The sequence below is a fragment of the Chloroflexus aurantiacus J-10-fl genome (assembly GCF_000018865.1).
Classification (GTDB): Bacteria; Chloroflexota; Chloroflexia; order Chloroflexales; family Chloroflexaceae; genus Chloroflexus; species Chloroflexus aurantiacus.
Genome location: NC_010175.1, coordinates 5132340 through 5190010, shown reverse-complemented (window position 1 = coordinate 5190010; position 57671 = coordinate 5132340). Strand labels below are relative to the sequence as shown.

Here is a 57671-nt window from a genome sequence, read left to right as displayed (position 1 = left end):
GCTCATTGATGCTGATGTCTACAATCGGGTCTGGCGACCGGCTGGACATATTGAAGCGACAATGCTGGTACACGGACGGATTGCCGGGACGTGGCGTTACGATTGGCGTGGTAGCAGTATCGTTGTGACGCTGCGGCCATTTAAGCCGTTACCACCGTCAGAGCGAATCCGTATCGAGAGCCTGGCTGCTGGCGTCGCCGAACACTTTGCGGCACCGTTGGGAGATTGTCGATGGGAAGCGGTAGCGTGATCTGGCGGTTATTACCACCGGCACAGGGCGATCCAACCACTGAACTGGCGGCTGGGGCGGCGATGCTGGCAGGGTTGAAAGAGACGAACTGCCCCGCAATACGCTGGTATGCCGCCGGCTCACGGCCCGCGCTGGTCATAGGTTCGGGTCAGAAATTGAGTGATGTTGATCATACAGCATTGCGTCAGCAGGGGGTGACCCTCCATCGTCGGTCGAGCGGTGGTACGGCAGTGTTGTTCGTGCCTGGCTTGTTGATGCAGGATATTGCGTTACCGCTTGACCATCCTCTGTACCATCCAGACGTGAGTGAGTCGTACCGCTGGTTGGGCGATGTGTGGCAGGCGACGCTGGCACAGTTTGGTATTCATACCAGTCTGATCGATATTGCCGCAGCACGTGCTGATCGTCAGACGCTTGATCCATTGATTGCACGGGCCTGCTTTGGTGGTCAGTCACCATATGAAGTACTGGTGGCGGGTCGGAAGCTGGTAGGCTTTGCGCAGATTCGGCGACGTGAGGGGGTGCTTTTTCAAGTCGGCCTGTACACACACTGGCCTGGCCGGCAACTGGCGACCCTGCTGGCCATGAATGAGGCTGAACGTACCATCTTCGGCGAACGATTGGCCGATAGGGTAACCGATCTGGTAACGGTATGCGAGTCGCCACCAGATATCCATCAAATTGCAGCAGCCTTTGCCATGGTGTTGCGTCAACGATACGAGGTGAGTATCACTGCTGCGGATTGGACAGAGGCTGAACGTGAGGCGATGATTGCAGCGCAGGCGCGCTTTGCGCCCTTACGTCTGGAAGGTTAGAGTTTGGCTATGCGCAGATTACTCGTGCTGTTCAGTATTCTTCTTATCGGTATAGTGACCGCATGCGCCCGGCGTGAAGCGGTACTCTCTTCCTGGGCACCGGTGGGGCCGCAGCCGACCATTCTACCTAGTGTTACGCCAGAAGGGCCGGCAGTGGCAACTACGCCGCTGGTTGCCGTGATGGAGCCGGTACGGCCTACACCGACACCGGCTCTGGTTGATATTGCTGGGCAGATTGACGAATATCTGCGCAATCTTACCGAACAGGGTCAGTTTCGGGGCGCAGTTTTAGTTGCTACGCAGGAACGTATTCTGGTGGCACGTGGCTACGGCCTGGCAAATGCCGAGCGTAACCTTCCCAACACGGCCCAGACCCGTTTCCGCATTGCATCGATCTCGAAACCAATTACCGCAGTAGCGATTTTACAGTTGCAGGCGGCAGGGAAGCTGGTCGTCGATGAGTCGGTTTGTCAATACCTGCCCGATTGCCCGACGGCGTGGCAGGCAGTTACGCTCCATCATCTGTTGACGCACACGTCGGGAATACCCAACTATACCGATTTTGCTAACTTTGCCGAGGTAGAGCTATCACCGGTGACACCACGGCAACTGATGGAACGTTTCCGTAATCTCCCGCTCGATTTTGTGCCGGGGAGTGCGTACCGTTACAGCAACTCCAACTATGTCGTTCTGGGCCTGATTATCGAAGCGGTTAGTGGTCAGCCCTACGCTGATTACATTCGCGACAATATCTTTGTGCCGGCAGGCATGATCAATAGCGGCTACGACACCGGTGATGCTTCAGTACTCAACGGCACGGTGGGGTATCTGGGGCCGGGCATCGAGCGGTCTATTCCCATTGATACCAGTAATCTTTACAGCGCCGGCGGTCTCTACTCGACGGTTGAAGACCTCTACCGATTTGTGCAAGCGCTTAATAGTGGGCAGCTTCTGCCGGCGAACGAACTTGCGAAGATGTATACGCCGAACCGGAGCAACTATGGGTACGGTTGGAAGATTGAAGATCGCAACGGGCGTCGGGTGATCTACCATCCCGGCTTCATATCTGGCGCTGTTACACACCTCGCCTACTATCCTGAGCGTCAAAGTGTCGTTGTTGTCCTGAGCAATATGGAACGCACCAATGCTGATGCCATTGCCGCAACCATTGGTGCGCTCCTACCGTGAGAATGACCGGCGCTACAACTGACCGCTATCACTGTGATATGCCAGTTGCCGCTGATATGCTGGATCAGCGTAGCGGTTCGGGTGAAACGCTGCTGCATAATCCGGTAACGGTTCACCAATGATGTGCGCTGCCAGGAGTTCGGCAGCGGCGAGGGCAGCCATAATGCCGTAGCCGGCCAATGCACCGATCACGAACGCTCCCTCAACGGGCAAGGGGCCGATCAGTGGGCGGTTTTCCGGAGTAGACGTGTAGTAACCGCCATCGAGATATGCCCGTGGTAAGCGTTCAAGATACGTGCGGAGACCGGGTAGCATCACCGACATCCCTCTGAGCGCAATCTCGAAGAAGCTATCATCGAGTGGCACGGGAAACTGTGCAGTACGGTTATGCCGGTCGTGGGGATGATAATCCCACAGCAACAACACCTGCTGACTTCCCCCTTCACCTTCAGGCCGACAGTGAACCCCTGGGGGCAGTAGTTCTGTCAGCCAGGCGGTCTCTGGATCGGCTCGCAGATCGGCCTGTTCTGCTTCACTCCAACCCAGATCAATCGGATCGCCCCAAATGAGGAGGGGGGCGTGACGCGGGACTACACCGAGCGGATCGGCAAAGGCTGCTTTGAGATGCAACTGATTGTGTACCGGCAGATCAACCTCTAGCAGGTCACCAACAGCGGCCAGATGAGGGCCGGCAGCATTAACAAAACGCGCTGTCGCAATGGCTTGCGTACCAGCGGGAGTAGCGATCTGGACACCGCTAACGCGACCGCCGGTCTGTTGTACTGCTGTTACCTGTCCGCGTATTACGGTAACGCCAGCCGCACGTGCCTCTTCAAGCAGTAGTGCCCCCAACTGCTGGGCGCTCAACCAACCGCAGCGGCGAACGTGTAAGACGGCCACCGTCGCAGGTGTCAGGGCGGGAAAATGACGGCGGATCAGGTCGGGATCGAGCAGGAGATCGACACCATCCGGCGCTTCACGCCAGTCATGACTGAGGGTAGGCTGGTAATCGGCATCAGTCCGTTCGTGAATGCGGAGTGGTCCGACACCGTGGACGGTAGCCTGGTTAGCCTGGGATCGCCACTGCGCAGCCCGTTGCGGGTCGGCAGTGGCGTAGAGGTAGCCACGACGGTTAAGCCGGATACGATTGGCGCTGCCGAGGGCCAGGGCTTCCAGCCGTTCGATACTGCGATTCATCAGCGCAACCATTGCCCGGTCGGGCCACCAGTTGCGGTAACATTCAGTCGATTTGTCACTGGTGAGGGCGAGGGGATCACCAGCTTCAACCAGTACGACGTCACGCCAACCGTGAATAACGGCTAACTGATGGGCAACGGCGACGCCAGCAATGCCAGCGCCACAGATGACAATAGATGGGGGCATACACGTCTCCTCTGCTCCTGGCCTGGACACAATAGGTTTTTGCTTCACCACGCAATTCATGCGACCAATTCGACAGTCTGACCGGCGGCTTGATCAGGCGCTCGTGTGCAGAAGTAGTTTAGTACATAACTCGTCTCAGGCGTATCGTACATTGTGTGTAATGGCAGGTATATCAAATCTGGTTCAATAGAAGTCATGGCACGCTATCTAACATCATCCTGCACGCTGCGACCCCCTTACCTCACTCCCTGCCCTGCTCTGCTCCCAATGGGGGAGTGGGTAGTTGGGAGTGGGGAGTGGGGAATGAGCGTGCTCCAGGTGGGTTCCGGTATCTTTCGCCCCTCCGCCCGGTCTACCTCCGCTGGAGGGATGAGTAGGGGGTGCGCCCCATACCTCACTCTCTGTCCTGCTCCGCATCTGACCCAACCCGCCGTGCCTGCTTCTCTCGGAATATCGCACCATTAACCAGCATCACTGTGGGAGCCATTCCTCATTGGAGGTGTCCGCCTCCAATGAGGATGGGTCAGGAGGGCGGCGACTGAAGCCTATCATCAATCCAGTCTACCTTTAGCACAAAAGACCAATGCAATTTGGACGTTGTCAGTCTGGCAGTCAGCGAAACACAAAGTATAAACCGACACTGGCAAGGCCAATGTCGGAAAAGTGGCAACCTGTAACGTATTTATCCACTACCTCGTAAGCGGCGCAGCTCTGCTTCGAGTTCACGTAAACGAGCTTCGGCCAATCTGGCTTGCTCTTCAGCGGCTGCCCGCGCCTCGGCTTCACGGCGGGCCTGTTCTTCGGCAGCCGCCCGTGCAGCCGCTTCTGCCGCCCGCGCCTCGGCTTCGCGGCGGGCCTGTTCTTCAGCGAGCCGTGCTCGCTCCTCAGCAGCAGCGCGAGCCTCAGCCTCGCGGCGGGCCTGTTCCTCGGCGACAGCTCGGGCAGCCGCTTCCGCCGCCCGCGCCTCGGCTTCGCGGCGGGCCTGTTCCTCGGCGACAGCTCGGGCTGCCGCTTCCGCCGCCCGCGCCTCGGCTTCGCGGCGGGCCTGTTCTTCAGCGGCAGCGCGAGCCTCGGCTTCACGGCGGGCCTGTTCTTCAGCCGCTGCCCGTGCCTCGGCTTCGCGCTGGGCCTGGGCCTGCGCCGTTTCTGCCAGTTCCATCATCGCGGTGTAGTTCCCCATCACCTCGCCCCGTTCGTTGTAGCACACTACGTGGTTGTCCGTGATCCCTAACCACAGCCGGGCACTCTCCAAATACACCCGTCTGTGCTCGTCCGGCGGGTGCAGCACGTAGTGCTCCCCCACCAGTCGGTAGTCCAGCAACCGCAGCCGGAGCGGCTCTTCCCGCGTCAGATAATCCACGATCACGTACTGCGCGACCCCCGCCCGTGCGTAGTGCTCGACTTTGCGCACCAGATCGTTCTCGCGGGTCTCCGGTGAGGTGATTTCGATGATCAACGCCGGACGCTGCCCCTCCTGCGCGACATCAAACGTGCTCCAGTTGTCCTGTTTGGTGATGCCGGGAATCACCATCACGTCCGGGCTGTGTGGCCGTAGTCCGGGCACGTCCCAGGCGATGCGGATGTCTCTCATCACGATGGCTTCGCCGGTGCGTTCGAGCCACGCCTGTAACACATCGGTGAGGTAGCGCTGGTCGGTTTCGTGACGGATGCTATGCACGATGAAGTCTCCCACCTCGGGATGAAGGACATCCTCGAGGGTGAGCGGCACCTGCTCGAGGTGGAATGGGTCGTCGGGGGTGGGACGGTGCACAAAGCGCCAGCCGTAGCGAAACGGGTCGTCGGCTGGGGCCGATGGTGGGTCGGGAACCAGCGTAGTTTTGGGCGACGGTTGGCTCATAATGAAACCTCCCTGCTGGGATGGGTAGCGGTTGGGAAATAGTTCTGGATTGGTATTGTACCACAGCGGTCATCTGGCATGCTGGCCGGTGATTGGTGATGGGGTGCGCGCAGGGGGCACCGGTACGTGGGAAGCGTGAGTGTGGCATGCTGCACTCCTGGATCAACACGGTGTTCTGATATATAAACCGGGTCAGGAGTGCAAAAGTAACGCGGATATGTGGAAAAGATAGCGAAGCAGATCGGCTGAGTGGGTGGGGCGTGCCGGCGTGCGGTTTGAGAGGGTGTTCAGGAGGCTAAAGTCAGCCAGCCTGATTGCCGTGCTGACGATAGGCATACTCTGGTGATGTTGTGATCAAGAGCACCACGTCGTTCGGTCAGCCCAGTCGGACGGTCAGGTGCCTGTGGAGACAATGTGTTAACGCTTGCAGAGCTGCAATAGCCCACGGGTGGGAGTCAGGTCGTGTCGTCCGGTCAGCTTCAGCGGGGCGGCAATGGGGTGAGACCGGGTTGTAAACCACCATCCCTGAGCAACTCAATGATCGTGACGAGCACACACAGTATCCTCGTGACCAGCCGGGTCAACGGCGTGCCACAGGCCGGATCGTGAGCACGGCTGCCGCACGCCAAACGCCGCGACCCGCGCACGACGAGCGGGTAAGGCAACCCATCCGGTGTGAGGTGTCACTGGATGGTCGACAGTCTGGGAGCAGGACAGGCTGTTTTTGTTGATTCGCAAGCGTTTATGTGCCTGTGCGATAGCCTGGCAGCACGACAGCCCAGCTTTTATGAAATAAGTTCGACTGTCGTTCCCTGCCAATCTACCGATTACGCCTGGCACTCCTTCCCCGCCGTTGAGCAGCACCGCAATGGCTTTCACGAGCGGCAGAGTAGCAATCTGCCGCTCATTGCTTGCCCGCCAATGCGTAGCGAATACCTTCTTGCAGGGTAGCCTTTGTCTTCATCGCACCTAAGTCAGCGCCGATATGCACCAACGTCTGAGCAATTTCAGGACTAATTCCGGTTAAGACCACTTTAGCACCCAGCATTCTGGCCGCCTGCGCCGCGCGAATCAACGCTCCGGCAACCTGCGTATCAACGACTTTCACGCCGGTAATATCAATAATGGCGACCCGTGCCTTGTATTCGGCCACGCCGTACAGCAAACTTTCCATAATTTGTTGGGCCCGTGCTGAGTCGATGGCTCCAATCAGCGGCATCGCCACCACACCGTCAGCAATTGGCATGAGCGGCGTACTCAGTTCGCGCAACGTGGCCTGTTGCGCCTGAATTATCTGCTCTTGCATGGCTGCTCGTTCGCGTTCGGCCTGACGTTGGGCAGTAATATTGCGGGAAAGCACCATGACGTTATCTTGCAGCAAGACCATGCGGGCTTCGTACACCTCAACCTGGTTGTCAATCTCAATCTGGTACTCGAACGTCTGCATCTCGCCACTACGCTTGAGGGCGTCGATTCGCTGCAGGATTTGTGTGGCGAGTTCAGGTGGCAGCACCTCAGTCACATGGCGGTTGAGGAACATTTCAGGGGGTACCAGCAGGCGACCGGTAGGATCAGGCTTGTAATTGAGGAAGACACCATCGCTGCTGAGCAAGAACATGAGATCGGGCATGGCAGCCAGTAGTGTCCGGTTTCGCTGTTCGCTTTGTCGCAGTTCTTCTTCAGCCTCTATCTGAGCCGTCACATCGCGGTTAATTGACGCAAAGCCGGTCAGTTGACCGTCACGGTTGTACAAGCCAAGTGCGGAAGCCTGTACCGTTATGAGTGATCCATCGCTACGCACATAGCGAATCGTTGTGTGAACGGTCTGCCCCTGCTGCAATGTTTTGGCGATGTCTGCCAGTTGCTGGTGATCATCGGGATAGGTGATGTCAACGACAGTTTTTCCAATCAGTGACTCGTAGCCAAGCATGGTGCAAAAAGCCTGGTTGGTATATGTCATACGCAATTGCGTATCGGCGATGGCAATACCATCAGGGGCAAGTTCGACCAGGAGTTTAAAGGTTTGTAGTTCTTCTTCTTGCAGTTGCTGCCTTGTGCGCATGTGATGAAGCTGGTCGATATCGTGAGCAATGGCAGTGAGTGATGAGAACTGACCGTTGTCGGTGTAGTGAATGGCAATGGTCCAGCGCAAATGCAGGATAGAACCATCGCGGAGGAGAAGTCGGCTTTCAAATGTGTCAGAGGGTTGTTGTTGAGCGATCAACGCACGAAAGTGCTCTCTTGCCTGATCTTGCTCTTCAGGGTGAATGAATGTCCAGGCAATTTGCTGAAGACACTCTTCAGGAGTCACCCCAAAGTATCGCTGACAGGCCGGATTGATGTAGGTGATTCGCCCGCCGGCATCTATTTCTACTACCAGAAGATTGGTCGTTTCGATAATGCGTCGTAAACGATCACGTTGTGCTATACACTCAGCAAGCAGGCTGTCTGTTGAGTTGTCGTTGAGATTCATAGCGTGTTTTCCTGGCTGCCTTTCATTATAAAGCCCATATCTACTATACCATCTCTATTGTGTTTAAACCAGATAAGACTGGGTGTAGAGAATATTGTCTTTCGTAACATCTCTGGTTATGGTGGTGAATAATATTCTTCCGATGTTTCGGTGTAATCGCGTGTTATCCTTCGTATAAGGAACTATGGCACTCTCGCAAGCCATACCGGGTCAATCCCTGTCATTGGGAACCAGTTGCTCCACGGCCCGCTTGTTTGACGCTCCTCCTTTTTGTTGGTATGATCGCTCTAAAGGGGAAAAAACAATGGTTTCCTTTCCCCTCCCTGCAACAGGAGTTTGCTATGCCCGGTGACGATAAAACTGAGTCGCGCAAGATCGATCATATTCGCATTGTGTTACATGAGGATGTGGCTGCCAAGGGTATCGTTACCGGGTTTGCTGCGTATCGTCTCCCGCACCGTGCCTTGCCTGAGCTTGATCTTAACGAGGTTGATACCCGCACAACGTTTCTGGGTAAGCCCATTGCCGCACCGTTGTTGATCAGTTCGATGACCGGTGGTACAGCCAGTGCTGAAAAGATTAATCTGGCGCTGGCCGAAGCTGCTGAGTATCTCGGTTTGCCGATGGGAGTTGGCTCGCAGCGGGCCGCAGTAATGGATCCCCGGCTTGCCTCTACCTACCAGGTACGGCGAGTTGCGCCGCATATTCCCTTGCTGGCAAATGTTGGCGCTGTGCAGCTCAATTATGGCTTTACTGTTGATCATTGCCGTCGGGCAGTGGAGATGATTGAGGCTGATGCGCTGATTTTGCATCTCAATCCACTTCAGGAAGCTGTCCAGCCCGAGGGAGATGTCAATTTTAAAGGACTGTTGGCCAGGATCGAAGAGGTTTGTCGGCGATTGGAAGTACCGGTTATCGTGAAAGAGGTTGGTAATGGTATCGGTGCCGCTGATGCGATCCGGCTCTACGAGGTAGGGGTGCGCATTATCGATGTGGCGGGGGCTGGTGGTACCAGTTGGAGTGAAGTTGAACGCTTCCGGCAACCAAACGACACCGGGCGCCGTGTGGCGAGTGCTTTTGCCGATTGGGGGTTGCCGACAACCGAGTGTATACGTGAGGTGCGCGCCGCGTTACCCGATGTGACGCTCATTGCTTCAGGTGGCGTGCGGAGTGGGGTGGATGTTGCGAAGGCGATTGCGCTGGGTGCCGATCTGGCCGGTACTGCCCGTCCGGCACTTTTCGATGCCATCAATGAGCGGGGAGCTGAGGCGGTGATTGAAGGGTTGGGGGCATTTATCCGCGAACTGCGGGTGGCTATGTTTTGTAGCGGCTGTGCCAATCTTCAGGCGCTGCGGAACCTGCGCCTGGGTGAGCGCTCGTAGCCTGCGGCGATGGCCGATATATGTATGTTCACCATCTGTTTCTGCGCGATTTCCGTAACTACCGACGCCTTGATCTCGCGCTAGCACCGGCAACCACACTCTTTTACGGGCCAAATGCCGCCGGCAAAACGAGTTTGCTTGAAGCAATCTTCTACCTCGCGACAACGCGCTCGCCACGCCTGAGTAGTGATCGTGAACTGGTGCGCTGGGATGCAGTGGGAGAGGCGGGTACCCCGCCGTTTGCCCGTATCGCTGCCGATGTAGAGCGGCGGATCGGGCCGGTGCGCCTGGAGGTATTGGTACAACGACGGGCAGACGATGATGGGCAGCCACTGAACGGTGCGCAAAAGCTGGTGCGCATTGATAAGCGTCCGGCGCGGGCAATCGATCTGATAGGTCAGTTGCGGGTGGTGCTCTTTACCCCTACCGATCTGACGCTGGTTGATGGGCCACCGGCAGAACGGCGACGTTACCTCGATATCACGCTCTCGCAGCTCGATCCGCATTACGTGCGCACATTAGCGCATTATCAGAAGATACTCTTGCAACGAAACAGTTTGTTACGCGCCTGGCGCGAGCAGCGACGAGTGCCACGCCACGTTGATGCCGAGCTGGCCTATTGGGATCAGGAGCTAGCGGCGGCTGGCGGGTATCTGCTGGCCGAACGGTTACGCGCAATTGTTGAACTCAATGATCTGGCCGGCCCGCTCTATCAGGAGATGAGCGGTGGCGAAGATCGGTTGCAGATCGAGTACGCAGCCAGTTGTGACCTGGGAACTGCAAGAGATGCCGGCGGCCTGGCCGAGCGCTTGCTGCTGGCGTTTGCAGCCCAACGCAGTGATGAACTGGCCCGTGGTCAGACCCTCTGCGGCCCTCATCGCGACGATCTGATCTTCACGGTGGCCGGGATCAATCTCGGTCGCTACGGTTCCCGTGGTCAGCAGCGTTCGATTGCGCTGGCGTTGAAGATTGGTGAGGCCGGTTTGATGCGACGGCGCAGCGGTGAAGCACCGGTGCTGCTGCTCGATGATGTATTGAGTGAGCTTGATGCTCAGCGCCGCGCCCATCTCCTTGCCTTGATCCATCATCCCGATCAGCAGACGCTGCTTACCGCTACCGATCTCAGCGATTTCAGTGCCGATTTCCTGGCTGCTGTCCGTCGCTATCGGGTTGAAGATGGTCAGGTGTTTGCCGGCTGAAGTCGGCGGTAGATAAATGTAAGTTGACGCAATCTGTCGGCCAGTTCTGCGCTGAGCGCTTCAGCCGAAAAGCGCCATGCCCAGTTACCACCCAATCGACCGGGGGTGTTCATGCGCGCCTCTGATCCCAGACGCAAAACGTCTTGCAATGGCGTAATTGCATAGTTAGCAACAGACATCATGCCCAGGCGCATCAAATCCCAGGCAATATCAATCGTCTCTTCAGTACGGCCAAGGTAGGTCAACACTGCCGCACGGGTAGCCGGATCGAGGGTGGCAAACCAGCCAATCGTCGTATCATTGTCGTGCGTGCCGGTATAGACGACATAATTCGGGGTGTAGTTGTGGGGTAGGTAAGGATTGGCCGGATCATACCCGAAGGCGAACTGGAGCACCTTCATGCCGGGTAGTTCAAATGCCTGGCGGAGGGCTTCAACTTCAGGGGTAATCAAACCAAGGTCTTCGGCGATGATGGGAAGTGTTCCCAGCTCGGCCTGCAAGACGTTGAAGAGGTCGGCCCCCGGCCCTGCTACCCAGCGCCCATCTACCGCAGTCGGTGCACTCGCCGGTACTTCCCAATAGGCTTCAAAACCGCGAAAATGGTCGAGGCGCAAGATGTCGTAGAGCGTGAAGGCCTGGCGCATGCGGGCGACCCACCAGCGGTAACCGGTGGCGGCCATGCGTTCCCAGCGATACAAAGGATTGCCCCAGCGCTGACCGGTGGCGCTGAAGTAGTCTGGTGGTACACCGGCAACCACGGTCGGTCGACCATGTTCATCCACAAAAAAGAGATCACGATTGGCCCACACATCGGCACTGTCGTCGGCAACAAAAATGGGAGCATCGCCGATGATCAGCACACCCTGCTGATTGGCATAGGCTTTGAGCGATTGCCACTGGCGGAAGAAGAGAAATTGCAGATATTGATGGTAGGCAATCGTCGTCGCCAGTTCATGCCTGGCTTGCCCAAGGGCGGCCGGTTTACGATCACGCAAATCGGGACGCCAGTCGTGCCAGCTTACGCCCCCTTGCGATTCCTTGATGGCCATAAATTGAGCATAATCGGTTAGCCACTCCGCGTTGGCTTCGCAGAACCGCTGATAGTCTGGGCGCAAGTGCGCACCGTGACCGCTCTGGAATCGCTCGAAGCTACGACGCAGCAGGGATTGTTTGGCTGGAATGAGTGCCCCGTAATCAACCCGGTCGGCGGGTAATCTGGACAGTGTGGCCCGTGCTTCCTCAATCGTGAGCAATCCCTGTTCGATGATGTCATCCAGACTGATCAACAATGGATTGCCGGCAAAGGCCGAAAAGCACTGGTAGGGCGAGTCACCGTAGCCGGTAGGGCCAAGCGGGAGCACCTGCCAGAGTGATTGCCCCGCCGCAACCAAAAAATCGACGAATCGATACGCCATCGGGCCAAGATCACCGATTCCCCATGGGCCGGGTAGGGATGAGGGATGAAGGAGAATGCCGCTTGCCCGTTGCAGTCCAAATCCTCGCACCTGAACTGGAGAGCCGTTAGTTGTTGTCATGTTCATTCTACATCCGCCATCAAGCAGTTGGGCCGTTATCGAAACTGAGCGGTATTGTAGCATATTGTTGTGGATGCAATCAATTTGGCGGGTAGGAGGGGGGAGGAGAGAGGAGAGAGGAAATAGGAGATAGGAAATAGGAAGTAGGAAATAGGGTAGGTAGGAGAGAGGTGAGAGGCGTGAGGTGAGAGGGGAGAGAAGAGCTGTAGGAGCGGGGTGGGTGTGAGCCAAATCTTGCTTAACGATGTGCATTGTTCAGGTGTGGTATTGGCGAGGCGGTTAGTTGTCGTCGGTGTGGCGTAAGGGCGACGCATGCGTCGCCCCTACTGGCGGCCAGCAGTGCATCTTTCAGGTGCAGTATTAGTGCGATTGTTGGCTGGTATGTCATGACTTCTGGAACTTATTTCATAAGAAGCTGTGTTGTTGTGCTACCAGATCATCGCACAGTCTCATGAACGCTTGCCAATCGCCAACGACAGTATATCGTGCTTCCAGCACGCCGGTATGGAAGCAATGCATTACCCATACCTGGTGTCAACCACGTGCGTATCAGCGGGTATGATCGCTAGGGGTGCTGTTGTGGGCGACTGGCCCGGTGGCAGTGCGCCGCTCCAGCCGTGCCCGCACGTGCTGGATGGATTGCCGTACCCGCTCGTCATGCACGTGTCGCAGCGTTTGGGGTGCGGCAGCCATGCTGCCGCGCCAGCCGTGCTCACGATCCGGCGCGTGGCATACCGTTCCCCATCCTGGTCACGGAGAAGCTGGATGGATCGTTTCGATCATCGAGTCGGTCGGGCATGCATGCGATATCTGTGCGTAAAGGTGTCGTTGCACCAGGTTCGTGTCTGTACACCAATGGCTACAGCCAGCCCCTGCCGGCGGTGGAGATGATGCCTGCACGTGGGCTGGAAGCCCATGCCACGGGAAGCCACAGAGAGCGCTTGCAACCCGGCCTAACGCAGCGCGACATGTGGGTAATGCATAGGGTGTGGAAGTGAGGGTGGCTGACGACCATCTCTGGCGCGATCACGTGCTGAATTGGTTGCATTGCATGTTCAACAGTGCGGTAGCCACGCTGCCACACCTGCCGTGCTCACGATCAGGCGCGTGTCACGCCGTTTACCCTGCTGGCCATGGAAATGCTATGTGTACTCGTCACGATCATGGACTCTGTCAGTAATGAATGAGATAACTTCTACGCTGCCAGATTGGATGTGAGAGGTTTGGCGGTTTTGGGTGCGGCAATAATTCGGCAAGGCCTTCATTGCATATGCGTGGATTCCGTAGGGGCGGGTTCTGAACCCGCCCCTACGGACGGTGTATTTACTCCTTCACATCGCCATGTAATGAATCGCACTGGTAGGGGGCACCGCCGTGTATCCCTGCTGGCTCCCGGCAGGTCATCGTTGTCACATTCGTCATTTGTCACTACCGACTACCGGGCAACGGTGCGATCAGATCAGGGCATGTCGTATTGGGGGTGCCGGTTGTAACTACCCGGAAGAAACCTATCGTCTGATGCCCGGTTTGAACACCGTTGAAAGCAATGGCCCAGATGCCGGGTAGCGCATTGGCGGGTACTTCCAGGCAGTACCGTTCCGTAACGCCGTTCGTGTCGGGTGTAACCTCTGTGCCTGCCGCAAAGCTGGTGCCATCAGCACGGAACACGGTAATGGTTACCGACCGATCATTCGTGTAGCCATTGCCACGTGCGGAGAGGATGCCTCCGGCGGTAACGGTTGTTGCGTTCACCTGGACGCCCTTGTTACGTGGTAGAGGTGGAACACCGGGTCGATTATCCACAACATCGCGACCTAATGGAGTGATGATCATTTCTTCAGCAACCGAGTCGTACTGTAATCGGGCGCGCTCGAACCACTGAGTAGGGTATTGTCTACCATTTGCCGCTGTTTCACGTCTCTGGCTGCTAATTGGAAGCCCGAAGAGGGCAATCCGTTCACTGTCAGTGTAGCCACGCTTGTCGTCCAGGTTCAGACCATTGCTCTCCCAAAAATTCTTAAATTCATCACAGACGTTAAATCCGGTCTCCTTGAAGAAACGACAACCTGCCCGTTGAGTTTCTGGCGGAGATTGGGGCAGAGAGGGTTCCTGTTTGAGTTGAAGGAGGCGTTCCAATCCAATCTTCTGGAGAGAAATCTGTGCTGGATCCGTGTTGCCGAGCGGTTGCTGCATGATGACGTTCGCAAACGGTTGTGCTAAAACAGCCTCACCATTCACCGACTCGATCCGGGCCGGCCCAAGCGGATAACCAAAGATTCGTAAAGCGTTACCTTTTGCGCCGGTGATTGCATGAGCATCGTTACTCCGCCAGAAATCGGCAAAACGTGGATCGACACATTCCTCATGATCGGTGAAGCAGATTGGGTCAGAACCTGATGCTGCACCTGGAGATGCCGGAGATATGATGGTGCTCACGAGGAAGACCGCCAGAACAAGCGTAACTCTGTACATAAGCGGTCCTTTCATTAACTCAGATAGAGTGGTTCACATAGAATCCATCCGAATAGATACATCGAGTCTATGTGAATAGGGGGGGAGTATTACCCTCGACTGGCCTGGTAACATTTTCTCGATGGAGTCACAGTATATCACACTGTCAATTGACAGTCTAGCCTCTCTCGGCTATACTCGGCTCCGTAATCGGGCGCTCCGCGATAGCGCCCTGATCGGCGAAGCGGCCGGCAGGGAACCCTCCCCGTCAGAGGTGTAAATCTGCGCAAAACCGTCTCGGCGCAGCGATGGCAATGACTTGCTCATCGGTTGCGCCGCTTCGTTGTTCGTGTTCGGATTTGCAGATGCTCACAAGGAGTCGACCGATGAGAGTCCGCGTTGTTCACTGGCCGTTGTTGGTGCTTGTCCTGTTCAGTCTGCTGGTAGCTGCCTGTGGAACGCAACCGGCTGCTCAACCAACGGCTGGCCCCGCTGAACCAACGTCAGCCGCCGGCGAGGAGTTCACTTTTGGGATGGTGCTGGTCGGGCCAATTAACGATGGTGGCTGGAATCAGGCCCATTACGAGGCCGCCCAGTATGTGGTTGAGAAGCTGCCGGGCGTGAAGTTTATCTACATTGATAAGGTCAATCCGGCAGATCGACCGAATGTCAAGGTTGAGCAGGCTATCGAAGAGTTGATCGGTCAGGGGGCACGCCTGATCATCACCAACTCGGCGGAATTCGCCGATGGCACTAATGTTGCTGCTGCTGCCCATCCTGAGGTGGCGTTTATTCATGCGTCCGGTGACAAGGTGCTGACCGGTGAAGCGCCGGCCAATGTGCGAAACCTGATGGGTCGTATGGAATACGGGAAGATGATTGCCGGCTGTGCGGCGGCGCTGACGACTGAAGCCGGGCGGCTGGCTTACCTTGGCCCGCTGATCGACCCCGAGACTCGCCGGTTGGTGAATTCAACCTATCTCGGTGCACGTTATTGCTGGGAAAACTATCGCGGTCGTTCAGCAGATGATCTGGCCTTTAAGGTGACATGGATCGGTTTCTGGTTCAACATTCCCGGTGTGACGCTTGATCCAACCAAGGTTGCTAACGATTTTATTAACGAGGGCTACGACGTTATTCTGTCAGGGATCGATACCACTGAGGCAATTGTCGAAGCCAATAAGGCAACGCAGGCCGGGAAGCGGGTCTTTGCGGTGCCCTACGATTTCAAAGGTGCCTGCGCCCAGGGTGAGGCGGTCTGTCTGGGTGTGCCGTACTTCAATTGGGGTCCCGATTACAAGCGTCTGGTTGAGCTGGCCCGCGCCGGTCAGTGGGAGCCGGCCTGGGAGTGGGTTGGGCCGAACTGGAGCAACTTGAACGATCCTGACACGAGCATGATCGGTTTTGTGAAGGGGCCGGCGCTGAGTGCTGAGAATGCCGCGAAGCTTGATGAGTTCATTGCAAAGCTGGCCGATGGTAGCCTGAATCTCTTCACCGGCCCACTGTACTATCAGGATGGAAGTGTCTTTGTGCCGGAAGGTCAGGTCGCCGACGATAAGACGATCTGGTATACCTCGCAGTTGCTGGCCGGTATCGAAGGTCAGAGTGCGCCGTAATAACCACGTGGTAGAGACGGGCATCTTGCCCGTCTCTATTTGTTAGCGGAGTGAAGCGTCTCTGCAAGATTGAAGATTGCTTAATCTTGACTGACACGACGCCCCCACCCTCGTTCCCGCCCCCAGCGGGGGCGGGAACGAGGGTGGGGAAGGCTTCCGCTGGTGGATGCCGGGTCGGGGTGGTATGCGCCACGCCCCCACCCTACCCCGCCCCCGCTGGGGGCGGGAATAGCGGGGGAGGATGGTTTCCGCTGGCGGGTGCTGGGTCAGGGTGGCAGGCAATTCGCCCCCACCCTACCCCGCCCCCGCTGGGGGCGGGAATAGCGGGGGAGGATGGTTTCCGCTGGCGGGTGCTGGGTCAGGGTGGCAGGCAATTCGCCCCCACCCTACCCCGCCCTCGCTGGGGGCGGGAATAGTGGGGGTGAGGAAGGCTTCCGCTGGCGGGTGCTGGGTCAGGGTGGTATGCGCCACGCCCCCGCTGGGGGCGGGAACGATGGGGGGAGGATGGCTCTCGCTGGTGGATGCTAGTTCAGGGTGGTATGCGCCACGCCCCCACCTTACCCCGCCCCCGCTGGGGGCGGGAACGACGGGGGATGGTTCCCGCTGGTGGATGCTGGTTCAGGGTGGCGATACCCTGCAAGGTGTGTCTGCACTGCCCGGGAAAATCTGAATGTGTCATTGTCTGGTGGCGTGATCTGTTCTTGATGGGGAAGATTGGTTCTGATAAGCACAAACCGGTAAGCGCATGCGGATAACGGTTGAACATCTCACAAAACGATTTGGGTCGGTGTTGGCCAACAATCGGCTTACCATTTCGTTTGCCGCCGGCCAGATACACGGTGTGCTGGGCGAAAATGGTGCCGGTAAGAGCACGCTGATGAAGCTGTTGTCTGGCTATATGCAACCGGACGAGGGGCAGATACTGTTTGACGGTGTGCCCAGCCGGTTGTGCGGGCCGGCTGACGCTCTGAAGGCCGGGGTGGGGATGGTGCATCAGGAGCCGTTAGATGTGCCGGCCTTTTCCGTATTAGAGAATCTGCTTTGCGCTGCGCCACGAGGGGTCTTCTCGTCGCGGCGGGCCGCCCAGACGGCATTGCTGGAACTCGCTGAACGATTGGGTTTTGCGGTTGATCCGGCAGCCCGCCTCGATCAGTTGACGATTGGGCAGCGGCAACAGATTGAAATTATGCGCCTGTTGTTGTGTGGCGCACAGGTGTTGATTCTCGATGAGCCAACTACCGGCATTACCGCAGCGCAGACACGGGCCTTGTTCGCGGCGTTACGCCAGATTGCCGCTGAAGGCCGTACTATTCTGTTTGTCTCGCATAAGCTGGAGGAAGTGGCTGAACTGTGCGATACGGTCACTGTGTTGCGGAATGGTGAGGTGGTGCCACCCGGCCAGTTGCCGATGCCACAACCCCAGGAGTATCTCCTGGCGCTGATGTTTGGCGATGCCGGTGCTTCGTCAGCAGTCTATCGTCCGCTACCGGCCATCACCGCCCCACCGGTGTGGGAGTTGCGGCAGGTAACGGTGCGTAGTGGCTCGCTTCAGATCCACGATCTTAATCACACCTTCGCCGCCGGGCGTATCATCGGGCTGGCCGGTCTTGATGGCAGTGGTCAGCAGGTGTTGCTGCGTTTGCTGGCGGGTCAGATCACGCCAGAACGTGGGCAAGTTTTGGTTAACGGGCGGGATCTGACCGGCGCCGGTTCGCTTGCGTTTCGTCAGGCCGGGATTGAATATTTGCCGGCGGATCGGTTGCACGATGGGATGATTGGTGCATTTTCGCTCACCGATCATTTTGCTTTGCTGCAACGAAACGGGATGATTGTAGATCGTCGCTCGGCTGAAGAGCTGGCCCGGCAGGCGATTGCCGATTATCAGATCAAGGCTACCCCGATCACGCCAATTGCGGCGCTTTCCGGTGGTAATCAGCAGCGGGCTATGCTGGCGTTAGTGCCGCCGAATGCCCGGGGTATTCTTGCCGAGCAACCCACCCGTGGCCTGGATGTCGCTTCGGCGCGGGCGATCTGGGGACGCTTGCAGGCTCGGCGCGACGCCGGGTGCTGTGTGGTCTTTGCGTCGCCCGATCTGGACGAGATTATGGAGTATAGCGATGAGGTCATCGTGTGCTTTGCCGGACGGATCGGTCCGCCGATGCCACGGGCACTGTTGTCGTCAGGACGATTGGCCGAGCTGATCGGTGGGGTCGGCTTTGAGGCGTTGGTGGAGGCGGTATGAAGCGATCTACCCTGATCACGCAGGCGACACGACCACTACTGGCGCTGCTGGCCGCTTTTGCGTTTACTACGCTCGCTCTCCTGAGCACGGGAGTATCGCCGCTTGACGCTTACCGGTTGGTGCTGTTCGGTGCATTCAGTACGCCGGTGCGCCTGAGCGATATGATTATGCTGGCTGCGCCGCTTTTGCTCTGTGCGGTTGGGCTGAGCATTACTTTCGCCGGTGGACTCTACAACCTCGGTGTCGAAGGGCAGATGATCATGGGCGCGATTGCAGCGATGGTTCCGCTGCGCCTCTGGCCCGATGTGTCGCCTCCGCTGCTCTGGTTGCTGGCTGCGTTATGCGGAATGGCTGGCGGCGCGTTCTGGGCCGGTCTGATCGGTCTCTTGCGGCGTTATGCCGGTGTCAGCGAAATCTTCGCCGGGCTGGGGATGAACTTTCTCGCCAGCGGTATTGCCATGTATATGGTGTTGGGGCCGTGGCGACGACAGACATCGGCGTCGTTGTCGGGAACCGATTTGTTGCCGCGTGAACTCTGGTGGCCGACGATTGACCGGCTGCGGTTGGCGCCGGCTGCGCCGGTGATCGCCTTGCTGGCTCTGGCTGTTGTCTGGTGGGCATTAACGAAGACGCGCTGGGGGTTGGAGGTGCGGGCTGTCGGGTTGAACCCGGCGGCAGCCGGGCGGTTGGGCGTGGCGGCTGCCCGGCGGATGCTGGAGACGCTGGCTGCCTGTGGTGCACTGGCCGGGCTGGCCGGTATGGTACAGGTGGTGGCTGTCCATCACGCGCTCATCCCAAATATTTCGAGTGGGATCGGTTTGTTGGGTTTGCTAGTGGCCTTACTGGCGCGGGCCGATCCGCGATGGTTACTGCCAGTTACGATTGCCTTTGCGGCCTTTACCGTAGGGAGTATTCAGTTGCCGCTGACATTGGGAATTGACAGCGCTATTGCCGGTGTGCTTCAGGGGGCATTAGTCCTCTTTGCATTGGCGACGCGCGTGCGAAAGGACACCCAGGCCGCACGTGGCTGATGAGATATATCGACGGCATAAGATACATCAAAACCAGCATAAGACATAGACATCGTGTGATTGGACTATGAATCAACTATGGATCGATATTGCAGCGGTACTGGCCGCAGCGTCACCCCTGGTGATTGCCGCGATGGGTGAGACGATTAGTGAGCGGGCCGGGGTGATTAACCTCTCGCTTGATGGGACGATGTTGCTGGCCGCGATGACCGGCTTTGCCGTCGCGGTGACGACGCAGAATGTGCTGCTGGGCTTTGTGGCGGCGGCTCTGATCGGTGCGCTGGTGGCAGTGGTGTTGGGTGTTTTCAGTATTACCCTCGGTCAATCGCAGACTGCGGTGGGTTTTGTGCTGGCGTTGCTCTGTACCGATCTCTCATCGTTTCTCGGTGCGCCGTTTGTGCGGCTGCCCGGCCCGGCGGTGCCGTTTATGCCCATTCCTGGCCTGGCCGATCTGCCGGTTGTGGGGACGCTGTTTTTTCGGCACGATCCGGTGATTTATGCCAGTTTTCTGCTTATTCCGGCGACGGCCTATCTGCTGTATGCGACGCGCGTGGGGCTGATCGTGCGTGCGCTGGGCGAGCGTCCGGCGGCGGTCTATGCGCGTGGGGTTGATGTGCAGCGCTGGCGCTATGCGATGCTGATCCTCGGTGGTGTGCTGGTGGGGATCGCGGGCGCAGCCTTTTCACTCGATCTCAAGCAGGGATGGAGCTACCGCCACACGTTTGGCTCAGGCTGGATTGTGCTGGCTATCGTGATCTTCGGTGGCTGGCGGCCATTACGGGTGGCGCTTGGCTGCTATCTCTTCGCGGCGCTGGAGATTCTGGCGACCCGTTCGCAGAGTGCGTTGCCCGATATTCCCGCCCAGCTTGTGCAGGTTGCGCCGTTTGTGCTGATGATCCTGGTGCTGGCGCTGGTGAATCTGGCTTCGTCGCCCCTGATTCTGCGTCGGGTTGCCACGCTGCCGGATGTCTGGCAACGGCCACTGCTGGCCGTGATCGGTCGGCTGCGGGCAACTGCGCCGGCGGCGCTTGGTCAGCCGTTTGAGCGTCCGTGATGAAATAGCGTAGGGGCCATTCTCTACGAATGACCCCTACGCTATTCACCTACAGAATAAACTCCCCCTCTAATCCGGCTTCAGCATGGGGCGCAATCCAGACTTTGAAGCGGCCCGGTTCAACGCCCCAACTGCCATCAGCGCGGGTGAAGGCCAGGTCTTCTTCGCGCAGAATGAATGAGACGCGGCGGGCTTCACCCGGCTGGAGGGTGATGCGTTGAAAGTCTTTCAATTCGCGCACCGGTCGGGTAAGCGAGCCAACCAGATCGCGTACATACAGTTGGACGACTTCGCTACCGGTGCGTTCCCCGGTGTTAGTGATCAAAGCGCTGATCTCTAATGTGCCGCGCATATGCGCACTGCTCAGGCGTAGATCGCTGTAGCTAAAGCTGGTGTAGCTCAGGCCATAGCCAAACGGGAAGAGAGGCGCCGTTGGTATATCAACATAGCGGGTGCGGAAAGGGCCATCGGCTTCCAGCGGTCTGCCGGATGGTTTGTGGGCGTAGTATAGAGGTGCCTGTCCGGTGGTGCGTGGCATACTGACCGGTAGACGGCCGGTTGGGGTTGCCAGACCGAAGAGGATTTCGGCCAGCGCGGCTGCTCCCTCAAGGCCGGGGTGCCAGGCATAGATGACGGCCTGGGCCTGGGCGACGGCACGGGTAATCGCCAGTGGTCGTCCGGCAAAGACCACCAGTACAACCGGCTTGCCGATAGCAGCCATTGCCGTAATCCATTCCAGTTGTCCCGGTGGTAAGCCGAGATCGCTGACATTGGCATTTTCACCGGAGCGAGCCGGATGCTCACCAACCAGTAAGACAACGGCATCGGCATAGTGGGCACGACTCAGGGCCAGATCAGGCGCGGCGGCAAACCATAGATCGGTACCTGCCGGTGCGATTGCTTGAAATGCCTGATCTAACGGCACCGCATCCTCGGCACGCCCGTCCATTGTCCATGTGCCAAAGAGTTCGCCGGTGGCGTGCACGAAAGGCCCGGCGACCAGGATGCGGCGAAAGTCGCGCAATGGTAACAGATGACGCTCGTTCTTGAGCAGCACCATCGTCTCACGCGCTGCCTGGCGGGCCAATTCACGTGCTTTTGGCGTCAAAATGTCGTGGATTGCCCGTTCCGGGTCGGTCAGTGGATGCTCAAAGAGACCGGCCCGGCACTTGATGCGCAAGATTCGGCGGACTGCTTCATCGATCTCGGCCAGGGTCACTCGTCCACACCGTACATTCTCGGCCAGCGTCTCCAGATAGGCACCGCTGACCATATCCATATCGACTCCGGCGCGCAGCGCGAGTGCTGCGGCATGGGCGCGATCTTCAGCAATGCCATGCTGCACCAGTTCACCAACCGACTCCCAGTCAGATACCACAAAGCCATCGAACCCCCATTCGTTGCGGAGCACGTCGGTCAGGAGCCGACGATTGGCGGTTGCCGGCATACCGTTCAGATCGAGAAAAGCACTCATGATGGTGCCGACACCGGCAGCGACGGCGGCGCGAAACGGTGGGAGGTAGACATCGCGTAGGGTTGGTTCGGAGATCTCGGCCTGCTCGTAGTCGCGTCCACCCTCGGCAGCACCGTAGCCGACGTAGTGTTTGGCACAGGCAACCAGGCGGTCAGGTTGACTGACATCGTCGCCCTGAAAGCCGCGCACTGCCGCTGCGGCCATCCGCGAGGTTAACAAGGGGTCTTCGCCGTACCCTTCAGCGATCCGCCCCCAGCGTGCATCACGGGCAATGTCCAGCATTGGCGCGAATGTCCAGCGAATACCGAGCGCACTGGCTTCTCGGGCTGCAATCTGGTTGATCTGCTCGACGAGTGACGGATTGAAGCTGGCAGCCTGAGCCAGGGGAATTGGAAACACCGTTCGTTGACCGTGAATAATATCACGGCCAAACAGAAGAGGAATGCCTAGCCGCGACTCCAGTGCTGCGCGCTGGAGAGCATTGCATTGTTCGGCACTATTGAGGTGATCGAAGCCCTGACCACTCAAGGCGCCGAAGGCATTAATGATCGAACCAGCTTTGCCCTGGCGCAGGAGATCGAGGCCGGGCAGGCCGTGGATCATAGGCTGGTTTAACTGCCCAATCTTTTCTTCGAGGGTCATTTGCCCTAACAGCGTATTGACTCGATCTTCGACGTCGTTCATTGTTGATGTACTCCTGATGAGGTTGTATCTTGCGGTTGTATTGCCACAAACAGACGATAGCCCTGACTATGCGGAGCACGTAGAGCTGCCTGCACTATCCTTATGTCGTTCTGATGGGCCATTGCACAGATGCGGTGCCATTGGTAAAGTGAACGTGTTGTATCGACTCACTCCTATCTTCTGTACTTCCCTGATTGATACGTACAGCAAAGCAGGCATAGCCTTCGGGTTGGGCGAAGGTGAAGGTCAGGCCATCGGCAGTTTCTGTGATCGAGCGAACTTCCACCGTCGTATAGCGCACGGTGATCCCTGGGCGTACCTGCCAGTTGAGCGGAAGAATGGCACCACTACGGGCCGGCAGGCGAATGGGATGACCATCACAAAGTGGCTGACCTTGATAGTGAATGTGCGTTTCCAGCGGATCGTCGCCGTAGTGGTTGACGAACAGAAAATCGCCATCAGGGCCACGACTCAGCCGTACATCAGCCCAGGTCGAAAGGGTAAATGGGGCTGGACAGTTAACCCATGCGGCAAGTTGCTGAAACACGTGCAGATCATCGAGGTTGGTGATGGGGAATGAGGCGCCGAGCATAATCAGTTCGCCGTGCCCGACTCGTTTCCGGAAACCGACCGCCGCACCGTCCGCGGTGGCAAAGACGGTTTCCAGATCACCCTGATAGGTTTGTACAAAGCTGGCCGGAATATCGGGGGTGGTAAAGATGTGTACCCGGCGTGATGTGAATGGTGGATCGGTGTGGGGTTGAACGTTCAGGGTTTTTGCCAATACCCCATCGGCCCGTAAGCGCCCGATCAAGACCACGTTGCCGCCAGCCTCAAGGTACTTGATCAGGGTCTGTTCGGTGGCAGGATCGCTATTACAGTCAAGCATCACCCACAGTAGCGGCACCTGGTGGGGATCGGGAGCGGTATGTTGCAGATCGAGCGCCTGAAAATCACGTTGGGTCAGGGCGAGACCACGAGCGATCAGATCAAACAGGATGACCTCGCGTTGATGGGTGATGATCGCTGTCTCTTCTTGCGTGCATGCGAGATTCACTTCCGTCATGAAATCATCAAGGCGAAAGCCGATGGTTGTTACCGGTTCAGGACGAGCCAGGATGAGCGCCTCACCGTAGCTGGCTATGGTCTGGGATAAACGCGGATATCGGTGGTAGTGGCTGCGCAGGGTGCCATCTTTACGAACCGGATGACCCCAATCGTGCCGTTTGACCGGACTGAGGATCGGGTCGTTCTCGCCATCAAAGAAGAGGTAATGGTTGATGGCCCGCATACCGTTGGAAAGGCACAAACGGGTATGCAGGTCGTAGAAAGAACTTGACATATTGCTGAAGTCAAGATTGCCACCCGCCTGAAACTCAATGGAAAAGAGTGGTTGATCAGGGTTTTGGATGGCACAGGTCATTGCGTTAACCAGCAATAGCTGGTGGAAGGTGCCTTCGCCAATCTGACCGGGGTAGACATCGGTGGCACTGATGACATCAGGCAAGCGTAAAACACCGGCAAGTTGTGAAAGACCGATGGGAAAGGTCTTGCCACCGTTAGCGAAACCGTGGATGTTGAACACAGCAGGCGTGTCAAGGCCGTGTCGGCGTGCTTCGGCAGTGAGCCACTGCGCATAGTCACGCAGATAACTGCGGAAAAAGCGCCGATAATCGGCCACCAGTTGTGCACCCGCTGCCCCTTCGGCATGGCGCAGACGTGTAGCCAGGACCTGGGGATCAACCCTCATATCCTCACCATACGTCGCCTGGAGCCAGTTGGCGAAGTATTGCATCGTGATTGGGTTGAGGTCGAAGCTATTCCGCACCCAATGCAGCATTCCCATCTCGTTATCGAGTTGGACCATGAGGATCGGGCCACCACGGGTAATCTGACGTGGTGAAAGGATTGCGAAGACGGCCTGATACCAGCCGGCAACGCAGCTCAGGAAGGACGGGTGCATAAAACTGGCGACGTTCTCGCCGGTGCCGTGTTGATTGATGAGAGCAATCTCTGGATGATGATCAAAGACCCACGGCGGAATGCCTTCATTGATGGTCTCGGCCATAATGTATGGGCCAGGACGCGCAATCACGTAGAGTCCCTTCTGCGCTGCCAGATCGAGAAAGCCGGCCAGATTGCGTAACGGATGAGTCGTTCCGGTCAGATCGATCTGATCGGGTTGCGGTTGATGCCAGAGCCACGGAATATAGCAGGCAACGGCATTGAACCCGGCACGCACGAGCAAGTCCAGGCGCTGCTCCCAATCGGTAGCCGGTGTGCGGAAGTAGTGAAATTCACCTGCCTGAATGAACAGTGGTCGATCATCGAGCCAGAAGCGTTGATGGTGAGCGGTGAATGCAGGCATAACACTTCCTTTGCTGTCTTAGCGGGCTGATGGCTGCGGGGTGAACCCCAGCACTGCCAGGGCGCGTTGGATCATGGGGCTGTTGGTGTAAATATCCCAGATTAATCCGGTGCAGGCATTTTCCAGCATCAAGAGGGCACAGCCCTTGTTGATGCCATAGATGGTGTGACTGTACCAGGCCGGTACCGTGTCGAGATTGTAGGCGTCGTAGAAACCGTATCGGCCATAGCTTTGTGGGTGCTCGCGATAGAGATAATCGAGCATTGCCAGCACATCATCCGGGATGAATGGGAGACAGGCAGTTGCATTGCTAATCGATACTGTGCCATCAGGTTCAGGTGGAATCAGGGCCGGTGGTGCGCCGGCTACCACATAACCGCGCGGCGTATCGCCGCAACCGATCCCCCAACTGTTCGCGTGATATGTGCGAAAGCGCTCGTGCAGGCTCACACAATAGTCGCGATTGGCCATGGAAGCCAGGCGCGTATTGGTAAACCAGTCCACACCATCTGGATCGCGATAGGTACGGACATCGAGCCAGGCTTCGGTGTACTGATACGCAAACAATGTGCCGCCGGGATTGATAATGATCGACTGCCCGCGATAATCGCCTTTATCGCGGCGGAAGCCACGGTAGAGAGCACGTGCGGTCGTTGGGTCGAGGTGTAACGCCGCTTGCAGATAGATCATCTTCTGCTCGGCTGCCATATCCCAAACGCTGATGAATCCCGGTTCATTTGTGACATAATCTCCATCAGCATCAGGGTTGTACGACATTCGTAGCACCTTTTGCTGATCACATTCGGTGATAAAGGCGTGCCAATCGATGCGGGCAAGTAACTGTTCGGTCAGTTCGGTGATTTCGGCATCGTGAAAATAAGCGGCTGCCGTGATGGCGCCATTCAGGCACAGGGCCGTATCGATGGTGGAATATTCGCAGCGACCCCAGCGGGCTGCGGTATCGCGATCAAGAAAATGGGCAAAGAAACCGTATCGATGCGGTACTCGTTCCCAGAGGGTGCGCAGTGTTCCCCGCACCAGATTCAGCGCCTCGTTGCGCGGCATCATGCCGTACTCGACGGCGATTACCCATGCGCTGAGTGCAAAACCTACCGACGCAATCGAGGCGATTTGCGGACGATGCAACGCATCGACAGTCAGACCATAGCCTGGACTGTTCGGATCGAGATTGGTACCCGCTCGGAAAAAGTTGATAGCACCTTCACGCTCGTAGTTGAGGAGAGTGTACGTGTCCACAAGTTACTCCAACAATTCAGGTCGCTTCAATGACGAGGCACGGACGATAAAGGTTGTCGGGATTCGTTGCGGTGGTGAGGTTTCTTCATGTTCGATATAGCGCATGAGCCATTTGGCTGCGGTTCCACCCCATTCACGCCGTGAGGCGCCAATGGTTGACAGTGGTGGTTGAACGTAGCGTGCAATCTGAATGTCGTCGCAGCCAACCACAGCGATGTCGCGAGGCGCTTCCAGGCCGTGTTCGTGCATGGCCCGGATAAAGCCAATCGCCATCTGGTCATTAGCGCAAAATACCGCTTCAGGTAAGTCGCCATCAGCAATGATGGCACGAGCAGCGTCATATCCTGACTGTTCGGTAAAATTACCGGGATAGACCCGGAGTGATAGGTGGTGGCGCGTTGCCTCATTTAAAAAGGCTTGCATGCGCTCGTTGTTGTCGAACGAGTCTGGGGCACCGGCGATATAGGCCAATCGCCGTAAACCCTGGCGGTAGAGATGGTTGAACGCCTGCACAACCCCTTGCCGGTTATCGAGCAGGATGGGAAAGACAAATTTATTTTCCAGGTACCGATCCATCACGACAATCGGGAATTTCGGCCCTGCCAGCCGGAGAATCTGTTCGTTCGGAATGCTGGTGTCGAAGACGATGGCGCCATCAACCTGGCGATGCGTGAAAATACGACGTTCGACTCGCGTTTCTGGACAGACGATTAACTCATAATCGGTCGCAAGAATAACCTCGTGAATCCCATCGAGAATCTCTTCGTAGAACGCACCGGCAAAGCGGGTAATGAACACGCCGATGGTAAGCGAACGACGTGCTTTGAGATGACGGGCGAAGGCATTGGGATGGTAGTTTAACTCTTCGGCTGCCTGTAATACCCGTTGACGTGTCTCTTCACTAATCGTCCCGGTACGGTTAAGCGCATATGAGGCTGCCGTTACACTAACGCCGGCACGACGTGCAACATCTTTAATCGTGGGCATTACTCCTCCTGAAGCTGTTCGATCCCAAGTCGCTCTAGTCCGGCCAGAATAGCAGGATGAGCCATCGTGATGCGGTGGATTAAGCCGTCTTGATAATTCGCCAGCATCAACAGTGAAATTCCTTTATCGATACCGATAACATCGGTGGCATACCAGTTGCGGCTGAGGTTGAACGCATCGTTGAAGCCATACACACCTTTTAAGGGTTCTAACGAGTAGTAGTAGCGCATTGCCTGTAACGATTCGTCGGGAGTAAAGATGATCGAACCAATCGCCCCCGCCGGTGGCACGGTGTCGTCGATCAGATGTGCCCGGTTGTCGTACCCTGACGGTGGTGCCCCGTAGCGTCCTTCATAACCATTCGGCCCGTCACACGCGGTCAGTCCCCAGGCGTTCGGGCCAAGCGTGGTGTATTTCGCATCCATTGCGACGGCAAAATCGTAATGCGCACGTGAAGCGGCGACCGAATTGGCAAACCAATCGACTCCCTTTGCATCGATCCGATTGCGGAAGTCGATCCAGGCGTGACTGAATTGATACGTAAACAGTGAGCCGAACCACGAATGAATGAACGGTTCACCATTGCCGTAACGACCAACATGGCGGATGAAGCTGTAATACGGGCGCTCATCAACCGGGTAGGTTGGTGATCCGGCAGCCAGGACGTAGAGCATCAGTTGTTCGGCGTAGAAATCCCAGTGGCCGCTGAAACCCTCTTCCGGCCGATAGGCCATGTAAAACATTTGTCGGTCAGGATCGAGGAACCAGCCCCAGTTTACTCCGGCGTAGAGTTCGTCGGCTAGTTGTTGTACATCATGCCCAAAGTATTGACCGACCGATAATACACCCATCATTAAGATGGCGGTATCAATACTTGAGACCTCGCTCTGCCAGGCCCGTTTTCCACTTTCCATGTCAACAAAGTGGTAGAAGAAACCCTGCTCGCGCTCCATACGAGTAAGGGTCTGTAATGTGCCCAACACCCGCTCGTAGCCCTGATCGTAGCTGATATACCCTCGTTCGACGCCGACAATGATGGCACTCAGGCCGAACCCAACCGCGGCAATGCTGGCGATGCCTGCCGATCCCGGATAGCGATCCCGGATCAAACCATACCCCGGACTGTCCGGGTTGGTGTTTGCCTGTTCCCAGAAAAACCTGAAGGCTGCTTGCATCTCGTAGGCGATGATCGCCTCATCATTCACCGGTGTCGGCGTTGGCGCTGGGGCAGGCATTGTTGGTTCCGGCACAGATACGGCAGTGGTTGATGGGATCGTGAGATTGGCCGTTGGCACTGGACGTTGTTCATTCGGTGCATAACACGCCGTGACCAATAACGCGATCCCTAGCAGCAAATTCCAGAAAAGCAGTTTATTCACCGGCCAGTCCTGATCGTTCAATCGATTCGACAAACCAACGTTGCAAGATAAAGTACAGAATCAGCAGTGGCAAAATGGTCAGAAATGTACCACTCATTTTGACTGCTTCATTAAGGCGGTCGAACATATTAACCATGCCCGATGGATAGAGGTTTTCATACGCCTGGGTAAATTTGGCGAGCTGCATTGGGAGTGTCTGAATCCCTCCTTCCAGAAACACGGTGGTCAGGTAGGTCTCGTTCCAGTACCAGACCACCGAAAAGACGAACGAGACAATAAATGCCGGGGTTGCGCCGGGAAGGGCAATCCGCCAGAAGATACCGAGATCCGATGCACCATCAAGACGGGCTGCCTCTTCAAGTGCCTTTGGTAATGAGAGAAAGTTCTGGTAGAAGATGAGAATGAAGATTGCGCTCTTGAAGCCCTGGCCCAGTGCTGCCGGAATCAGCAGAGCCAGACCATTCCCCAACAGGTTCAGATACCGATAATTAAGCATTTGGGGAATGACGGTGTTCTGGGGTGGGATCACAAATGTTGCAAAAATCAGCACGAAGAGGAGCGATTTTCCCCACAACCGGTAGCGGGCCAGTCCGTAGCCGATCAGCGCACAGACAACGACCTGGAGGGTAGTCGGCGCAATACTGACGAGAATGGTCGCCCGCAAGGCTTCCAGGTAATCGAGCACGCGCCATGCCTTGATGTAGTTTCCCAGGTAGAGCTGTGTCGGTACCCATTGCACCATCGGATTCAACAAATCCTCTGGACTCTTGAAGCTGGTAATCGCCATGAACAGCAATGGGTAGAGGTACACAAAGCCGATTGCCGTTAAAACAGCGTACAACAGGCTTACCGGAACGATGCCGGGCCGGTTGTGGACTCCCCACAAAATCCGCCATAGATAGTCAAAGCGGAGCCGTGGCATGATCCGGTGCCTTTTACTGGTATGGGTTCGGATGGTGGTATCCATTGGCTTAATCCCGGGTACGCGGACGGAGAACCAGAAATGTCGCGATCAACAGTCCGATCAGGGCCAGCGAATGAAGAAAGGTCATTGCACTGGCATAGCCGATCCCGCCTTCAACATCATAAATGCGTGAATGGATGTATTTGACAACTTTATTTTCTGAAAAATGGGAGAGTGTCACCACGGTATAGAGTGCATTTATCAGGGTTGTCGTGGATAACGACGGTAGCGTGATCTTCCAGAACATCTCCCAGGCTGATGCTCCATCGACAGCGGCTGCTTCGTAGACAAAACGGTCTATTTTCTGCAAACCGGCCAGATAGATCAGAATCTGCACACCGGAAAACCATAAAATGAGAATAAAAGATGTGAGCAAATATTGTACCGGATCGCGCAGTAACGGTGGTAATTGAGCAACAAACCCGGTTACTACCGCAGAAGTAGCAATCTGTGGTGCGGCGGTGGCTCCTTGTGCGGTCAGTTCGCCGATAACGGGGCCACTGGTAATGACGACCGGCAAAAAGAAGATTGTGCGAAAAAGACCGCGGCCCCAGAATGGGACATTTAAAAACAGGGCAATAATCATAGCAAAGATCAAAATAATCGGTACTGAAATACTGGTCTCAATAATATATTCGATCAGAAGCTGCACAAACGTTGGATCAGTAAAGAGCGCACGGGTGTAGTTTTGCCAGCCAATTGCGGTTAGCTCAACACCTGTAATCGCGACTCGGACATCGCTCAGGCTATACTGAAATGTCTGTATCAGCGGTGTGGCCGTGAAGAGGATAAATCCCACCAGCCAGGGCATGATGAATCGATAACCCTGCATATTTTCACGCAGACGAAAGCGTAGTCTCAAGCCACTCTTTGCCATGTTGCTCCTCCTCGTATCTCCGTTCCTGACACCCTGAGATGTAGCGAACAGGTGTCACGGTCGTTCGATAAGTACCGCATCACGGGGTGGGATCGTCGTACCGGCCAGGGTTATCTGGCGAGTCGTGTAGTTTACGATGATGCGTTTCCCATTCGCATAATCGGTGATCGAGACGCCAGGGAAGGGTGCTGAACGGGCCACAATGGATGAACCCTGTACCGGTCCTAACAGCTTTGCTAACCAGGTATACGCCTTTTCAATTTCATCACGCCATTGCGCGTATGCCGAGGTGTAGAGCCAGTTTGAGTTGGTTTTCAACATGGCTGCGGTTGGCTCGTGGGTCAGGAAGAATGATGGATATGCGCCATAGTCGGCGTGACGCAGCAGATCTTCTTCGACATTGGCCGAAAAATTGAGTGCCGGCCCGTAATAGGGTATATAGCCGGCCAGAACGATTGGCAGAAATGGCACGCTTGTGGATGTGTAGATGTAGCCACTATCGCCGAGTGGCATGTCGTAGTAAGCACGGGTGGCGTGCCACAGATACGCATTAGGCCGGTAAAGGGCAAAGGGGCCGTTCTCGGCGAGCAGTTCCTGATAGGCCTGGATCATAGCCTCGCGGTTGCGCCGGGTTTCGTTGCGAAAATCGCTATAGAGGCGAAACCCAATCCCATCAAGTGCCAGGCCCAGGTTATAATCCCGCGTTGCCGTTTTCAGCGCGGTGATGCGTCGTTCGACTGCGGGCAGGTTGAGGTAGAGTTGCTGCATCCCGCGATGGTTGCCCTGGAGCATTGCTTTGTTGATTGCCATTGCTACCTCGTTGCGAGTGTAGCCGCTCTCGTCAACAATACCGGCTTGTGGATCAAGGTACAGGTTGAGGTGCCCTCCCCGGTCAGTGATGGTTTGGGCCAGGGCAATCAGATCATTTCGACTCCCCAGGGCGCCTTCGATACGGAGGGTCAGCGGTTGTGGTGCGGTTGCGCCTAATGGTTGCCAGCCGTAGCAGGTCGCTTCAACCCGTTGCGTTGGCAAGCTCGCCAGTATCTCCTCCATGTGGGCAATCGTTGTCATGGGAATGGCGCGTTGCCAGAAGAGAACACGCTCACGCTCAGCACCTAAAAATTCGATCCGCAGTGGCAGATCACGCTGCGTTGCAGGCATTGCCCGCAAGACACCCCGGTCAACGAGGAAGCGCTGATAGGCTCGTGCCAGTCCGACATAGTCGGCTTCGCGCCCGGTCAGAAAGTGGTAGTGCTGGACAATGTCGAAGGTATTGGTTTGCGGTTGAATCACGGTGACGCCGCTACCGGCGCGGTTGGTCGGCTGAAAGTAGCTCTCGTTGTAGATGAAGAGGTTGTAGAGAAAATTGAATTGGGTGATGATCCCCGCCGGATGGGCCTGTAATTCGGCGTAGGCCGATCCGTGTTCAAGAATACTCAGGAACGCATGCTGACCCTCGCCATGCACCATACCGAACACCGGAGCCGAGAGCAGGTATGGCGGACGGCTATTGGGGTTGTTGGGGAATGATCCGCGCATCCCCAGATCGGCACCGTAGTAGCGACCGTAAAACATGGTGCGGGCGTTGGTCTGTTCGGCAAAGGTGATCAGGCTACCGCTTCCATCAGGGATCAGCATGTAGCCACGGGTCTGGGCAGCGCGAGTGGCACCGAAGAAGGGGTAGAGGTGTAGCTGCGCCAGCCGAAATGATCCGCCTTCAACAATGCCACTTGCCGGCACCTCAATCTGTACCCCATCTGCTGTGAGTGTGACCTGTACGGTGAGTGTGATCGCCGGTTCAGTAAAGGTCAATTGTCCCCTGAAGCCGTTATTGATCAGCGTGATGTCCAGTTCATGGGCGGCATTTGTGATCGAAGCCCGGCGCGTATTGGCGCGGCTATCCATATACTCAATGCTGATCCCACTCCGGGCAAAGGCCGTCCAGCTTCGATTGAGGCGATCTTCGGGCGTGACCTCGTCCAGATTCGATGACCAGAGGTAACCGCTGCGCCGGTCAAGCACCTTAAACGCCAGCGTTTCACGGTTGAGATACAGCTCGAAACCGGTGTTGGTCGCTACTCGTTCATAGCCGTCAGGAACCACACGTTGCCAGCCTGCGGCTTGTGCAACCGGCTGACACGTCATAAATAGTGTTACAACAATGAGAATATTGATAATCTTATCCACGTAACCCAATCTCCTGCCAGATCGTGACGACAAAATCAATCAGTTGCCCAAAGAGCAGATAGAGAATGTATGCGGTCAAACTCAGCATGACCATCGTGAAAAGTGTGCGCAGGATGTTTGTTGTAGTTTCGGAAAGGGTATAGTTGTGGATTTCGCGAACCATAATAAACAGCATCAACCCCGTCCAGCCCCAGATAAGTTGTTGCGAAAAGGAGACTAAGAAGGCTTCATTGAGCGTCAGCACGTTGGAGAGCGCAATCACCAACGGCATAAAGAGGGCGTAGGGGAAGAGACTGTAGGCAGTGCCAATCACGACATCACGCACTCGGCCTTCGCCATCGCTGATGGTTGAAACCAGATAATTGGCAACATTCCACAGTCCAAGCAGAACTATCGGCACGATAATCTCGTTTTCAACCCGAATCTGGCTCGGATAGGCATAGGCATTAAAAGGAAATCCCATCAGATAGAGTGATAGCACATAGACCACAATCACCCACAGATAGATGCCGAGTGCAAAGCCGAGGCTACCACGCTCGCCGGTTTTAATGTACGAGAAGCTGTCAGCCGGCTTGCTGATGAAGCGGAAGAGAAATGCTGCGTCGTCCACCAGGCGATACCGGCGAATGGTGTGGAGTGAGGCACGCACCGGATCGAGCCAGTGATGCCGTCGTTCCAGGTGGCGGAAGATGCGCTGTGCAGTGGCACCGATCACAAGAACGATGATCGCAGGGCCGAGGTAACGCTGTAAAAAGATATTTCGTAGCTCCCAAAAAGCTTCAGAGTAGCCGATCCGATCTTCAGCGTAGCGATATGCAGTCAGTGCCGTCTGATAGTCGCCTGCTCTGAAGGCTGCATCGGCAATGCCCTGATACGCCATGATGAACGAGCCGTTGTAATTGAGCACCTGGTTGAAGTAGGGCTGTGCTTCCAGATAAAAGCCGGCCAGATACAGCCGCATGGCCTGATGCACAATGCTGGCGAAGGCCGTTTCGCGATAGACCAGCAATGCGTTTTTATCCTTATCAAGGACATAAATGGTATCGTTGTAGCGCGCTATGCCGGTCGGATTGATCAGTGTCCCGCGTCGCTGATCGCCGTTATCGCGGGCGTTGAACATAAAGAGTAAGGTGCCGTTGTTATCGTATTCAAAAATGCGCCCGTCCCCATCAACAGTTACCAGTAATCCCGCCGGATCAACGTAAATATCGCGAAACGAGGTTGAGCCGTAAACCGGGGGTAGAATATTGCGCCCGGCAACGGTAAATTTGCGAATACTCTGATCAGGAAAGGTGCTGGCTGTGATTGTGTAAAGCATCGATTGCTGATCGATGATCACATTCGATGGCGAAGCTGCTTCATTGCGTACCAGTTGCGCAAGTTGTTCTTCACTCAGAAACATGCGCTGCAAGATCATCCGCAGCGACATTTGAGCAGTGTTTGCTGCAACGTTACCGATAAAACGTCCATCGGGATTCAGTTGAATAACGCCCTGGACAGAACCTTCGCTGATGATATAGAGGTTTTTACGCCTGTCTACGGCAATTTTGCGCGGCAAAAATTCACGTCGCTTGCCGAAGAGGGGTTCTTGCGGTCGGCCAAACTGCTGGCGGAGCGTACCATCGGCAGCAAAGATCACCACCTGGTTCAGACCGGCATCGGCAACGAACACGGTGCCCTCGTCATCAACAAAGACCCCAGTTGGACGGGCCAGCACGCCCTTGCCATATTCGGCGACAATGTCGTAATCGGTAGTAAGCTGCACAATCCGTCCATTCCCGGTATCGGCGAGGTAGATCATGCCGTTGGTTGTCATGTAGAGGTCTTCTGGCCCGGTTACCGGCAGCCTGACCTCATCAACCGGAATGTAGGCGTCTTGCGTCATGAACAACTCGCCACCAGGGCCGGGCGTCCAGGTGACGTAAGGCGTATCGGCCAGCGCAGACGGTGCCCACCACGCAAGCCAAAGCGACAGAATTATTACAAGTAATAGCTGATAGCGTTTCATCACTTCAATCCTGAATGCGACATGGTGCTCATCACCTGGCTTTGCAGGAGGATGAAGATAATCAGGTTGGGAAGAAAGATGATTAACGAAGCCGCCGCCGCCATGCCTTGACCGGCCACAATATTTGCGCCTGCCGTTGTTGAAGTGAGGGTAGAGAGATAAAAGGCAAAGGTCTTGAGATTCTCATCGTTGATATACATGGCTGAGGTGTCAACGTTGTTCCACGAGGCCTGGAAGGCCAGAATGGCAATGGTTGCCAGTGCCGGTCGGGTCAGCGGGAGAATGATATGCCAGTAAATTTGCCAATCGCTGGCACCGTCGATTTGAGCTGCTTCAATCATTTCGTTTGGTAGCGCATCAATAAACTGTTTCAAGAGAAACAGGCCCACCGGCATCGCCAGGACAGGCAAAATATGCACCCAAAACGTATTTAAGAGGCCAAGCTGCTGAATGATGAGAAAGCGGGGAATGGTAACCGCAACTGGAACAAACATCAGCGCAACGGTATTAATGGCAAAGAGGGTCTCCTTCAGCCGAAACCGCTTCTTCGAGAGCGCAAACGCCGCTGTTGAGCCGACGGCCAGCGAGGCCAGCACGGTGATCAGGGTGACCATGATGCTGTTGAACAGATAACGGCTGACCGGTACCTCAGAGGTCGATAGCCGGGCGAAGAGATCGGTAAAATTCTTGAGGGTTGGTCTGACCACAAAGAAGCGTGGTGGATAGGCAAATAGCTCCTCTGGCGGTTTGAAGGCATGGGAAAAGATAAAGACGATGGGGAGGAGCATAACAATCGACAACGGTACCAGCACCAGATAGAACTTGATCTGGCTGGGATGAAAACCGCGTGGATTGATGCCGCTATCGCGCATGCTGTAGTTGAACCAGCGTTTACGCCTCATGTTAGTCCTCTCGGAACAGTTTGTTGGCCAGACGATTGAAGAGCAATACCATCAAGAGCAGAACGACCGAAACCGCCGCAGCGTAGCCCATTTCGTAGCGCAGAAAGCCGTAGTCTTCGATGTGATTGACAATCAGTTGACCGGCGTATTGCGGTGTGGGGTTGCTGCCAGACAGCGCAACACCAATTGCTCCGGCTTGAAAGGTGCCGACAATCGCCATTACTGCCCCAAACAGCATCTGTGGTTTCATCGAAGGGATGGTAATGTAGAAAATCTCTTGCCAGCGATTACTAATGCCGTCAAGGGCACCGGCTTCGTATAACTCAGGGTTAATGTCCAGCAGCCCTGCCAGCATGGCCAGGAATCCGACACCCATACTGCTCCACAGGGTAACGATGATCATGATCGTCATCAGGTATTGCGGTGATTGGAGCCATTGTATCGGTGCCTGGATCAGGTTCAGGCTAAGCAAGAAACTGTTGAGATACCCATTCTGGTCGCCGCTAAACAGCGTTTGCCAGACGACCGACATTGCGACGCCGGCCGTCATTGATGGCGAATAGAGGATGAGCGCAAAGATGGTGCGCGGGATGCGTGGCAATTGGGCCAGCATCCATGCCAGTAAAAATGCCAGCACGTACCCACCTGGACCGACCAGGACGGCAAACTGAATCGTATTGGGCAGGACATACTTCATAAAGATGTCGTCCTGAGTTAACAGCACAATATAATTCAGCAAGCCGTTAAATTGCGGTGGTTGAATCGAATCGAAGAAGGTAAACGACAGCAGAAACGCCGCCAGAACCGGAATGGCGATAAAGATGGCGAAGAGCAACGCATACGGTGCGACGAAGCCGTAGGCGCTGGCTTCCCTGTACCACCAGCGGCTCCATGTTGTCTGCCGGTCATTGCGCATTGTCCATCCACTCCTTTACCAGATCGATGGTTGGAATAGTGAAGGTGCGCACCCGTTCGCCATTGCGAATGTAGCCGAACTCGGTCATTTTGCGCACAATTTCGCGATTAATGACAGTTACTGCATTATCAATCGCTGCTCGTGGATTGGCACCGTCGAAGACAATTCGATTCCAGACGTTGCTCAACTCTCGCTCTTGCATATAACTGCCCGGTAACTTTACCGGTTCCTGGAGCCATTGCCACTGCTGCAAGATGATGTCGCGATGGGCAGAGGGAATTGGCGTGAAGCGGAAGGCTTCCAGGTTTGCCGGATTCCACAGGTATTCAAGCCCGTAGTTCATGATGAGTTCTTGCTGGAACATGACCTGCGTTTCGGTGGACATCCACCATTTGAGAAATGTCCAACCCTCTGTCGCTTTATCGGTGTTGGCAAACATCATGGCTGCCTGAGCCGATCCGGTGGCGTAGCGAAGCTGACGGCCATCCGGCAACACAGTTGCCGGATACAGCGCAATATCCCACAGGCCATCAATTTCAGGTGCAGCGGTGAGTAGTTTGAGGTAGGTTTCAAAATTGGAGATACCAATTGGTAATTCGCCAGACCGAAAACTCTCGTAGAAGCTGGATGTTGTCAGCGGCATGCCGTAGATCGTAAAGCTCTCGGCCATGAAGCGAATAGCCCGGATCGCTTCATCGGTTCCCAGTCCTGACAATCCTTCCTGGGTGTAGAGCGAGGCTCCGTGGTTCAAAAGATAGGGGGCAGTCACCAGATACCCCTTCAAACCGCTACCGCTCGACAGGGCAGTGTTGTAGTTCATCCCATACCGCTGCAATTCGGGCAGAATCTCAAGTACCTCATCCCACGTTTGCGGTACCGGCAACCCAAGACGTTCGAGCACATCTTTGCGGTAATACGTTACCCAGAAATCCTGCGTTTCCGGGATGGCGTAGACCGACTGATCGATGATGTAGCTGAGCAATGAACCGGGCGCGTAGATGCGGATGAAGCGATCAAAATCGGGAAACTGGCGCAGATCGTACAGGGCATTGCGGATTGCCAGCTCGTAGGGAATATTGGTGCTGACACCGAGGGCGATGTCGGGTTGGGTACCGGCGGCACAGGCCAGCACGAGTTTTGACTCGTTTGGCATGATCGAGAATTTCACCTTGATGCCGGTCTGCGGAGTAAAGTACTTGTCGGTGAGTTGCTGAAGCAGGTTGACGTATTGTTGTGGACGATTGACCCAAACCTCTAGTTCATCAGGTGCAGCACCGATGCTCTGATAGGGATCGCTGCGGAAAGAGGCAATAAAACGTTGCATCCAGTCAAAAGCGATAGCGCTAACCGAAATTGTGGGTTCGGGCGGAATTATGTCAGGCGAATGGATGTAGATTTTGTCAATCGCCAATGGCTGGCTCTGCAATGAGGGCAGAATGCTGCCCAGTAGTTGGGCTGCCGAACCGGCCCCTTCCGAGAGACGGCTCATGCGTACCGGAATCCGGTTGGGGTCTTGGGCAAGGATCATGAGATTGTCGATTGCCATCTGATAGGCAAGCACTTCCGGTGAAGCCGGCGTCTGATTGACGGCCAGCAGGGTTTGCTGGTCGGCACGCAATTGATCGGCCAGCGTAAGCAATCGTTCGCGAATATCAGGGATGTAGTCAGCAATCTCCCACTCTTTGTAGATGTCGATCTGGTTGCCGGTGAGCCGTTTGATTTCAAAGGCAATATCGGCGATGGCTCTTAACCCGACCCGCACCCGCTGAATCGAGTCGTGGTATGGGGCAGTTGTCGCTTCGATCCCAAGTACATGGCTGCCACGTGTGAGATAAATCTGGTAGGGTGTTTCACCACCGAGCGTGTAGTTGCGCCAGACCGGATCGTAATTGAAGGGCACCGCGTTTAGTTCTGCAAACAGCACGCGATCATCGATGAGGATGCGGCGATAAACGGTAAAGTTGTTCTTATAATCCTGGATCGCACGTAAGGTAATGTTGTACCAGCCATCTTGAGGGACGGTAAACTCATAATAGACGGTTGTGCCACTCTGATCCCAGCTCTCACCCCCAATCACATTTAATCGGGAGCGGTACGGATCATAGGGTGTTACCTCCAGGTTTTGCCGGCTGATCGGACGGATAGCGGTGTCATTTTTGTAGCTCGGTTTTTCTGCCTCAAGTTCGATGAGTACGCCTGTGGTAGCCGCTGCCTGTCGTTCGCGCTGATATTCAACGTAGCCTGGGTAACGAGTAGCCGGAATCAGGTAGATACTGCCAATAACCACCGGTGCTTCGTGGATCGATAACCGAAACCGTTGTTGGCCTGCCGGTAGCGAGATAACGGTCGGGTACGGTTGGCTGAAACTGACATCGCGCAGGAAAACCTGACTCCAGCGCGTCAATCGGGCTTGTGGGATTAGCGTTTCGTTACCGTAACGATCAACCGGAAATGTATCGACGGTATCCTGGTAAAAGAGCGGGAAGATCAGGCGCCAGTGTTCAGCGTGCCCATCAATCTGGACGAGGGCTTCTGGTGGCAGGAACATAACCTCTTCAGGCACCACCGCGTCGATTGCCAGCGTATATTCCCCGGCCTGGGGTATATCAACGGTGAACGATATCTGATCACCGTTTTGCAAGGCAACACTGGGCTTCGGATAGTGTGCGGCGAGCGGATGTGTGCCCGTTGGATACCCGAAAGTGCTGGCACGCACCTCGATGGGTGCTCGCAGTCCGCTATCGGCCCAAACTAGCGCCGGGTTCAGTGACCCGATAAGTCCAACCACCAGTATGATCTGGATTGTTCGCAGCATGAGATGAGCGTTCATGGTGCCTCGCGATACCATGGCTTGAGCGTCTGTCTGCTCTGTGATAAGGTGAGGGCACAATAGTACCCTCACCTTACGTGATCCTGACTACTTCAATGCCGATTCAACCTCAGCCCGTGCCGAGTCGAGCAGGTTGTTGGCAAAGGTTTCCAGTTGGGCTGCGTAATCTTCGTATTTGTAGATACCATCGGCAGCGCGGAAGAACATGAACCACATGTTCACATCCTTGTCTTCACCGATGTCGATCCCCGGCTTACCCTCCCAGCGGGCCTGGATATAGCCCGGTACGATCTTGGCCAGCGACTCTACCAGGCTGTTGTCCAGGTTGGCAAGGGCCGCATTGATACCCGGTTTGTCGAAGAACTGGCGATACAACTGGATAGATTCGTCGTCCACCGCGACCGGCATCTTGCTCGGCACACTGCCCATCTCGCGGGCCAGCTCAACCTCTTTGGCGTAGGCAGCGCGCGAGAAGGTCATCCAACGGGCAAACTGGTAGGCTTCTTCCAGGTTCGGCGCCGTCTTGGAGACCACGATAATATCCATAACGATGGCCTGATTACCACCAGGGATGCCGACGAAATCCCAATCGAAGGTGGCGTTTTGTGCAATCTGCGGAATAGCCCATCCGCCTTCCCAGCGCATGCCTACTTCCTGGTTCAGGAACAGCTCCCATGGGCCGGCTGACTTGAAATTCGGCTTTTGCTCGTCGGTGAGACCCTGCCAGGTATAGGGTTTCAACTCTGCAACTTTGGCTACGGTCTCCTTGAAGGCAGCCGAATTGTAGTTCATGTGGACCCCATCGAAGCTAAACCATTGCAAATTGTTGTCGAGCACATGGGGGTACCAGCCCATCACAAATTCCATCTCGTCAAGCCCCAGGATACCACGGGCCGGGTTGTGCAGGCTGGTGACGGCGGTGTTGAACTCCTCGACGCTAAAGCCGTATTCAGGTGCATCGAGGTTGGCCGCTTCGTAGAGATCGCGATTCACAAAATAGCCCATGATAAACTGCGCGGCTGGTAATCCCATGACGCGGCCATTGTAGGTCACGCCCGAACGTAATACTTCAGGGATCAATGGCCAATCGGGATCGTTTTCTACCAGTGATGTGAGATCGGCCAGCCAGCCGTTTTTCACGTAGAGCGGCATATTGTTCGCCATGAAGACATCGGGCAATTCACCGCGAGCCGCATAGGTGTTGAGCATATCATCCCAACCACCGCCGGACATATCGACAAACTCGATGGTCACGTGGGGGTTGAGTTCCATATACGCCTTAACCAGGCGACGCTGAATGTTGTTCTCTTCTTCGGTGCCAAGGTTCCAGTTGGCGTAACGCAGGGTAACGGGTTGTCTGTCAGTGGTAACCGGTGACGGTTCGGTCGCAGGTGCTGTTGTTGGTGCTGCGGTCGGTGCTTGGGCAGCGGTGGTTGGTGCCTGCGTCGGCTGTTCGGCTGGTGCTGTCGGAGCTGATGTACAGCCGGCCAGTCCACTCAACATCAAGACCAGCACCAGCACGATTCCCCCTTTGGCAAATGCTTTCATGCTTCTCCTCCTTGAAACGCGAGAATCTTCTGCGAATCTGAAACACGCAACATCGCTATGTCGTGCTACAGGTTGCTCACCTCCTTCTCGTGATTGTTAGCCCAACACCACCCGCACGGAATGCGTTTGCCCATCATTGAATGCCGGGATGACCGTTCCGGCGAGTGGTTGACCATCAACTTCGAGTGAAATGACCCCACGATTGACGTGGTTTGGATTGAGTACCTCGATCTCGTAGATTGCACCGCGAAACGTTCGCCGCACGGTAAAGCGTTCCCAGGTGGCCGGGATGAGTGGATCGATCAGTAACCCCTCGATCTGGGGCCGGATGCCCAAAATCCAGTGTGTTGCAACGCGGTGGAGCCACTGCGCTGAACCGGTATACCACGTCCATCCACCACGACCAAAGTATGGAGATTGCGGCCCATCAATATTGCCCGGCGTCACGTAGGGTTCGGCTTTGTAGCGTTCAATGTCGGCACTGCGATTGGGTGGACAAATGCGACGGTACGCTTCGTAGGCATGGTCGACATCACCAAGCAGGGCATATGCCCATACCGACCAGGTAGCGGCGTGGGTATAGACCCCACCGTTTTCACGTAATCCTGGCGCATAACGGGTTACATAACCGATGTCGGAACGGGGGCGCGTAAAGGCAGGATAATTGAGCAGGGTTCCGTAGTCGCACAGCAGGTAACGACTCACTGCCTGCATTGCCTGCCATGCCCGTTGCTGATCGGTGATGCCACTGATAACGGCCCAGATATTGGGCATCAAGAAGATGCGCCCCTCTTCATTTTGCTGTGAGCCTAGTGGCAGGCCGGCATCGGTGGTGGCTTGCAAAAACCACTCTCCATCCCAGCCATAGCGATTCATTGCCCACCGTAAGGTGGTGCGCACGGCAGTGCAGCGTTCGGCAAATGCTTCATCTGACCGTTGTTGCGCCAGTGGAATCCAGCGTTCGAGAATAGTGTAGAGAAATTCGGCCACCCAGAAACTCTCGCCGCGCAACTGGGTGCCGACTGCGTTGAGGCCATCGTTCCAGTCGTGATCACCCATCAGCGGAATCCCTCGTGGCGAGAAACGACTGAACGCGCGTTCAATCGCTCGTTTGCAGTGCAGGTAGAGCGGCTCCGCCGGGCCGTTCAAATACGGTACCATTTCGTCGAGAATAGCGACATCACCGGTCTCTTGCAGGTAGCTGTCAACCACAAAAGGTAGCCAGAGTAGATCGTCTGAACAATTGGTGCGTGGTCCACCACCGCGAATCGAGAACCACCAGTGCAACACATCGCCTTCGACAAATTGCTGGGCAGCGTGCAGGAGGATTTGTCGTTTGGCTAATGCCGGATCGCAGACCAGAAATATCTGGCAGTCTTGTAGTTGATCACGGAACCCGTAGCCGGCTGAAACCTGGTAAAAGGCCGATTTTCCCCACAATCGCCCAGAGATCGCCTGGTACTTCAGCCAGTAATTGGTCATCAGATTGAGGGCCGGATCAGGTGTCTCAACGTGCTCGGCATCAACCAGTCGCGACCAAAAAGCATGCACGGCCTGTAACGTCTGATCACTTGCAGTAACTGACGTATAGCGTTGAATGAGCGCGAGAGGGTCTTCACTTCCCTGCAGTGCAGCCCCCAGCGTAAAGACCACTGTGCGACGTTCGCCCGGTGCTAGCGTGATTTCAACCTGAAGAGCGGCAATCGCATCGCCGAAGCGACCACTACGCCCAGCTAGCGTTGGTTGCTGCATTGCCTGGGGGTGTTCAAGACTGGAATACAGACCGATAAACGACTCTTTATCGCCATCGAAGCTCTTCAGCGGTTCACTGACGGCCATAAATGCTACATAGGGCCAGTCAATATTATTGTGGCGCCCCAGTTCATCGGCAAACCCCCACAGATATTTGCGCGCCAGCAACGCATGAAACTCCGGCTCAGGCGTCGTCTCAATAAATAATTTGTGAAACTCACGGTGTTCATCAGGGGCAAAACCCAGCAGCCATTCGACGTATGAGGTAATGTCAAGACGCCGCTGACGATCACTCTGATTGGTGAGGGTAAGCTGAAAGATTTCGACCGGATCATCTGGGGCGACAAAGACGGTCAGGATGCTGTGAATGCCTTGTACGATCTGTTCAAACGATGAATAGCCCAGGCCGTGCCTGACCTGATAGTGATCGTACTGATGACAGGTTGGTTTGTACGTGGCCGCCCAATACTGCCCGCTGTCGAGATCGCGCAGGTACAGATATTTTCCCCAGTTGTCCTGAATCAGGTCTTGAAATGAACGGGTAATCCGGTTTTGACCGGCATTGTTGCGCCAGCTATAACCCGATCCGGTTTGCGACACCATCATCGCGTAGTCGCCATTACTGATCACGTTCCCCCAGGGGCGGGGGGTGAAGGGAGTCGTGATCACGTATTCCCGTCCATCGGCTCGAAAGTAGCCATAGGTGCTGGCAAACAGGTGTTCCATGATGTTTCACCACTGCATGAATGTACAGCTAAGGAGCGAACAAGGCGCATCCGGTATGCGCACACGATGGTATGAAACGTTTCATTACAACGAATAAAAAAAAGCGGTTGTTTGAGCATACTATTTTTCTGATTGAGGCCATTGTAGCACGTCTTTTTGACTTGTCAATATCCTTTGTGTAACGTTTCATACGCAACAGTTGCTGCTCGTTGTAACAAACAAACAGCGGTCGAATAAAAAAACGACCGCGATAGCGTTGCTGGGTTTTATTACCGGAAACAATATCACGGTACCGGCACGACGTTCTTTGTCTCTGCTGGCAGGGCAATGGTGAAGCGCGCTCCTGCTCCCGGTGTACTGTGTACTGTAGCCGTGCCATTGTGGGCCTGGGCAATGGATCGCACAATGGCCAATCCCAATCCCGAACCGCCGCTGCCCGTGTGGCGTGATTCGTCGATGCGGTAGAAGCGCTCGAAGACATTTGGCAGATGTTCTGGTGGAATACCGGGACCGGTATCCTGGACGCTCAACATGATCTGGTGGCCCTGACGGGTGGCTTCAATCACGATCTCACCACCTTCAGGCGTGTAGCGTAATGCATTACTGACCAGATTACTCAGTGCGCGTACAAGTTGTTCTTCATCGCCATAGATGCGCATACCTGCCGGCTCACTCTGCCGGTGGAGCCTGATTCCTGCCTGTTGGGCGGCATCGTTGTAGATTCTCACGATCCGTTCTAGCAGATCATCAACCGCAATTTCGCGACAGCGGAGGGGAAGCTCACCTGCATCGGCCAGCGAGAGGGTGTGCAGGTCTTCGACGAGACGCAAAAGCGTTTGCGTTTCGGTGTGCATTGCCGCAAATCGTGCCGGTGTTGCCGGTAATTCGGCGTCACGTAAGGCTTCCAGATAACCGGCAATCACCGTGAGCGGGGTGCGTAAATCATGGGCAATATCGGCTGTCATGCGGCGGCGTAGTTCGGTAGCGCGTTGCAGCTCAGCACTCATGGTGTTGAATTGATGCGCCAGTGCACCTAGTTCATCACGCGACCGTACCGGTACCCGCCGACTCAGATCGCCAGTGGCGATGGCTCGTACCCCCTGCATGAGTTCACGTAGTGGTCGCGTGATCACCTGTGCCAGGAGAAAGCCTAACACTATCGCAATACCGAGCGCCCCAAATGCTGCTCCGCCAAGTGCCAGATCAATCCGACTCAGGTAACGCTCTTCAGCAGGATTCCGGCGTGGTGGTGGTAGTGGCAGTAGGGTACCGATTTGCTCGCCGTTCAGCATGATAGGCGTTCCACGGGCCAGGAGTTCTGGATCGACGCTCCGTCCGATCTCTGCCGGGCGGTCAGAAAGAACGATTCGCCCCTCTGTATCGGCTACTTCAATAGGCACGAAGGGATCGCCTCCCTCGCGGTCTGATCGTCCATTCAGGATTGCTGTGGCTGCGTTCCAATCACCGGTTTCCTGGTATGCGGTGATCAATTGCGCCAACAATTCATTGCGTTGTTGCTCCAGTAGAAACGTGTCAAATTCGTTGGTCACAAACTGGCGAACCAGGAGTGCCGCCAGTCCAATACCGACCAGACTGGTCAGGGCAAAGGCCAGAATGAGGCGAGTCGTAAGCGAACGAAGCATACATCCTCCACCGGCTTAACTCAGTGGACGGCAGCGGTACCCGATGCCGAAGACAGTTTCGATGTAGGTTGGATTGGTGGGATCCGGCTCGATTTTGCGGCGTAGATTGCGAATGTGTACGTCAATCGTTCGTTCAACCCCTTCATAACTGTTGCCCTGGAGGTGTTCAAGGAGTTGCTCGCGAGTGTACACACGTCCCGGTGAAGCCATGAGCAACGCCAGTAACGCAAACTCAGATGGTGTCAGGTATATGGGCCGTTCGTCAACCGTTACCATGCGGGTTGCACGATTCAGTTCAAGGTTGCCAATGCGCAACGGCTGTTCTTCATTCGGTTGCCGTGCTGCGGCTGTTCGACGCAAGACTGCCCTGATTCGTGCCACCAATTCTTTCAGGCTGAAGGGTTTGGTCACATAATCGTCGGCTCCCAGTTCCAATCCGACTACCTTGTCCGTTTCATCAATTCGCGCAGTCAATAAGATGACCGGTGCCTGATGTTCCCGGCGATACGCCTGTAAGAAACCAAAGCCATCCAGTTTGGGCATCATGATATCGAGCAAGACCAGGTCGGGACGAACGCGGCGGGCAATAATGAGGCCCTCCGCGCCGTCGCTTGCTGTAACGACGCGATATCCAATCTCTTGCAAGTAGTCGGCAATCATAGTGCGTACATTGAGATGATCATCGATAATCAAGATCGTCTGACGCATCACTGACTCCTTTCGCTCATTCGTGGCGTTTGATCGACACGTGAAGCTGCTGATACTGTAACAAAATCAGCTCTGGCCTGTAGCTGGTAAGTGAGGATCAATTCAGCGCTATCGCGAACCAGATCTACTTTTCCAACCGTTACTTGATAGACCGGTAGGCCAGTTCGGGATCGCAAATCGGCGATCAATTCGGCACGACGTCGAGGTGCCAGCAACTCTATCCGGTCGTAGGTGACCCGCAGTTGACTGTCCTGACGAAATCCCCAACCGCGTTCGAGCCAGAAAAGGATTGTAGCGACCAGTCCATTAGCCAGGATGAAAAGTTCCAGGAAGCCATTGTTGAGCAATGATGCATTCATCACCGGCAACGCGATCATCGTAAAGAGATAGGTCATCTCGCGAATTGGCATCTCTTCGGTGCGATAGCGCAAAACCGAGAAGATTGCAAAGAGACCAAAACCGATCCCCAGGCTTAACTCAATATTACCAAGGACGCTCAGAACAAAAAAGGTCACAACGTTGAAAGCCAGAAATGCGAATGCAAAGTGTCGTTCTGGTGTGGTCGTGTAATAAATACCACGCACAATGATAATTGCCACCAAGAGATTGAGGCTTGCGTTCAGCAACAATGTTAGCCATTCAGACATGGGAAGCCTCCTGAATACGTTCAATCAGACGCAGCGATGGTTTGAATGTATTGTGCTTTAACGATGGATACAGACTCAGTAGACCCATGCAATACTTGCTAAAGCTACGTGGTCGGATGCCGGCTGCTCGCAAATGTTGAAGGATGGGCGAGGTGCGACGTGCGTTCGTCTGTTTCAGTTCAATAATTGCCAGATGATCGAGTGTGATCATTCGATGGTGCGAGTGGAAGCGCAGATCGGTGTCAATGGTGATGCGCTCACTTCCATCTGGATCAATGAGTGTGGCTCGTCGGTATTCACTCCAGAGCTTTGGTTGCAGGCGATGACACAATTCCGGCGCGTGTAAGGCCAGAAATGCTTCAGTTTCGGGTGTCATCGCTGTGACCATCGTTGTGGTAGGTATACGCTGCTTACTGGTGCGTCCATTAGCGCATTTAGCCTTTAATTCAAAGAATGCCTGATTATTGCTGAGGTATTGGCGGCTGCGTACCTTCCATCGTGGCCGTCGTTCATTGTGATGCTGGTAATACAGATCAAAATCTGTTGTGTCAAAGTAGAGACTGCGGTAGCCATGAAGCAACTCGCCATTCATGCGTAATACGCGATAAACGTGGCTAACTGCGCTCAATATCGGATACAGAGTCTGCAATGGCACCACGAATTTGGTGTCGATCCGATTGAGTAAACTGGTCTGACTCAGCTCAGCCAGACTCACTGTATCGAAGGTCTCTAGTACATCCTCGACTTGTCCGCAGATACTCTTGATGGTCATCTTCGTACTCTCGAATACTCGTGGGCGACGCTATCCCGATCAGCGTTTCGCCGCTGCCGTTCTTCACGTGCGATTGTAGTGGGAGGTTGTTTAGAAGTTGTGTAGAATGTGTGAGGAGATTCAAAATTTTTCTCCTTTGCATTGCAGTGTTCGCTTGTACAGAGGTTGTTGCCAGAAGCAGGCCAGGCATTGCAGAGATGGTTTAATGAGGTTCTCAAGCTTTCACATCTGGTACAATGAGTCAGCAACATTTCTGGAACAGAGTTGAGTATTGTGGAGCCGACCATGCGACTCACTGAAGACAAAGTGCGCCGGATTGCCGAGCGCCTGCACGATGAACTGGCCGAGCGAGGGTTACTGGCGTATCGCGATCAACCCGGTCAGCGTCCGAGTGATGGGCGGGCGTTGCGGGTGAAGGCGATTTATGACGCTATTGTTGCCGATCTGAAGATCGAAGAGGAGATCGACGCTGAGGTTGAGCGTATTCTGGCTACCTATAGCCGCGAGATTAAGGGTACCGAACGCGATATTCTGTTCCGTAAGCACAAAGAAGAAGTGGCCCGCAAGCGCGGTTATATTTTGTGAGCGTGGGCGCTTCCCCTATCTGATCCAGTACAGCAGCACGTAGTGCGGCCCGGTGTGCGGAACGACAAATTCGTCGCCGTGGGTGACGAAGCCGTAGCGGCGATAAAACGGCAGTGCGCTGCTCCGTCCGTGACACCAGACCAGATCACCGCGCTGTTGTTTTACATAATGAATGCCGGCGTCGAGCAGCGCGGTGCCGATGCCTTTTTGCTGAACCGTCGGCAGCACACCCATACCGCGCAGTCGCCATGCCGCCTGTGCCGGTACGTCCGGGCAGGCTTCCGGGGCGAACGAGGCAATGCCGGTCAGGGTTTCGGTAATGAATGCTCCCAGGTGGAGCGCAAGCGGATGATCGTCGCCGGGATAGACCAGTTCGGCAATGGTCTGGTGTGGACGCAGAATCTGCTGACGCAGCGGGCGGGTTTCAGCAGCGCTAATCGGACGAATGTGGTAGTTCATGGCTTCTGTTTGGGTTACTCCGGCGGGCATCGAGGTAGTCTTGTAAGATGATCGATGCGGCTACCTGATCGATCTGGGCTTTGATTTTGGCCGGTTTGAGGCCAAGGTTGCGTAACATCTGTTCGGCAGCGACACTGGTTAGTCGCTCGTCGAACATCTCAACCGGGCACGAAAGCGCGCTGCTCAAAGTATCGGCAAAGCGTTGCACCACCTCAGCTTGTGGGCCGCGCTCGCCACGCATCGTTAGTGGCAGGCCGACAACCACCCGGCTAACCCCACGTTCCTGTACCAGGCGCACAATCTGGGCAATGGCGCGTTCCGGAGGGTGGGCATTGATGGTCGTTAAGGGTGCGGCAATGCGGGCATCGGCATCACTGATGGCTACTCCGATCCGCCGCTCACCGACATCGAGCGCGAGAATAATCTGGTCATTCATGACGAATCCGCAACTGCCAGCTCCAGCCTGGGAAGCGATCTACATTGTCGGGTAACTCAAATCCGGCCAGGCGTCCGGCGGCAACCAGTTCTTGCAGCGCGGCCTCGGCTTCGGCGCGCGTCCGACCCAGTACGGCATTCTGAATGGCCGCCCGTATTGCCGGATCAAGCTCGTTACCACAGGCTGGATCAGGCCCAATGCTGCCATCAATACGCAGGGTGGTGCCGTCCCAACGCCAGCCCTGGACAAACGCCGCACGGCAATCGCCTGGACGCAACTGGCCATTCTGAATGAGCTGGCTGTTGAAGGCATCGGCTAACTGACGCTGGAAAGCTGCCGAGTCCCCACTGATCGCCAGTCCGCTGTAGCGCGACTGCACGGTGAGCGTGAAGAAAGGATTATCACGCGACAGTGATGTGCCAATCGGTGGATCGACGATCAGCTCAAAACCGTCTAACTGTTCAAGTTCTGCCCGGCTGGGAGAGACGGTTGTTGGTTCGAGACGCAGGTTACGTGCCAGCGCCAGGCCATCGAGTTGTCGCCGTGCTTCCTGATCGAGATCGGTGAGCGCCTGAGCGAGATAACGCCGCACATCACTCTCTTTGATCACCCGCACCTCTTCATCAGTTCCACCACCAATCGCATCGTGTGATACCGTCAACAGGCCACTGACCAGATTAATCGTCGGCCCACCGGCGATCCGTAGCTCGCGGATGGTATTGGCAGGAATGTTTGAGGCACTCCCCGGCGAGCGAGCCTCGATTTGTACGGCTGCCTCACCAAACGTTGTGATAATCTGATTACCACTGCGCGTCGTTACAGCGCCGGGCACGGTAACATCGGCCTTGCTGATAAACGGGATCGGTTGATTGTCAGGCCCAAACGCTACGAACTCACTTCCTGCCGGGATGGTGATCGGTTGGGTGTTTTGATTGAACAGGGTGATGGTTCCGGATGCACTGCTTACCGGGGTTAGCACACCCTCGGTCACCTCCCCGCGCGTGCTAATGGCGACGGTTGTCTCCAGCGGTTCAGCACTGACTGCGTTGGCCGATGCAGTACTCACTGGGGTTATCGGAATGGCCAGGCCGACAACCGGCGTTGTTTCGCGCACGGGCAAGCGCACAACGATGGTCACACTCTGGGTAACGACTATAAAGATGCCTGTCAACACCGCGAGCACGATCAACCCGATGAGGAGTGCTCTGACAAGCTGTGGCTGTGAGCGAGTAGTGGCTCGCGGTACAGGAGTGGCTGCACGCCGTGCCGGAGGCGCAACCGGCTCCGGGCGCGACTCACGGCGTGGCTCAGCCGTTGTGCGTTGGGCGCGATCAGCTTCGCTACGCCGCCCAATCTGGCCGGCGCGGGCAACTTCTGCCTCTGAAAGCTGAATGTCTTCCGGTCGCACACGGGGTGGTTGTGCGGAAGCCTCACTCGCAGAAGGGATTGGCGGCGGTGGCGTACCGGTACGCTCCTGCTCGAACGCTGCTGCCAGATCGTCGAGAGCGTCGAAAAACTCAAGGTCATCATCCCCCATAGCCGGTGGTGTGGCCGGCGTTGAAGGGCTGGAAGGGATGGGGATTGGACGGGTTTCTGGGGCGGCGATAGGGCGTGTATCGGCTGTAGCCGGCCGCTTCTGATCAGACGGCCGTGCAAACAAATCGAGAGTGTTACCGTTCGCCGCCAGTTCATCGAGGGCGGCCAGAAATTCTAAATCTTCCGCAGGCAGGTCTTCACCGGGAGCGGATGGGGTAGACGGTACCGGGGCCTGGACGTGAGCACCGGTGACTTCGATGGTTGCCAGTCGACTCTGGCGGGCTGCCTTGAGGATGCCTGGGTCGGAACTGATGATGGTCAGATTTACCCCTGCCGCTGTGGCCAGATCGCGCAGTGCGTCAGTACCGGCGACTCGTTGCAAAGCAACGGTGCCCTCTGGAGCCAGGATTTGCACGTTGGCTGCGTGGGTGGCGCGCACCTTCGCCATCAACGACTCGGCAGTATCTTCTGGTAAGGCGAGAACCAGCGCCGTCTCATCCGTCATCATAGCCCCTCCCGGCTATCCACTTCTCCCGGTTGCGCTTTGTGTGGTACTTGCGAAGGGCAACTGCATGCAGTTGCCCGTTTACGTGCGTCAGTATCCAGCATCGTGTCTTACAACTACCCGGCCTGCCCGGCGAGTACCTCTACCGCTGCGCCGATAGCAGCGGCCAGTTTGTCGGGATGGCGACCTCCCGCCTGCGCGATCTCTGGTCGCCCACCACCACCACCGCCGACCAGGGCAGCCAGTGGCTTGACCAGTTGAACCGCATTGAGACCGCGCCGTACCAGATCGGGAGTCACGATGGTGAGCAGTTGCGGTTTGCCGTTGATCTGAGCACCCAACACAATCACGGCATTCCCTAATTTATCGCGCAGATACTCTCCCATTTCGCGTAGCCGATCAACAGAGTCGGCCTCAACTTCAGCGGCAAGGAGTGGCACCCCGGCAACATGCTGAACCCGGCCCAGCAAAAGATCGAGCTGCTCGCGAGCCAGTTTGCTGCGTAGCGCTTCCAGCTCTTGTTTCCGCTGTCGGTGTTCGGCCAGCAGGGCATCAATTCGTTCGAGCAGTTGGGCCGGTTGGGTATTGATCCGCGCCGCCAGTTCACGGAGGGTCTGGGCCTGCTGTTCAACCCATCCTTCCGCGCCGCGACCGGTCAACGCCTCGATACGGCGAATGCCGCTGCCAATGCTACCTTCGCTCACAATCCGCACAAAGCCAATCTCGCCGGTGTGATTAACGTGCGTGCCGCCACACAGCTCCAGACTATCACGAGACGCAAATTCACCTTCGGCGAGCGTCTGACCGCGCTCGATAGTCACGAGGCGTACCGTATCACCGTACTTTTCGCCGAAGAGGGCGATGGCACCACGAGCCATCGCGTCCTGATAACCGGTTATCTCCCAGCGCACTGTGGTATCGGCACGTACCCACTTATTGAGCCGCTGCTCGACCTCGCGCAACTCTTCGGGATCAACCGCTTTGGTATGGGTAAAGTCGAAACGCAACCGATCAGGCGCCACCAGCGAACCGGCCTGCGCTGCATGCTCGCCGAGCACATCGCGCAATGCCCGTTGGAGCATGTGGGTGGCCGTGTGATTGCGTTGAATGTCGGCCCGTCGTACCACATCGACGGTTGCCTGTACCTGATCTCCAACGCTGATTCGCCCGTTCACTACCCGTCCGTAGTGCACAATCAGTCCCGGTAATGGACGCCGGGTGTCCTCAATCTGAACCGATCCTTCTGGCCCTACCAGCAGACCGGTATCGCCAATTTGACCACCGCTTTCAGCGTAGAATGGGGTCGTGTCAAGGACGATCTGCACACTCCGACCGGTATCGGCACTGGTCAGCGCATCGCCGTCGCCCAGCATACCGATAACCGTTGCCCGGTCACTCAACCGCTCATAGCCGGTAAAGTGGGATGCGGGTAGATCGAGATCGGCCCACAGATCGGCTTCACCGCCGCGCTTACTGGCCGCCGCTGCCCGTGAGCGTGCCCGTTGTTCGGCCATTGCCGCTTCGTAACCGGCTTCATCGACCGTCAACCCCTGCTCGGCAGCGATCTTCTGCGTCAGATCGAGCGGAAAGCCATAGGTGTCTTTCAAAACAAAGGCATCATTACCGGGAATAACCTGCTCGCCCCGCGCTCGTACCTGCTCGATCACCCCTTGCAGGCGGGTCAGACCACCGCTCAGGGTGCGCAAAAACTGGCGTTCTTCCTGATCGGCAGCACTCAAAATCAGCTCGCGGCGTTTCACCAGTTCAGGATACGCCTCACCCATCTGCTCGATAACCGACGTGATCACGTCGGCAAGGAACGGACGTTCAAAGCCAATCGTGCGTCCCTGATAAGCGGCCCGGCGCAAAATGCGGCGCAACACATACGAACGGCCCAGATTACCGGGTAGCACACCATCAGCAATCAGAAAGGCGATGGCCCGAGCGTGATCGGCAATCGCGCGGTAGGCACTGCGGTGCGCATGGTAATGTTCCTCATCGCTGCCGCGTGTCTTGATGATTTGATTGATAATCGCGACGAAGAGATCGGTCTCGTATGTGCTATGCACACCCTGCATCACCATGGCCATGCGCTCTAGCCCCATGCCGGTATCGACCGAAGGGCGTGGGAGCGGCTGCATGGTAGCCCGGTCGTACTGCATAAACACGTTATTCCAGATTTCGACGTAATTCGGATCATCGGAATTAACACCCTCAGCCCGCATCTGGCTCAGGTCATCACCGATATACATCGTGATCTCAGAGCAGGGGCCACAGGGACCGGTATCACCCATCACCCAGAAATTGTCTTTGCGACCGAAACGTAGCACGCGCGATGGATCGGCACCCTGGGCAATCCACAGCGCAGCCGCTTCATCGTCTGGCGGTACCTCATCATCACCGGCGAACACCGTAAACCACAAGCGTTCAACCGGCAACTTAAACTCTTCGGTCAGCAACTTCCAGGCTAAGGCAATTGCTTCGGCTTTGAAATAATCGCCAAACGAAAAATTGCCCAACATCTCAAAGAAGGTATGGTGCCGTGGTGATGGCCCTACCTCTTCAAGGTCATTGTGTTTACCACTGACACGCAGACATTTTTGGGCGGTAACGGCCCGGCTATAGGGGCGTTGTTCGCGACCCAGAAATACATCTTTAAACTGCACCATACCCGAATTGGCAAACAGCAATGTCGGATCGTCGGCAACGACCAGCGACGAGCTGGGCACGTGGGTATGGCCATGACGGATGAAGAAAGAAAGAAACGTTTCGCGAATCTGAGCAGCAGTAAGTTTTTGCATAAGAGTATGGCCTGTTCAACAGCCGATGAAATGACAGATAAGCCTCTTCCTGCGCTTATTGTAGACGATTGTAGTGTAGACCGTCAACCATTTTGCGCTCTCACCTGAAGCAGTTTATCATAAAAATGCACAACACCGCTGTCAGGTGTTGCTGACCAAATAGCCGGTAGCAGTCGTATCAAGCGCGTTCCTCGCAGGCCGGGTACCGCCTGATCGGATCGTTCGTTGGAGATGATTTATGCCCCTATCGATTACTGAGATCAGCGCGGAAACCTACCCGGCGGCACTGGCGTTTTTACGCCGTTCACCCTATCGCAATGCGATCAGTTTGGCACAGATGACGCAGTTGCGCGCATCTTCGTATACGCTCGTCGCATTGAGCAACGAGACAGTCGTGGGTGTTGCGTCAATACGTCGTGATCTGCCGCTACCCCGATTGTCATTTGTGGTGGATTTTCCCGGTGTTTTACCGCCCTTGCTTGCCGGCCTGGTTGAAGCTCACCCGCACCTGCAGGGCCAACCGGTTGGTGTGCTGCTGCCGCTGGCGCGTATGCCGTTGTTGAACGGAATGGTGCAGGTTGAAGAGAGTCGCTTGCTCTACCAGATGGTTGCCGAACCGGAGACGCTGCGCCTGAGCGAACAACCCGCTGCGCAGCGTTTGTCTGCCGATATGCGAGCCGATCTTGCCGCGTTACACAGCGCCACCGCAGGCTGGCAATCCTGGCATCCTGACGGTGGCCCGGCCTTTGGGGTGGTTGCTACGACTGGTCAACTTCAGGCAATTGCGGCTACCTGTTTTGCTACGCGCGATGTGATCGAGATCGGCTGGGCGATGCAGCCTGCGGCTGTGCCGGCATTACAGGGCTGCATCGGAGCGCTGACCCAGCTCTGTTTTGGATTGGCGTCACGGGTGTACCTGTTCGTCGAGGCGGGCGATGACGAAATCGTTACCGGCTGTCGGCATTTGGGTTTCTGGCCTGCTGAGCGGTTTATGTGGATTGTGGCCCGTTTGAATCTGACATGATTGTTATTGACATAGCAGGCATATCTGTGCTACACTCACAATAGAATAACGCATCGCGTCATATTCAAACGCTCAATTATTTCCATTAACAAAGAAGTTACCCTAAGCTCAACGATGAACAGGAGTCCCGTATGGCATTCGTCACCCTTCCCGCCAGTCTTACCCGCATGTTTCAACATGTTCACGTTCCGCTCTTCGATACGATTCGTGCATTGCGTAGCGTAACGCCACAAGAGATCGGTCTGCTGTGGAAGAGCATCACGTCCAAGCGACACCCCAAGCGCGTGCCGCCAATCAACAGCGATTTCTACGATATTCTGGCCGACCTCTCACCCGAAGAGCGTGCAATTCAACAAAAGATCCGCACCTACATGGAAGAACGAGTGCGTCCGCTGGCAAACACCTATTGGGAGCGCGGTGAGTTTCCGCACGAGATCGTGCCGGGCTTTGCCCATCTGATTGCCGAGACCTTCGGGACGCGCCCGTACAAAATCGATGCCCTTGGCCCGGTGTTGACCGGTATAGCCTGCATGGAGCTGGCCAGAGTTGATCCTTCTATCTACACCTTTTTCGGTGTCCATTGGGGTCTTTGCATGGGATCAATCGATCTTTTCGGTTCCCCCGAACAGAAGCAACGCTGGCTGCCACCGATGCAACGCTTTGAGTTGATCGGATCGTGGGCGCTCACCGAACCCGACGTTGGTTCAGCAACCGCTGCCGGCCTGACCACAACAGCGCGCTTCGAGCGTGGTGTATGGGTGCTTGATGGCGCAAAGAAGTGGAGCGGCAATGCCCCAATTGCCGACATCAATATCATCTGGGCGCGTGATGTCTCTAATAACCAGGTCCAGGGCTTTATTGTCGAACGCGGCACGCCTGGCTACGAGGTTGAACGGTTGGAAGGCAAAATCGCCTTGCGCACCGTGCAAAATGCCAATATTCGCCTGAATGGCTGTCGAGTGCCTGAAGCCAACCGCTTACCCAATGTGGGTGGTTTTCGAGGCATCGCCCGCCAACTGGCAATCACGCGGGCTGCTGTCGCCTGGGCAATGACCGGTGTGGCAATGGGGGCTTACGAACGGGCGCTGGCCTATGCGCAGCAGCGGATTCAGTTCGGGCGACCGATTGGGGGATTTCAACTGGTGCAGAACAGTCTGGTGCAGATGCTCGCCAACGTCACCGCTATGCAGACGATGTGTCTGCGGATGAGTCAGATCGCTGCGCGCACCGGTAAAGTCAGTCAGGAACAGGCATCACTGGCGAAGGTCTTTTGCGGCGAAAAGATGCGGGAAACCGTAGCGCTTGCCCGGGCGGTGCTTGGCGGTAATGGCATTCTCCTCGAACACGAGGTAGCGCGTTACTTCGCCGACGCCGAAGCGCTCTATTCGTATGAAGGCACGCACGAAATGAATACCCTGATCGTTGGCCGTGCGATCACCGGCATCTCGGCGTTTGTGTAGAAGTGATTGCTACCAGATAGCGATTACCCAACAGGATAGCATCTCTCCCCCGAACAGAAGGATAGTGTCGTATGTTTAGCGTGCGGAAGTCTCGCTTCCGCACGCGCCGTGCTGTGTGTTCCCACACAGTGGGCAGCGCGAGTGCACCGGTCTGCATCACCTGAGAGCGCTTGCCGTCGGTGCGCACGACACCGACATTCCCCTTCCATGCCGACAGTACGCATCTTCACCATCAGCGTGTGGATAGGTTCTGCTTCCGCACGTGCTGTGCCGGGTGATGCCATCGACGCAGGGATAGCATCCGCCTCTACGTTGGTCTGTTGTCAGTGGGAGATGGACTGAGGCAAGCAGGCCAGAGTAGCGTAGCACTGGTGGGGAATCTATGCATAACCCACATGTCACGCTGCGTTATGCCAGGCTGCAAGCGTTCCCCGTGGCACTGGCTTCCAGCCCGCGTGCCGGCATCATTGCCACCGCCGGCATGTGCTGTCCTCGTTGGAAGACTTCCAGCCTGCCCCACGGTCGGATACACTGTCTACCGTCGCTACCACTGCGACCATCCGCTGCCCATTCGTGACGTGCGACCCACGCGACAGCGATGCAACGCGATAGTGCCCAGGATCGCGCACAATGAGATAGGCGCTGCTCATGAGCGAAGAAGGTGACAACCTGGGTATGGGTAATGCATAGCGCTGCGTGGGAGCGGGGAGCGTAGCGGCTGCGATCACCTCTGAACAACCATCCATGGCACGCGATGCAAGACATTCCCATCCACCGCATCCCGTGGATAGTACAGATACCGTTCGTAGGGGCGGGTTCTCAACCCGCCCCTACGGAACCCGCCTCTACACACCACCGGCACCAGCACGCTTTGGGGCGGGCTGCTGGCCTGCGTTCAGCCATCCCCATCATCAGAGTCACATACCGGCACGGGAGGCCGCTGCAATCCGCGCCGGATCGTGAGTATGGCTGGCGCGGCAGCATGGCTGCCGCACTCCACACCGCGCGACACGCGCATAACGAGCGGGTACGGCAATTCATCCAATACGTGCCGGCACGGCTGGAGCGGCGCACTGTCACCTGGCCAGTCGCCCAAAACGGCATAAGTTGTGGGTAATGCATAGGTGGGGAATGGGGAGCGCATGTGTTGTCCCGTCAGGTCGCATATCAGCGGGAGATGTTACTCACCGCAGGGTGGCATACCAACAAAAACCCCCTGTCACATCGTGACAGGGGTAGCACCTGGACAGGCAAGCGTGATCCATCAGCGGCATCGTAGCAAGAACAATCGTGATAGTGGGATAACTCCCTAGAAAGGAGGTGATCCAGCCGCACCTTCCGGTACGGCTACCTTGTTACGACTTCGTCCCAGTCGCGGCCCCTGCCCTCGGCCGCTGCCTCCCCGACTGGGGTTAGCACACGGACTTCAAGCATTGGCCACTCCCATGACGTGACGGGCGGTGTGTACAAGGCCCGGGAACGTATTCACCGCGCCATGGCTGATACGCGGTTACTAGCAACTCCGCCTTCACGGGGGCGAGTTGCAGCCCCCGATCTGCACTGAGACCACGTTTAGGCGATTAGCTCCACCTTGCGGCTTGGCAACGCATTGTCGTGGCCATTGTAGCGTGTGTGTCGCCCCGGACGTAAGGGCCATGCTGACTTGACGTCATCCGCGCCTTCCTCCGCCGGTCACGGCGGCAGTCTCGGTAGACACCTGTAACTACCGACACGGGTTGCGCTCGTTGCGGGACTGAAC

41 protein-coding genes and 1 rRNA gene (2 of these 42 cut by a window edge) are annotated in these 57671 nt (G+C 56.1%); 12 read left to right on the top strand and 30 right to left on the bottom strand.

The window, feature by feature from the left end; all coding sequences use genetic code 11:
- The 3 genes in view from CAUR_RS20380 to CAUR_RS20370 are tightly spaced (at most 9 nt apart) and all read left to right on the top strand, a layout consistent with a single transcriptional unit that may run on beyond the window.
- Window positions 1-250, top strand: the end of a protein-coding gene (locus CAUR_RS20380; RefSeq protein ID WP_012259713.1) for a winged helix DNA-binding domain-containing protein. It extends 875 nt beyond the left edge of the window; 250 of the gene's 1125 nt are visible here — the last part of the coding sequence; the start codon falls outside the window, past its left edge; its stop codon occupies window positions 248-250.
- Complete coding sequence (locus CAUR_RS20375; protein ID WP_012259712.1) at window positions 232-1065, top strand: lipoate--protein ligase family protein; 834 nt, start codon at window positions 232-234, stop codon at window positions 1063-1065. The genes CAUR_RS20380 and CAUR_RS20375 overlap by 19 nt, the downstream gene beginning before the upstream one ends.
- A 9-nt stretch (window positions 1066-1074) precedes the next feature.
- On the top strand, window positions 1075-2253 hold the full coding sequence (locus tag CAUR_RS20370; protein ID WP_012259711.1) for a serine hydrolase domain-containing protein: 1179 nt from the start codon (window positions 1075-1077) through the stop codon (window positions 2251-2253).
- A 12-nt stretch (window positions 2254-2265) separates the two neighbouring features.
- On the opposite strand, the gene CAUR_RS20365 is transcribed toward CAUR_RS20370, so the two are convergent.
- The 3 genes from CAUR_RS20365 to CAUR_RS20355 form a co-directional block, all read right to left on the bottom strand.
- Window positions 2266-3636, bottom strand: a complete 1371-nt coding sequence (locus CAUR_RS20365) for an NAD(P)/FAD-dependent oxidoreductase (protein ID WP_012259710.1) — start codon at window positions 3634-3636, stop codon at window positions 2266-2268.
- Between the two features lie 682 nt (window positions 3637-4318).
- Entirely contained in the window at window positions 4319-5494 is a 1176-nt protein-coding gene (locus CAUR_RS20360; protein WP_012259709.1) for a Uma2 family endonuclease, read from the bottom strand.
- 904 nt (window positions 5495-6398) lie between these two features.
- Window positions 6399-7967 carry a PAS domain S-box protein gene (locus CAUR_RS20355; protein ID WP_012259708.1) on the bottom strand — a complete coding sequence of 523 codons (1569 nt, stop codon included), beginning with the start codon at window positions 7965-7967 and terminating at the stop codon, window positions 6399-6401.
- A 341-nt stretch (window positions 7968-8308) separates the two neighbouring features.
- Here CAUR_RS20355 and fni point away from each other — a divergent pair, with 341 nt between their 5' ends.
- The gene (gene fni, locus CAUR_RS20350; protein ID WP_012259707.1) at window positions 8309-9349 is read left to right on the top strand and encodes a type 2 isopentenyl-diphosphate Delta-isomerase; all 1041 of its coding nucleotides are present in this window, start codon (window positions 8309-8311) and stop codon (window positions 9347-9349) included.
- 20 nt (window positions 9350-9369) lie between these two features.
- Window positions 9370-10548: a DNA replication/repair protein RecF gene (gene recF, locus CAUR_RS20345; RefSeq protein WP_012259706.1), complete on the top strand. Its 1179-nt coding sequence runs from the start codon at window positions 9370-9372 to the stop codon at window positions 10546-10548.
- Here the strand turns inward: recF and malQ are convergent.
- The 3 genes from malQ to CAUR_RS20330 form a co-directional block, all read right to left on the bottom strand.
- Window positions 10530-12083, bottom strand: a complete 1554-nt coding sequence (gene malQ / locus CAUR_RS20340; protein WP_012259705.1) for a 4-alpha-glucanotransferase — start codon at window positions 12081-12083, stop codon at window positions 10530-10532. The two genes, recF and malQ, sit on opposite strands and share 19 nt — an antisense overlap.
- Window positions 12084-12632: 549 nt before the next feature.
- Window positions 12633-12776, bottom strand: a complete 144-nt coding sequence (locus CAUR_RS21325) for a hypothetical protein (protein ID WP_164927838.1) — start codon at window positions 12774-12776, stop codon at window positions 12633-12635.
- Window positions 12777-13511: 735 nt separating this feature from the next.
- The gene (locus tag CAUR_RS20330) at window positions 13512-14555 is read right to left on the bottom strand and encodes a hypothetical protein (protein ID WP_012259704.1); all 1044 of its coding nucleotides are present in this window, start codon (window positions 14553-14555) and stop codon (window positions 13512-13514) included.
- Window positions 14556-14920: 365 nt separating this feature from the next.
- On the opposite strand from CAUR_RS20330, the gene CAUR_RS20325 reads away from it, so the two are divergent.
- From CAUR_RS20325 to CAUR_RS20310, 4 genes are all read left to right on the top strand, one after another.
- Window positions 14921-16150, top strand: coding sequence for a BMP family lipoprotein (locus CAUR_RS20325; RefSeq protein WP_012259703.1), 1230 nt, complete (start codon window positions 14921-14923; stop codon window positions 16148-16150).
- A 745-nt stretch (window positions 16151-16895) separates the two neighbouring features.
- On the top strand, window positions 16896-18392 hold the full coding sequence (locus CAUR_RS20320) for an ABC transporter ATP-binding protein (protein ID WP_012259702.1): 1497 nt from the start codon (window positions 16896-16898) through the stop codon (window positions 18390-18392).
- Complete coding sequence (locus CAUR_RS20315; protein WP_012259701.1) at window positions 18389-19423, top strand: ABC transporter permease; 1035 nt, start codon at window positions 18389-18391, stop codon at window positions 19421-19423. The genes CAUR_RS20320 and CAUR_RS20315 overlap by 4 nt, the downstream gene beginning before the upstream one ends.
- A gap of 67 nt (window positions 19424-19490) precedes the next feature.
- Entirely contained in the window at window positions 19491-20477 is a 987-nt protein-coding gene (locus CAUR_RS20310) for an ABC transporter permease (RefSeq protein ID WP_012259700.1), read from the top strand.
- Between the two features lie 49 nt (window positions 20478-20526).
- On the opposite strand, the gene CAUR_RS20305 is transcribed toward CAUR_RS20310, so the two are convergent.
- The 18 genes from CAUR_RS20305 to CAUR_RS20220 all read right to left on the bottom strand — a co-directional run bounded on the left by CAUR_RS20305 (window position 20527) and on the right by CAUR_RS20220 (window position 47106).
- On the bottom strand, window positions 20527-22635 hold the full coding sequence (locus CAUR_RS20305; RefSeq protein ID WP_012259699.1) for a glycoside hydrolase family 3 N-terminal domain-containing protein: 2109 nt from the start codon (window positions 22633-22635) through the stop codon (window positions 20527-20529).
- A gap of 100 nt (window positions 22636-22735) precedes the next feature.
- Complete coding sequence (locus CAUR_RS20300; protein ID WP_012259698.1) at window positions 22736-25003, bottom strand: beta-galactosidase; 2268 nt, start codon at window positions 25001-25003, stop codon at window positions 22736-22738.
- Between the two features lie 18 nt (window positions 25004-25021).
- Window positions 25022-26260: a glucoamylase family protein gene (locus tag CAUR_RS20295; RefSeq protein ID WP_012259697.1), complete on the bottom strand. Its 1239-nt coding sequence runs from the start codon at window positions 26258-26260 to the stop codon at window positions 25022-25024.
- A gap of 3 nt (window positions 26261-26263) precedes the next feature.
- Window positions 26264-27247, bottom strand: a complete 984-nt coding sequence (locus CAUR_RS20290; RefSeq protein WP_012259696.1) for a LacI family DNA-binding transcriptional regulator — start codon at window positions 27245-27247, stop codon at window positions 26264-26266.
- The gene (locus CAUR_RS20285) at window positions 27247-28626 is read right to left on the bottom strand and encodes a glucoamylase family protein (protein ID WP_012259695.1); all 1380 of its coding nucleotides are present in this window, start codon (window positions 28624-28626) and stop codon (window positions 27247-27249) included. The genes CAUR_RS20290 and CAUR_RS20285 overlap by 1 nt, the downstream gene beginning before the upstream one ends.
- A complete protein-coding gene (locus CAUR_RS20280) occupies window positions 28619-29548 on the bottom strand; it encodes a carbohydrate ABC transporter permease (protein ID WP_015909515.1) in 930 nt (309 codons plus the stop codon). The genes CAUR_RS20285 and CAUR_RS20280 overlap by 8 nt, the downstream gene beginning before the upstream one ends.
- A gap of 49 nt (window positions 29549-29597) precedes the next feature.
- Window positions 29598-30467, bottom strand: coding sequence for a carbohydrate ABC transporter permease (locus CAUR_RS20275; RefSeq protein WP_012259693.1), 870 nt, complete (start codon window positions 30465-30467; stop codon window positions 29598-29600).
- A 54-nt stretch (window positions 30468-30521) separates the two neighbouring features.
- On the bottom strand, window positions 30522-32654 hold the full coding sequence (locus CAUR_RS20270) for a DUF5696 domain-containing protein (protein ID WP_012259692.1): 2133 nt from the start codon (window positions 32652-32654) through the stop codon (window positions 30522-30524).
- Window positions 32647-34662, bottom strand: coding sequence for a YIP1 family protein (locus CAUR_RS20265; RefSeq protein WP_012259691.1), 2016 nt, complete (start codon window positions 34660-34662; stop codon window positions 32647-32649). The genes CAUR_RS20270 and CAUR_RS20265 overlap by 8 nt, the downstream gene beginning before the upstream one ends.
- A complete protein-coding gene (locus tag CAUR_RS20260; protein WP_012259690.1) occupies window positions 34662-35564 on the bottom strand; it encodes a carbohydrate ABC transporter permease in 903 nt (300 codons plus the stop codon). Before CAUR_RS20260 ends, CAUR_RS20265 begins: the two co-directional genes overlap by 1 nt.
- Window position 35565: 1 nt before the next feature.
- A complete protein-coding gene (locus CAUR_RS20255) occupies window positions 35566-36480 on the bottom strand; it encodes a carbohydrate ABC transporter permease (protein WP_012259689.1) in 915 nt (304 codons plus the stop codon).
- The gene (locus tag CAUR_RS20250) at window positions 36470-39295 is read right to left on the bottom strand and encodes an extracellular solute-binding protein (protein WP_242604998.1); all 2826 of its coding nucleotides are present in this window, start codon (window positions 39293-39295) and stop codon (window positions 36470-36472) included. The genes CAUR_RS20255 and CAUR_RS20250 overlap by 11 nt, the downstream gene beginning before the upstream one ends.
- Before the next feature lie 102 nt (window positions 39296-39397).
- Window positions 39398-40858: an ABC transporter substrate-binding protein gene (locus tag CAUR_RS20245; protein WP_012259687.1), complete on the bottom strand. Its 1461-nt coding sequence runs from the start codon at window positions 40856-40858 to the stop codon at window positions 39398-39400.
- Window positions 40859-40954: 96 nt separating this feature from the next.
- A complete protein-coding gene (locus CAUR_RS20240; RefSeq protein ID WP_012259686.1) occupies window positions 40955-43336 on the bottom strand; it encodes a glycoside hydrolase family 94 protein in 2382 nt (793 codons plus the stop codon).
- A 284-nt stretch (window positions 43337-43620) separates the two neighbouring features.
- Entirely contained in the window at window positions 43621-44979 is a 1359-nt protein-coding gene (locus tag CAUR_RS20235; protein ID WP_012259685.1) for a sensor histidine kinase, read from the bottom strand.
- 15 nt (window positions 44980-44994) lie between these two features.
- Entirely contained in the window at window positions 44995-45687 is a 693-nt protein-coding gene (locus tag CAUR_RS20230) for a response regulator transcription factor (RefSeq protein WP_012259684.1), read from the bottom strand.
- Entirely contained in the window at window positions 45687-46334 is a 648-nt protein-coding gene (locus CAUR_RS20225) for a DUF4956 domain-containing protein (protein ID WP_012259683.1), read from the bottom strand. Before CAUR_RS20225 ends, CAUR_RS20230 begins: the two co-directional genes overlap by 1 nt.
- Entirely contained in the window at window positions 46327-47106 is a 780-nt protein-coding gene (locus CAUR_RS20220; protein WP_012259682.1) for a polyphosphate polymerase domain-containing protein, read from the bottom strand. Before CAUR_RS20220 ends, CAUR_RS20225 begins: the two co-directional genes overlap by 8 nt.
- 285 nt (window positions 47107-47391) lie before the next feature.
- On the opposite strand from CAUR_RS20220, the gene CAUR_RS20215 reads away from it, so the two are divergent.
- Window positions 47392-47691, top strand: a complete 300-nt coding sequence (locus CAUR_RS20215; RefSeq protein ID WP_012259681.1) for a DUF507 family protein — start codon at window positions 47392-47394, stop codon at window positions 47689-47691.
- 15 nt (window positions 47692-47706) lie between these two features.
- On the opposite strand, the gene CAUR_RS20210 is transcribed toward CAUR_RS20215, so the two are convergent.
- The 4 genes from CAUR_RS20210 to alaS form a co-directional block, all read right to left on the bottom strand.
- Window positions 47707-48150 (bottom strand): GNAT family N-acetyltransferase, encoded by a 444-nt coding sequence (locus CAUR_RS20210; RefSeq protein ID WP_012259680.1) that lies wholly within the window; start codon window positions 48148-48150, stop codon window positions 47707-47709.
- Window positions 48125-48586, bottom strand: coding sequence for a Holliday junction resolvase RuvX (gene ruvX / locus CAUR_RS20205; protein WP_012259679.1), 462 nt, complete (start codon window positions 48584-48586; stop codon window positions 48125-48127). Before ruvX ends, CAUR_RS20210 begins: the two co-directional genes overlap by 26 nt.
- Window positions 48579-50630 carry a baseplate J/gp47 family protein gene (locus CAUR_RS20200; protein ID WP_012259678.1) on the bottom strand — a complete coding sequence of 684 codons (2052 nt, stop codon included), beginning with the start codon at window positions 50628-50630 and terminating at the stop codon, window positions 48579-48581. The genes ruvX and CAUR_RS20200 overlap by 8 nt, the downstream gene beginning before the upstream one ends.
- Before the next feature lie 113 nt (window positions 50631-50743).
- On the bottom strand, window positions 50744-53428 hold the full coding sequence (gene alaS / locus CAUR_RS20195) for an alanine--tRNA ligase (RefSeq protein ID WP_012259677.1): 2685 nt from the start codon (window positions 53426-53428) through the stop codon (window positions 50744-50746).
- A 238-nt stretch (window positions 53429-53666) separates the two neighbouring features.
- Between alaS and CAUR_RS20190 the strand changes: the two genes are divergently transcribed.
- A complete protein-coding gene (locus CAUR_RS20190) occupies window positions 53667-54452 on the top strand; it encodes a hypothetical protein (protein ID WP_012259676.1) in 786 nt (261 codons plus the stop codon).
- A gap of 131 nt (window positions 54453-54583) precedes the next feature.
- The gene (locus tag CAUR_RS20185) at window positions 54584-55912 is read left to right on the top strand and encodes an acyl-CoA dehydrogenase family protein (protein ID WP_012259675.1); all 1329 of its coding nucleotides are present in this window, start codon (window positions 54584-54586) and stop codon (window positions 55910-55912) included.
- Window positions 55913-56807: 895 nt separating this feature from the next.
- Here the strand turns inward: CAUR_RS20185 and CAUR_RS22000 are convergent.
- Both CAUR_RS22000 and CAUR_RS20180 read right to left on the bottom strand, forming a co-directional pair.
- Complete coding sequence (locus CAUR_RS22000) at window positions 56808-57056, bottom strand: hypothetical protein (RefSeq protein ID WP_015909513.1); 249 nt, start codon at window positions 57054-57056, stop codon at window positions 56808-56810.
- A 169-nt stretch (window positions 57057-57225) separates the two neighbouring features.
- Window positions 57226-57671: ribosomal RNA gene (locus CAUR_RS20180) — 16S ribosomal RNA — on the bottom strand; it runs 1040 nt beyond the window's last position.

Coding starts and splice junctions, on each gene's coding strand:
- CAUR_RS20325 (WP_012259703.1), top strand. CDS start 14,921: ATGAGAGTCCGCGTTGTTCACTGGCCGTTGTTGGTGCTTGTCCTGTTC.
- CAUR_RS20215 (WP_012259681.1), top strand. CDS start 47,392: ATGCGACTCACTGAAGACAAAGTGCGCCGGATTGCCGAGCGCCTGCAC.
- CAUR_RS20320 (WP_012259702.1), top strand. CDS start 16,896: ATGCGGATAACGGTTGAACATCTCACAAAACGATTTGGGTCGGTGTTG.
- CAUR_RS20255 (WP_012259689.1), bottom strand. CDS start 36,480: ATGCGCAATGACCGGCAGACAACATGGAGCCGCTGGTGGTACAGGGAA.
- CAUR_RS20200 (WP_012259678.1), bottom strand. CDS start 50,630: ATGATGACGGATGAGACGGCGCTGGTTCTCGCCTTACCAGAAGATACT.
- CAUR_RS20305 (WP_012259699.1), bottom strand. CDS start 22,635: ATGAACGACGTCGAAGATCGAGTCAATACGCTGTTAGGGCAAATGACC.
- CAUR_RS20225 (WP_012259683.1), bottom strand. CDS start 46,334: ATGTCTGAATGGCTAACATTGTTGCTGAACGCAAGCCTCAATCTCTTG.
- CAUR_RS20250 (WP_242604998.1), bottom strand. CDS start 39,295: ATGCTGCGAACAATCCAGATCATACTGGTGGTTGGACTTATCGGGTCA.
- CAUR_RS20230 (WP_012259684.1), bottom strand. CDS start 45,687: ATGCGTCAGACGATCTTGATTATCGATGATCATCTCAATGTACGCACT.
- CAUR_RS20355 (WP_012259708.1), bottom strand. CDS start 7,967: ATGAATCTCAACGACAACTCAACAGACAGCCTGCTTGCTGAGTGTATA.
- CAUR_RS20275 (WP_012259693.1), bottom strand. CDS start 30,467: ATGGCAAAGAGTGGCTTGAGACTACGCTTTCGTCTGCGTGAAAATATG.
- CAUR_RS22000 (WP_015909513.1), bottom strand. CDS start 57,056: ATGCGCTCCCCATTCCCCACCTATGCATTACCCACAACTTATGCCGTT.
- CAUR_RS20300 (WP_012259698.1), bottom strand. CDS start 25,003: ATGCCTGCATTCACCGCTCACCATCAACGCTTCTGGCTCGATGATCGA.
- CAUR_RS20315 (WP_012259701.1), top strand. CDS start 18,389: ATGAAGCGATCTACCCTGATCACGCAGGCGACACGACCACTACTGGCG.
- CAUR_RS21325 (WP_164927838.1), bottom strand. CDS start 12,776: ATGGCTGCCGCACCCCAAACGCTGCGACACGTGCATGACGAGCGGGTA.
- CAUR_RS20360 (WP_012259709.1), bottom strand. CDS start 5,494: ATGAGCCAACCGTCGCCCAAAACTACGCTGGTTCCCGACCCACCATCG.
- CAUR_RS20290 (WP_012259696.1), bottom strand. CDS start 27,247: ATGCCCACGATTAAAGATGTTGCACGTCGTGCCGGCGTTAGTGTAACG.
- CAUR_RS20365 (WP_012259710.1), bottom strand. CDS start 3,636: ATGCCCCCATCTATTGTCATCTGTGGCGCTGGCATTGCTGGCGTCGCC.
- CAUR_RS20280 (WP_015909515.1), bottom strand. CDS start 29,548: ATGCCACGGCTCCGCTTTGACTATCTATGGCGGATTTTGTGGGGAGTC.
- CAUR_RS20185 (WP_012259675.1), top strand. CDS start 54,584: ATGGCATTCGTCACCCTTCCCGCCAGTCTTACCCGCATGTTTCAACAT.
- CAUR_RS20260 (WP_012259690.1), bottom strand. CDS start 35,564: ATGAGGCGTAAACGCTGGTTCAACTACAGCATGCGCGATAGCGGCATC.
- recF (WP_012259706.1), top strand. CDS start 9,370: ATGTATGTTCACCATCTGTTTCTGCGCGATTTCCGTAACTACCGACGC.
- fni (WP_012259707.1), top strand. CDS start 8,309: ATGCCCGGTGACGATAAAACTGAGTCGCGCAAGATCGATCATATTCGC.
- CAUR_RS20265 (WP_012259691.1), bottom strand. CDS start 34,662: ATGAAACGCTATCAGCTATTACTTGTAATAATTCTGTCGCTTTGGCTT.
- ruvX (WP_012259679.1), bottom strand. CDS start 48,586: ATGAATGACCAGATTATTCTCGCGCTCGATGTCGGTGAGCGGCGGATC.
- CAUR_RS20210 (WP_012259680.1), bottom strand. CDS start 48,150: ATGAACTACCACATTCGTCCGATTAGCGCTGCTGAAACCCGCCCGCTG.
- CAUR_RS20240 (WP_012259686.1), bottom strand. CDS start 43,336: ATGGAACACCTGTTTGCCAGCACCTATGGCTACTTTCGAGCCGATGGA.
- CAUR_RS20310 (WP_012259700.1), top strand. CDS start 19,491: ATGAATCAACTATGGATCGATATTGCAGCGGTACTGGCCGCAGCGTCA.
- CAUR_RS20220 (WP_012259682.1), bottom strand. CDS start 47,106: ATGACCATCAAGAGTATCTGCGGACAAGTCGAGGATGTACTAGAGACC.
- CAUR_RS20235 (WP_012259685.1), bottom strand. CDS start 44,979: ATGCTTCGTTCGCTTACGACTCGCCTCATTCTGGCCTTTGCCCTGACC.
- CAUR_RS20370 (WP_012259711.1), top strand. CDS start 1,075: ATGCGCAGATTACTCGTGCTGTTCAGTATTCTTCTTATCGGTATAGTG.
- CAUR_RS20245 (WP_012259687.1), bottom strand. CDS start 40,858: ATGAAAGCATTTGCCAAAGGGGGAATCGTGCTGGTGCTGGTCTTGATG.
- alaS (WP_012259677.1), bottom strand. CDS start 53,428: ATGCAAAAACTTACTGCTGCTCAGATTCGCGAAACGTTTCTTTCTTTC.
- malQ (WP_012259705.1), bottom strand. CDS start 12,083: ATGACAACAACTAACGGCTCTCCAGTTCAGGTGCGAGGATTTGGACTG.
- CAUR_RS20190 (WP_012259676.1), top strand. CDS start 53,667: ATGCCCCTATCGATTACTGAGATCAGCGCGGAAACCTACCCGGCGGCA.
- CAUR_RS20375 (WP_012259712.1), top strand. CDS start 232: ATGGGAAGCGGTAGCGTGATCTGGCGGTTATTACCACCGGCACAGGGC.
- CAUR_RS20330 (WP_012259704.1), bottom strand. CDS start 14,555: ATGTACAGAGTTACGCTTGTTCTGGCGGTCTTCCTCGTGAGCACCATC.